Source organism: Azospirillaceae bacterium (assembly GCA_028283825.1).
In the GTDB taxonomy this organism is placed as follows: Bacteria; Pseudomonadota; Alphaproteobacteria; order Azospirillales; family Azospirillaceae; genus Nitrospirillum.
The window spans coordinates 173,014-230,684 of the sequence record JAPWJW010000002.1 but is presented as its reverse complement, the minus strand read 5'-3'; the positions used below and the strand labels follow the sequence as shown (position 1 = coordinate 230,684).

The 57,671-nt window shown below is 67.2% G+C and carries 41 protein-coding genes, 1 pseudogene and 1 riboswitch (2 of these 43 only partly in view); of the genes and pseudogenes, 23 read left to right on the top strand and 19 right to left on the bottom strand.

Features of this window, described 5'->3' with window-relative positions:
- The 3 genes from PW843_09770 to pgmB all read left to right on the top strand — a co-directional run.
- Positions 1-1,130, top strand: the 3' portion of a protein-coding gene (locus PW843_09770; protein ID MDE1146894.1) for an MFS transporter. Its footprint begins 331 nt before the window's first position; only the last 1,130 of its 1,461 coding nucleotides appear in the window; the start codon falls outside the window, past its left edge; its stop codon occupies positions 1,128-1,130.
- Positions 1,131-1,217: 87 nt separating this feature from the next.
- Positions 1,218-3,629, top strand: a complete 2,412-nt coding sequence (locus tag PW843_09765) for a glycosyl hydrolase family 65 protein (GenBank protein MDE1146893.1) — start codon at positions 1,218-1,220, stop codon at positions 3,627-3,629.
- Positions 3,616-4,263, top strand: a complete 648-nt coding sequence (pgmB, locus tag PW843_09760; GenBank protein ID MDE1146892.1) for a beta-phosphoglucomutase — start codon at positions 3,616-3,618, stop codon at positions 4,261-4,263. Before PW843_09765 ends, pgmB begins: the two co-directional genes overlap by 14 nt.
- On the opposite strand, the gene PW843_09755 is transcribed toward pgmB, so the two are convergent.
- The 5 genes from PW843_09755 to PW843_09735 all read right to left on the bottom strand — a co-directional run bounded on the left by PW843_09755 (position 4,251) and on the right by PW843_09735 (position 11,471).
- The gene (locus PW843_09755; protein MDE1146891.1) at positions 4,251-4,778 is read right to left on the bottom strand and encodes a hypothetical protein; all 528 of its coding nucleotides are present in this window, start codon (positions 4,776-4,778) and stop codon (positions 4,251-4,253) included. The two genes, pgmB and PW843_09755, sit on opposite strands and share 13 nt — an antisense overlap.
- Before the next feature lie 134 nt (positions 4,779-4,912).
- Positions 4,913-6,925, bottom strand: a complete 2,013-nt coding sequence (locus tag PW843_09750) for a RiPP maturation radical SAM C-methyltransferase (GenBank protein MDE1146890.1) — start codon at positions 6,923-6,925, stop codon at positions 4,913-4,915.
- A gap of 81 nt (positions 6,926-7,006) precedes the next feature.
- On the bottom strand, positions 7,007-7,192 hold the full coding sequence (locus PW843_09745) for a hypothetical protein (GenBank protein ID MDE1146889.1): 186 nt from the start codon (positions 7,190-7,192) through the stop codon (positions 7,007-7,009).
- Between the two features lie 327 nt (positions 7,193-7,519).
- Entirely contained in the window at positions 7,520-9,583 is a 2,064-nt protein-coding gene (locus PW843_09740; protein MDE1146888.1) for a HAMP domain-containing sensor histidine kinase, read from the bottom strand.
- 181 nt (positions 9,584-9,764) lie between these two features.
- Positions 9,765-11,471, bottom strand: a complete 1,707-nt coding sequence (locus PW843_09735) for an ABC transporter substrate-binding protein (protein MDE1146887.1) — start codon at positions 11,469-11,471, stop codon at positions 9,765-9,767.
- 232 nt (positions 11,472-11,703) lie between these two features.
- Here PW843_09735 and PW843_09730 point away from each other — a divergent pair, with 232 nt between their 5' ends.
- Positions 11,704-13,053 (top strand): SAM-dependent methyltransferase, encoded by a 1,350-nt coding sequence (locus tag PW843_09730; protein ID MDE1146886.1) that lies wholly within the window; start codon positions 11,704-11,706, stop codon positions 13,051-13,053.
- Between the two features lie 207 nt (positions 13,054-13,260).
- Here the strand turns inward: PW843_09730 and PW843_09725 are convergent, their stop codons facing one another.
- Positions 13,261-13,764 carry a hypothetical protein gene (locus tag PW843_09725; protein ID MDE1146885.1) on the bottom strand — a complete coding sequence of 168 codons (504 nt, stop codon included), beginning with the start codon at positions 13,762-13,764 and terminating at the stop codon, positions 13,261-13,263.
- A gap of 27 nt (positions 13,765-13,791) precedes the next feature.
- Here PW843_09725 and PW843_09720 point away from each other — a divergent pair, with 27 nt between their 5' ends.
- The 3 genes and pseudogenes from PW843_09720 (at position 13,792) to PW843_09710 (ending at position 19,481) form a co-directional block, all read left to right on the top strand.
- Positions 13,792-17,034, top strand: coding sequence for a triple tyrosine motif-containing protein (locus tag PW843_09720; protein MDE1146884.1), 3,243 nt, complete (start codon positions 13,792-13,794; stop codon positions 17,032-17,034).
- Between the two features lie 226 nt (positions 17,035-17,260).
- A complete protein-coding gene (locus PW843_09715; protein ID MDE1146883.1) occupies positions 17,261-17,761 on the top strand; it encodes a MarR family transcriptional regulator in 501 nt (166 codons plus the stop codon).
- Between the two features lie 170 nt (positions 17,762-17,931).
- A riboswitch (Fluoride riboswitch) is annotated at positions 17,932-18,014 on the top strand.
- A gap of 82 nt (positions 18,015-18,096) precedes the next feature.
- Positions 18,097-19,481 (top strand): annotated as a pseudogene (locus tag PW843_09710) (voltage-gated chloride channel family protein).
- 32 nt (positions 19,482-19,513) lie between these two features.
- Here the strand turns inward: PW843_09710 and PW843_09705 are convergent.
- The 5 genes from PW843_09705 to PW843_09685 all read right to left on the bottom strand — a co-directional run bounded on the left by PW843_09705 (position 19,514) and on the right by PW843_09685 (position 24,107).
- Entirely contained in the window at positions 19,514-19,759 is a 246-nt protein-coding gene (locus PW843_09705; protein ID MDE1146882.1) for a hypothetical protein, read from the bottom strand.
- A gap of 7 nt (positions 19,760-19,766) precedes the next feature.
- Positions 19,767-20,405: a hypothetical protein gene (locus PW843_09700; protein MDE1146881.1), complete on the bottom strand. Its 639-nt coding sequence runs from the start codon at positions 20,403-20,405 to the stop codon at positions 19,767-19,769.
- A gap of 289 nt (positions 20,406-20,694) precedes the next feature.
- On the bottom strand, positions 20,695-21,555 hold the full coding sequence (locus PW843_09695; protein MDE1146880.1) for a ParB/RepB/Spo0J family partition protein: 861 nt from the start codon (positions 21,553-21,555) through the stop codon (positions 20,695-20,697).
- On the bottom strand, positions 21,545-22,534 hold the full coding sequence (locus PW843_09690) for an AAA family ATPase (GenBank protein ID MDE1146879.1): 990 nt from the start codon (positions 22,532-22,534) through the stop codon (positions 21,545-21,547). The genes PW843_09695 and PW843_09690 overlap by 11 nt, the downstream gene beginning before the upstream one ends.
- Positions 22,535-22,805: 271 nt before the next feature.
- Positions 22,806-24,107 carry a replication initiation protein gene (locus PW843_09685; GenBank protein MDE1146878.1) on the bottom strand — a complete coding sequence of 434 codons (1,302 nt, stop codon included), beginning with the start codon at positions 24,105-24,107 and terminating at the stop codon, positions 22,806-22,808.
- 1,852 nt (positions 24,108-25,959) lie between these two features.
- Here PW843_09685 and PW843_09680 point away from each other — a divergent pair.
- The 6 genes from PW843_09680 to PW843_09655 all read left to right on the top strand — a co-directional run bounded on the left by PW843_09680 (position 25,960) and on the right by PW843_09655 (position 33,544).
- Positions 25,960-26,931 (top strand): calcium-binding protein, encoded by a 972-nt coding sequence (locus PW843_09680; protein ID MDE1146877.1) that lies wholly within the window; start codon positions 25,960-25,962, stop codon positions 26,929-26,931.
- Positions 26,932-27,057: 126 nt separating this feature from the next.
- The gene (locus tag PW843_09675) at positions 27,058-27,861 is read left to right on the top strand and encodes a hypothetical protein (GenBank protein ID MDE1146876.1); all 804 of its coding nucleotides are present in this window, start codon (positions 27,058-27,060) and stop codon (positions 27,859-27,861) included.
- Between the two features lie 7 nt (positions 27,862-27,868).
- Positions 27,869-30,832: a glycosyltransferase gene (locus PW843_09670; protein ID MDE1146875.1), complete on the top strand. Its 2,964-nt coding sequence runs from the start codon at positions 27,869-27,871 to the stop codon at positions 30,830-30,832.
- 23 nt (positions 30,833-30,855) lie between these two features.
- On the top strand, positions 30,856-31,443 hold the full coding sequence (locus PW843_09665) for a methyltransferase domain-containing protein (protein ID MDE1146874.1): 588 nt from the start codon (positions 30,856-30,858) through the stop codon (positions 31,441-31,443).
- Complete coding sequence (locus PW843_09660; protein MDE1146873.1) at positions 31,440-32,717, top strand: glycosyltransferase family 4 protein; 1,278 nt, start codon at positions 31,440-31,442, stop codon at positions 32,715-32,717. The genes PW843_09665 and PW843_09660 overlap by 4 nt, the downstream gene beginning before the upstream one ends.
- Positions 32,718-32,848: 131 nt before the next feature.
- Entirely contained in the window at positions 32,849-33,544 is a 696-nt protein-coding gene (locus PW843_09655; GenBank protein ID MDE1146872.1) for a hypothetical protein, read from the top strand.
- Positions 33,545-33,670: 126 nt separating this feature from the next.
- Here PW843_09655 and PW843_09650 read toward each other — a convergent pair whose 3' ends face one another.
- The 3 genes from PW843_09650 to PW843_09640 all read right to left on the bottom strand — a co-directional run bounded on the left by PW843_09650 (position 33,671) and on the right by PW843_09640 (position 38,846).
- On the bottom strand, positions 33,671-36,046 hold the full coding sequence (locus PW843_09650) for an ATP-binding protein (protein MDE1146871.1): 2,376 nt from the start codon (positions 36,044-36,046) through the stop codon (positions 33,671-33,673).
- A 138-nt stretch (positions 36,047-36,184) separates the two neighbouring features.
- Positions 36,185-37,621, bottom strand: coding sequence for a hypothetical protein (locus tag PW843_09645; GenBank protein ID MDE1146870.1), 1,437 nt, complete (start codon positions 37,619-37,621; stop codon positions 36,185-36,187).
- 268 nt (positions 37,622-37,889) lie between these two features.
- A complete protein-coding gene (locus tag PW843_09640) occupies positions 37,890-38,846 on the bottom strand; it encodes a LysR substrate-binding domain-containing protein (GenBank protein MDE1146869.1) in 957 nt (318 codons plus the stop codon).
- 140 nt (positions 38,847-38,986) lie between these two features.
- Here PW843_09640 and PW843_09635 point away from each other — a divergent pair, with 140 nt between their 5' ends.
- From PW843_09635 to PW843_09625, 3 genes are all read left to right on the top strand, one after another.
- Entirely contained in the window at positions 38,987-39,616 is a 630-nt protein-coding gene (locus PW843_09635; protein ID MDE1146868.1) for an NAD(P)H-dependent oxidoreductase, read from the top strand.
- 130 nt (positions 39,617-39,746) lie between these two features.
- Entirely contained in the window at positions 39,747-39,884 is a 138-nt protein-coding gene (locus PW843_09630; protein MDE1146867.1) for a DUF1810 family protein, read from the top strand.
- A 61-nt stretch (positions 39,885-39,945) separates the two neighbouring features.
- Positions 39,946-40,800, top strand: a complete 855-nt coding sequence (locus tag PW843_09625) for an SDR family NAD(P)-dependent oxidoreductase (protein MDE1146866.1) — start codon at positions 39,946-39,948, stop codon at positions 40,798-40,800.
- Positions 40,801-40,956: 156 nt separating this feature from the next.
- Here PW843_09625 and PW843_09620 read toward each other — a convergent pair whose 3' ends face one another.
- Positions 40,957-42,381, bottom strand: coding sequence for a PLP-dependent aminotransferase family protein (locus PW843_09620; GenBank protein MDE1146865.1), 1,425 nt, complete (start codon positions 42,379-42,381; stop codon positions 40,957-40,959).
- Between the two features lie 142 nt (positions 42,382-42,523).
- Between PW843_09620 and PW843_09615 the strand changes: the two genes are divergently transcribed.
- A complete protein-coding gene (locus tag PW843_09615; protein ID MDE1146864.1) occupies positions 42,524-43,426 on the top strand; it encodes a LysR substrate-binding domain-containing protein in 903 nt (300 codons plus the stop codon).
- Between the two features lie 171 nt (positions 43,427-43,597).
- Here the strand turns inward: PW843_09615 and PW843_09610 are convergent, their stop codons facing one another.
- Positions 43,598-45,619 carry a TonB-dependent siderophore receptor gene (locus PW843_09610; protein ID MDE1146863.1) on the bottom strand — a complete coding sequence of 674 codons (2,022 nt, stop codon included), beginning with the start codon at positions 45,617-45,619 and terminating at the stop codon, positions 43,598-43,600.
- Between the two features lie 274 nt (positions 45,620-45,893).
- On the opposite strand from PW843_09610, the gene PW843_09605 reads away from it, so the two are divergent.
- The gene (locus tag PW843_09605) at positions 45,894-46,910 is read left to right on the top strand and encodes a substrate-binding domain-containing protein (GenBank protein ID MDE1146862.1); all 1,017 of its coding nucleotides are present in this window, start codon (positions 45,894-45,896) and stop codon (positions 46,908-46,910) included.
- 45 nt (positions 46,911-46,955) lie between these two features.
- Positions 46,956-47,978 (top strand): substrate-binding domain-containing protein, encoded by a 1,023-nt coding sequence (locus tag PW843_09600; protein ID MDE1146861.1) that lies wholly within the window; start codon positions 46,956-46,958, stop codon positions 47,976-47,978.
- Positions 47,979-48,035: 57 nt separating this feature from the next.
- On the opposite strand, the gene PW843_09595 is transcribed toward PW843_09600, so the two are convergent.
- A complete protein-coding gene (locus PW843_09595) occupies positions 48,036-49,484 on the bottom strand; it encodes a PAS domain-containing methyl-accepting chemotaxis protein (protein ID MDE1146860.1) in 1,449 nt (482 codons plus the stop codon).
- Between the two features lie 562 nt (positions 49,485-50,046).
- Between PW843_09595 and PW843_09590 the strand changes: the two genes are divergently transcribed.
- Positions 50,047-52,095 carry a M1 family metallopeptidase gene (locus tag PW843_09590; GenBank protein MDE1146859.1) on the top strand — a complete coding sequence of 683 codons (2,049 nt, stop codon included), beginning with the start codon at positions 50,047-50,049 and terminating at the stop codon, positions 52,093-52,095.
- 43 nt (positions 52,096-52,138) lie between these two features.
- Here the strand turns inward: PW843_09590 and PW843_09585 are convergent, their stop codons facing one another.
- Together PW843_09585 and PW843_09580 are read right to left on the bottom strand one after the other, a co-directional pair.
- Positions 52,139-54,310: a multicopper oxidase domain-containing protein gene (locus tag PW843_09585; GenBank protein ID MDE1146858.1), complete on the bottom strand. Its 2,172-nt coding sequence runs from the start codon at positions 54,308-54,310 to the stop codon at positions 52,139-52,141.
- A gap of 74 nt (positions 54,311-54,384) precedes the next feature.
- Positions 54,385-54,729 (bottom strand): DUF1810 family protein, encoded by a 345-nt coding sequence (locus tag PW843_09580; protein ID MDE1146857.1) that lies wholly within the window; start codon positions 54,727-54,729, stop codon positions 54,385-54,387.
- A gap of 214 nt (positions 54,730-54,943) precedes the next feature.
- Between PW843_09580 and PW843_09575 the strand changes: the two genes are divergently transcribed.
- From PW843_09575 to PW843_09565, 3 genes are all read left to right on the top strand, one after another.
- A complete protein-coding gene (locus PW843_09575) occupies positions 54,944-55,873 on the top strand; it encodes a 2-dehydro-3-deoxygalactonokinase (protein MDE1146856.1) in 930 nt (309 codons plus the stop codon).
- An 11-nt stretch (positions 55,874-55,884) separates the two neighbouring features.
- The gene (locus PW843_09570; protein ID MDE1146855.1) at positions 55,885-56,514 is read left to right on the top strand and encodes a 2-dehydro-3-deoxy-6-phosphogalactonate aldolase; all 630 of its coding nucleotides are present in this window, start codon (positions 55,885-55,887) and stop codon (positions 56,512-56,514) included.
- Positions 56,515-56,607: 93 nt separating this feature from the next.
- Positions 56,608-57,671 carry the 5' portion of a sodium/sugar symporter gene (locus tag PW843_09565; GenBank protein MDE1146854.1) on the top strand. 502 nt of this gene lie beyond the right edge of the window, so only the first 1,064 of its 1,566 coding nucleotides appear in the window; it begins with the start codon at positions 56,608-56,610; its stop codon lies beyond the right edge, outside the window.

Below are 57,671 nucleotides of genomic sequence, written 5' to 3'. Positions count from 1 at the left end.
ATCTGGCCGCCACCGCCGCCACCGCCTTTTCCTGGAATTTCCCCAGCCTGCTGCTGTTCCGCTTCATCACCGGGGCGGGCATCGGCGGGGAGTACGTCGCCATCAATTCCACCATCCAGGAACTGATCCCGGCCCGCGCCCGCGGCTGGGTCACCCTGGTGATCAACGGCAGCTATTGGCTGGGTGCGGCCCTGGGCGCCGTCGGCTCCGTCGTCCTGCTGGATCCGGCCCTGCTGGGGCCCGATCTGGGCTGGCGCGCGTCCTTCTTCACCGGCGCCATCCTGGGCCTGTTCATCCTGTTCCTGCGCCGCGCCATCCCGGAAAGCCCGCGCTGGCTGATGACCCATGGCCGCGTGGCCGATGGTGAGGCCATCGTGACCCGGATCGAGGACGGCATCCGGGCCCAAGGCCACACCCTGCCCCCGGCCGGCCCGCCGGTGCGCCTGCGCGAACTGGCACCCGTGTCCACCGGCGCCGTGGCGCGGTCACTTTTGCGCGATTACGGCCCGCGCACGGTGCTGGGCCTGTCGCTGATGACGGCCCAGGCGTTTTTCTACAACGCCATCTTCTTCACCGAGGCGCTGGTCCTGACCTCCTTCTTCGGCGTGCCGGCCAACGATGTCGGCTGGTACATCCTGCCGTTCGCGGCCGGCAACTTCCTGGGGCCGCTGCTGATCGGCCGTTTCTTCGACACCATCGGCCGCGTGCCCATGATCGCCGGCACCTACGCCCTGTCCGGCGTCCTGCTGATCGGCACCGGCGTGCTGTTCCAGCAGGGCCTGCTGACCGCCACCACCATCACCCTGGCTTGGAGCGTCATCTTTTTCTTCGCCTCCGCCGCCGCCAGTTCCGCCTATTTGACCGTCAGCGAATGCTTCCCGCTGGAGATCCGCGCCGTCGCCATTTCCCTGTTCTTCGCCTTCGGCACCGGGGTGGGCGGCGTCTGCGGCCCACTGGTGTTCGGCGCCCTGATCGACACGGGATCGCGCACCAACGTGCTGTGGGGCTATGTCCTGGGTGCCGGCCTGATGATCGCCGCCGCCGCCGTCGAGGCGGTGCTGGGCGTCAAGGCGGAGGGCAAGTCGCTGGAGGATATCGCCGCACCCTTGTCCACCACCCCCCATTCCTGACGCCGACAATCGGCGGAACCACCAGCGCCGCCAGACCGTTACCCCTTCAGACCTCGCCTGCCCGTACACCAGAAAAGCGTGATGCCCGTGACAGCCTCCCTCCCCCCCTTTTCGCCCGCCCCGCCCGCCACCGACGCCTGGACCGTCGTCGCCCAGGGCGATGACGCGGCGACGCTGAAACGCCTGGAATCCCTGTTCACGCTGGGCAACGGGTTCATCGGCGTGCGCGGCGTGGTGGAGGAGGCCGGGCGGTCGACGGCGCCGGTGGTGCACCTGAACGGCGTCTATGAGGTGACACCCATCACCTATCATGAAAAGGCGCCGGGCTTCGCCGAGGCCAGCGACACCCGCATCCCCGTGCCGGACGGCACCCGCATCGACCTGACCGTGGGGGGGGAGCCGCTGGATCTCACCACCGGCCGGGTGCTGGCCCACCATCGCTGGCTGGATCTGCGCACCGGCGTGCTGCACCGCGCCTTGCGCTGGCGGTCCCCCGCCGGGCGCACCGTGCGGGTCGTCAGTGAGCGGCTGGTGGTGGAGGACCATCCCGGCCCCATCGTCATCCATTACCAGGTGACGGCGGAGGATTTCAGCGATGAGGTCGCCGTCGCCTCACGCCTGGTGCCGCACCACGCGCCAGCGGCCAAGGCCCCGGCGGCGGAAGAGAACGGCGTGCACGACCCGCGCCTGGGCCCGCAGACCACCGCCCCGGCCTTCCGCCGCTGGGTCGAGGGGCCGGACGGCATCACCGGCCTGGTGCTGCGCACCCGGCGCAGCGGCCAGGGTGTCGCCGCCGCCATGGCCCACACCGTGACCGCCGACGGTGCCGTCCTGCCGGCCACGGTGCGCGACAACAGCGAACTGTGCCATATGCTGCGCACCACCCTGGCGCCGGGCGGCACCTTGACAATCGTGAAAAGCATCGCCTACGCCGCCGACAAGGACACGCACGGCACGCCGGCGGATGATGAGGCCGTGGGCCGCTCGGCGATCGCGGCCTTGACCCAGGCCCAGTCCATCGGCCTGCCCGCCCTGCGCCAGGCCCGCACCCAAGCCCTTCAGGAATATTGGCTGTCCGCCGACATCGCCATCGACGGCGCCCCGCATCTGGGCCGGGCGGTGCGCTTCAACCTGTTCCAGCTGCTGCAGGGGGCGGGACGCGACGGCCTGACTTCCGTCGGCGCCAAGGGGCAGAGCGGCGAAGGGTATGAGGGGCATTATTTCTGGGATGCCGAGATCTTCGCCCTGCCGGTGCTGGTCTACACCAAACCAGCCGTGGCCCGCGCCATGCTGGAATACCGCCACCGCACGCTGGACGGCGCCCGCACCCACGCCCGCCTGATGGGCCACCGCAAGGGTGCGCTATACCCCTGGCGCACCATCGGCGGGGCGGAGTGTTCGTCCTATTTTCCCGCCGGATCGGCGCAATACCACATCAACGCCGACGTGGCGCATGCCGTGCGCCAGTACATGGACGCCACCGGCGACGATGATTTCCTGGTGCGCCATGGCGCCGAAATCCTGTTCGAGACGGCGCGGCTGTGGCTGGACATGGGGCATTACAACCCCCGCCACGGCGGGCGCTTCTGCATCCATGAGGTGACGGGCCCGGACGAATACACCGCCATGGTGGACAACAACCTCTACACCAACGCCATGGCCCAGGCGCACCTGGAGTACGCGGCCGCCGTGGCCGAGCGCCTGGGGCGGGAACGCCCCGACGCCCTGGCCGCACTGGCCCAGCGCATCGGCTTGGGCGATGAGGAGGCGCGCGGCTGGCGCCAGGCGGCCGAGGCCATGTACCTGCCCTATGACGAGCCCAGCGGCATCCATCCGCAGGACGACAGCTTCCTGGACAAGAAGCCCTGGGATTTCGCCGGCACCCCGGCCGACCATCATCCCCTGCTGATGCACTATCACCCGCTGGTGCTGTACCGCCACCAGGTGTGCAAGCAGGCCGACGCCGTGCTGGCCTTCTGCCTGATGCCCCACCGGTTCGAGGCCGAGGCCGTGCGCCGGTCCTTCGCCTTTTATGAGGCGGTGACGGTGCACGACAGCACCCTGTCGGCCGGCGTGTTCGGCCTGCTGGCCGCCCGCCTGGGCCAGATGGGCAAGGCGCTGTCCTACTTCAACGCCACCGCCCTGGTGGATCTGGACGATTTGCACGCCAACACCGGCCACGGCCTGCACATGGCCGCCCTGGCCGGCAGCTGGATGGCCCTGGTGCAGGGCTTCGCCGGGTTCCACGCCCTGGGCGGCATCCCGCGCTTCAACCCCAGCCTGCCGCCGGGCTGGGATGGCTATCGTTTCCGCCTGGAATTCCAGGGCAACCGGGTGGAGGTGGCGGTGACTTGCGACGCCGCAACCTACCGCCTGCTGGCCGGGCCGGGCCTATCCTTACGCCATGGGGGCGAGGTGGCGCACCTGACGCCGGCGGCATCGGAAGCTACCTTCGCCCTGGCCGCGGTCACCGAGGGAGGCGCCCATGCCCCGCTTTGATGCCGTGCTGTTCGACCTGGACGGCGTGCTGGCCGACACCGCCCACATCCATTTCGCGGCCTGGCGCCGCCTGGCGGATGAGTTGGGCATCCAATTGGAAGCGGCGTTCGAGGAAAAACTGAAGGGCGTGGACCGCCTGACCTCGCTGGACCTGATCCTGGCCCAGGGCGGGGTGCAGCGCACGGCGGAGGAGAAGCGCGTGCTGGCCGACCGCAAGAACGGCTATTACAAGACCGCCGTGGCGGAACAGACGCCGGACGACCTGCTGCCCGGCGCGCGCCGCGTGCTGGAGGAGGTGCGGGCCGCCGGGTTGAGGACCGCCCTGGCCTCGGCCAGCCAGAACGCCCCGCCCCTATTGGAACAGCTGGGCATCGCCGACCTGTTCGACGGCATCGCCAACCCCGCCGCCGTCGCCCGGCCCAAGCCCGCCCCCGACCTGTTCCTGGAAGCCGCCCGCCTGACCGGTTTCCCGCCCTCCCGCTGCCTGGGGTTGGAGGACGCCGTGGCCGGCATCGCCAGCATCAAGGACGCCGGCATGGTGGCAGTGGGCATCGGCGACCCGGCCGTGCTGACCCGCGCCGACCATGTCGTGCCCACCATCGCCGACTTCCGCATCGGTGATTATCTGGGCTGACGACCGCAGCCCGTCGCCTCGAAAAAGGCGGTGGGAACATCCTCTCGGGGATCGGCCTTGTGGGCCATCACCTCAGACAGATCCGGCAGCAGGATGTAGCGTGGCGCCTTCGCCCCTGTCTTGGGTAGGGCGGCGGCGAAGGTCAGGTCGCCATCGGCCGCCAGGAAATGCTGTTCCCCCAGGGGCCGCACACCGCCATCGGCATTGGGCGGCTGCCATCCCGGGGCCACGACATCGGTGGTGGAGATCAGGTTGACGGCATGGGCGCTGCCCTGGTCGAACAGGAACCAGTAGGACCGCCCCGACCTCGCCGACGTGACGTGAAACGCCAGTGTCCCAGCCCATTCCCTGTGCTGCCCCACATCCCGGAAACCGGCGGTGACATCGGGACGGCCGCGCATGGTGTAAAGCGTGTCGGTGATCGGGCATTCATCAATCGTTGCCGCCGCAGGCGACTGTCCCGGCGCGCTGCACGCAGCCAACGCGACAATCAGGCACAAGGCCCTGACCTTCATTCCTTCCCCCATCCGGAACGGCGCCGCCAGCATGGCGGGCCAATGCGGATGATACCCTTCAAGATGTTATATTTAAGGCAATAACCCCTTATTGGTGTGTGCCGCCGCCATATCCTTACTGCCTGGGGGCGCCCTTATTCGGCGGTTTCCAGCGCCGTTTCCGCTCCGGCCTGCTGCGCGTGATGGAAGTAGGACCGCCCCCAGGAGGTGCGGATCTCCTCATGCCTTGGCGCGCGACTGAAGCCCGGTTGGCGCAGCGGCAGGGCCAGCAACTCCGCCCCCTCGCGCAGCAGCAGGTCATGGGCCTCCAGCCAGGCGAGGGCGGCAACCACCGCGGTCTCACCGAAGCGGGGCGCCAGGGCCTTGAGCAAAGGCCCCTGCCCCTGGATTTCCATGCAGGCGTCCAGGATGGCAGCGGCGCAGGCGTCCAACCTCAGGCGCTGGAGGGTCCCGAAGCGGCCATCCTCCACCACCGCCGTGCCGTCCGCGACGGGTGTGATGGTCAGCGTCGCCTCCCCCAGGCGCCACGCCTCCAGCGCCTGGGCCAGGGCGGCGTGGGCGGCGTCCAGGTCGGGGTCGGGCTGGGCCGGGATCATGTCGAAATGATAGGCCAGCCGGGCCAGGGCGCCGTCGCCATCGGCGTCCAGCGCCGGATAGATGTGACGGTAGCCTTCCACCGGGCGGATGGTGACGCCGAAGGCGGCGGGCGTGTTGAAGTAAGGACTGAAGCGGTCGGCGCGCACGCGGTTGAGGCCGCCGGGCGGGTGCAGGTGGGTCACCTTGGGCACCAATGCAGCCGCATCCCGGTAATGCGCCGCCGTCTCCCCCGGGAAACCATAGAGGTGGGACCAGTCCACCAGCACGCCGGCCTCCGCCGCCAGGCGCAGGGTCTGCACGTTGCGCAGCATGGTGGTGCCCTTGCGCATCAGGGCCAGCACGGGGCTGCTGAGCGATTCCACACCGGGCTGGATCTTGCGCACGCCGGCCTGGCCCAGCAGGGCCAGCTGGCCGGCGCGCAGGTTGGCCTTCACCTCATAATGCAGCAGCAACGGTTGCGGCAGGGCCGCCAGCCGGGGCAGGAAGTCGCCGAAATAACGGCTGTCCAGGATGTTGTCGACAACCATGATCTCGCGCCCGAAGCGGTCGGCCAGGTCGGTCAGTTCGGCATAGGCGCGGTCCTGGCTTTTGCTGCGGTAGACCATGCCCAGGCCGTTCAGGCCGCAAAAGGTGCAGTGGTGCTTCTGCCCCCACCAGCAGCCCCGGGCACTTTCGAACAGCGGGAAGGCCGGGTAGCGCTGCGCCGCCATCGGCACGCGGGCCCGATCAGCGAAGAAATCGGCGTAGTCCAGGCGCGGCAGGCTGTCCATGTCGGTGATCAGGGCCGCCGGTGCGGTGGGCGGCACGGTCGCCCCATCGGGACCCCGGATGGTGGTGCCCGGCAGGCCCGCCAGATCCTGGGCCAGTCCGTGGCGGCGCAGCAGGTCGGGCAGCACCTCCTCCGCCTCACCGCTCACCACCACGTCGATGAAGGGGTAACGGCGGTGCAGTTCCACGCCCATCTCGTCACTGCAATTGGCGCCGCCGAAGACGATCAGGATGTGGGGATGCGCCGCCTTGATGCGGCGGGCCAGCGCCAGCGAGGCCATGGTCTGCTGGAAGGAGGTGGAGAAACCGACCGCCGTATAGCGCGACCAGTCCACCAAGCCGAAACAATGGTCGATGAAACCCGCCGCCTTGGCCCGTGCCGCCAGGATGCCCATCAAGGCGTCGCGGTCGAACAGGTCGGCGTATTCCCCCGCCACCAGCGCGTTCATGAAATCGAAGGGGTCGGCCGGCGGCAGGGGCGCGCCATCCGGGCCGAGCATGCCGTCGTGCGCGGCGCCGGCGAACACCCAGTCGCCCACCATGGCCAGGAAATAGCGGTGGTCCTCCACCGCCGCGTAGGCGTCCAGGCCGATATACTCGGCGAAATCCAGATAGAAATGGCGGATATCGGCCGCCAAACCCGCCCGCGCCAAGGCACCTTTCAGCAACGACAGGCCGATGACCGGATAGTGCAGCGTGGCGATGGGCATGGCCACCAGCAGGGTCCGGCCCGATACGCCCACGCCGTCAAGGCCACCACCGCCCAGCGCGCCATCCGCCATGCGCCGCCTCCGCTCAACGCCCCACCGACAGGAAAAATCCCAAGGAATACGGCGCGCCCCGGCGGAACGCGCCGTATCCGCTCAATACCAGGGGAACGGAATGGGCAGGTCCTCGGGCGCCGATTGCGGGGCATGGTCGCGGCCGCGATCCGCCAGCGTCCGCAGGAAGCGGATGCCGGACTCGGTAACGGGCAGGCCCAGCGCCGTCAGCATCTGGGCGGGGTCACCGGCATGGGTGCCGGAGGTAAATTCCAGGCCTTTGCTCATACAGGACACTCCCTCGCGAAAGGCGCCCCGCCCCCATGGCGGAACGCGGTTTTCGAGGACGACGCAAAGCAACGGCGGCGACTGAAAAGGCGTGTTCCAGCCCCCTCAGCCCGATCGCAAACCGCAGCGTGATGTCATCCAACAAGGGAAAGTATGGGTTGCGCGTTTGTGCCGTTCAACCCAAAAAGAGTAATTTAACTCTCAAGAACAACTCGGGGTTAATGCGTTATTGCACATCGCCCCAAAAGGGTTGCCGCACATAGGCGGCGCGCGGCCATCGGGCGCGGGCGAACGGCCGGCCTGAAGGGAAAAAGCGATTGATAAGGATCAGGCGTCCAGGACCGGCAGCGACAGGGTCACGGTTGTACCAGCGCCCTGCACGCTATCCACGGCCAGTTGGCCCTTCAGGCGCTGGGTCACCTGGTTATAGGCGACATGCAGGCCCAGGCCCGGATGGCCGCTGCCCCGGGCGGTGGTGAAGAAGGGATCGCAGACATGGGAGACCGCGTCCCGGGCGATGCCACGGCCGCCGTCCGCCACGGTGACCGTCACCCCACCGGCCGCCGGCACGGCGGTCAGCGTCACCCGCCCCGGCTGCCCCGGGGTGAAGGCATGGTCGATGGTGTTGGACAGGATGCGGGTCAGCGCGTCGGTCAGCGATTCCGGCACGGTGCGCAGGACCAGACCCTTTTCCACCGCCAGGTCCAGCTGGATGCCGGCCCGGTCGGCCGCCGGGCGGAACAGCGCCAGCACATCGTCCAGCAGGACGGACAGGTCCGTGTCCACGGCCTTGCCCGCGCCCTCGTCCACCGCCACGGCGGAGAAGCTCTTGACCAGGGCGGCGGTGCGCACGGCGTTGCGTTCCACCACATTGGACAAATCGGCCCATTCGGCCATGCCCTGTTCCAGGTCGGCCCGGCTCAACCGGCCGCCGGCGATCTTGGCGCGCAGGTCGGCGACGCCGCCGTGCAGGCTGCCGGCGGCGGTCAGCACCACGCCCAGCGGCGTGTTGATCTCATGCGCCACGCCGGCCACCAGGCGGCCCAGCGAGGCCATCTTTTCCTGCTGCACCAACTGGTCCTGGGTGGCGCGCAGTTCGGACAGCGTCGCCTCCAGGTCGGTGTAGGAGCGCGCGTTGGCGATGGCGATGGCGGCGTAGGCGCAGGCCGACCGCAGGATCTCCAGCGCCTGGGGACCATAGGCGTCGATGTCGCGGCTTTGCGCCGTGATGACGCCCAGCACCCGGCCGGACACCACCAGCGGACGCCAGACCGCCGCCTGTATGGCGCCCGCCCCCTCCGCCACGCTGGCGATCCAGGCCGTGGCGTCACCGCCGGCCACCACCACCTCCGCCGCCAGCTTCAGGGCGCGGGCGGCCGGTTCCGCCGGCCCGTCGGCCGGACAGGTGAAGGCGGGCAGCGCGCGGTCGTGCAGGAAGAACTGGTCGAACGCGATCTCGCGGCCATCGGCGGACAGGCGGGCCAGGCCGAAGGCGTCCATGGGGATCAGGCCGGACAGATGCCGGTAGAGGGCGGCGTGCACCTCACCCAAATCCAGGGTGGCCGTCAGGGCCAGGCCGACATCGCCCAGATGGCGCAGGGTCTCGGCCGAGGCGGCAAGGTCGGCATTGGCCTGGCGCAGTTCGGCCGTCCGTTCCTCCACCTGCTGGCGCAGCATTTCGGAATTGACGCGCAGGCGCTGCTGATAACGGCCGATCAGCCAGGCCAGCAGCGCCACGCCCAGGATGACCGCCACCGCCGAATAAAGGAAGGTGCGCACCGTCGTCTGCGCCTGGCGCGTGGCGTCGGCCGCGCGCGACTGCGCGTCATGGCCGGTCTCATTGACGATGCCGGTCAGTTCCGCCTGCACCCGGTCGAACACGGCGCCGAACGGTTCGATGAAGCTGACCGTGCTGGCGAAATCGATGCCCAGCATGGACCCGACCCAGGCAACGGCGCCCTTGTAATCGACCAGGTTCCGCAGGATTTCGTCCAGGCGCGGCTTTTGCGCCGGGGTGGCATAGGTGTCGTGGTAGGCCTGCAGGTCGGCGATCAGGTCGTCCACCTGTTCGGTGATGCCGCCTAATTCGGCCTCGACGTTCACCGCCTGGCGACCGGCCGACTTCACGGCCAGCAGCCGGTTGAAACGGGCGTGCACCGCCTGGACGCGGGTGTTGATGTCGGACAGCTTCACGCTGCCCGCCAGGTTGCGGTCCACGATCTGGTCGATGGCGCTGGTCAGGCGATAGACCGTGCGTTCGCCCGTGCTGAACAGCACGACCATCAGCAGGCCGGCCGCGAACACGGGCACCAGGATGCGCAGGGCCGCCCGGATGCGGGCGGCCAGCCGCAGCGACGGTGCCACGGCACCGTCACGGCCCCAGCCGTCCATCCCATCATCCCGCGCCAAATCGCTCAACCCGTCCCCCGTCCCCGACAAAACCGCTGGCCCCGAACCCGGCAATCGCCCCCGGAAACCCCGCTCGTCGGGGCCCTCGCGGCGCAACACTCGCACCGGTTGCGTTACTGGACTATTAACGGCCGACTGGAAAGTGGGCGGTTTTTCCAAGGCGTCACTGCTTCAGATGCCAGTTTTCGATGGGGGCGGCGGCGAAGGTCCGGGGGTCCACCGTCCCGTCCAGTCGGTTGGCCGACAGGGTGATGACGGTGCCGAACCACAGCGGCAGGGCCGGCAGGCCATCGGCGTAGGCGCGCTGCACGTCCGCCAGCGCCGCGCGCCGCGGCTCCACCGCACAGCCGGCCGCCAGCAGCCTGTCCATGGCGGCGTCGAAGGATTTCACTTTGATTCCGAAGTAGTTGCTGCCCTCCCACCCGTTCTCCGCCGTGGGAATCATGGCCGAATGATACCAGTAGCGCGCGACTTCCACGCCCCCCAGCAGCCATTCCGAAAAGCCCACCATGCCGGGATAGCGCTGGCGGGAATCCAGGGCACCGCCCGACAGCTGCGGATCCTCCACCAGATCCACCTTTGCGCCCAGCGCACCCCAGGCCTCCGCCAGCCGCGGCGTCAGGGCGATCCAGGGCTGGGTACGGCGATAGCGCAGTTCGAACGCCAGAGGCTTGCCGGCGGCGTTGCGGCGGTGACCGTCCTTGTCCTTCAGCCAGCCCGCCTCATCCAGCAGGGCCGCCGCCTTCTGCGGATTGTAGGTGTAGCGGTCGACCACCGCGTAACCCGGCATGAAGGGGCTGAGCAGGCTTTGCGCCACGGTACCCTTGTTGTCCAGCAGGCTGGCCACCAGCTTCTCGCGGTCCAGCCCGTACATCAAGGCCTTGCGCACCCGCCCATCGGCCAGGATGGGATTGTCGAAATTCAGCCGCAAGTGCACCAGGAAGTCGCTGGGCGCGTAGAAGGCCGTGTAGCGGCCGGCCAGGTCCTTGGCCAGGCGGCTGCCGACATCGAACTCCAGGGTGGTGAAGGTGTCGATCTTGCCGCCGCGCACCAGCGCCTCCAGCGCCGCCTTGTCCGCCGCGATGAAGACTGTGACCCGGTCGAACGCCGGCGCCTGGCCCGCCCAGTAGGGGTTGCGGGCCAGGTTCAGGCTGCCGCTGGCCATGCGGGCCAGGCGATAGGGGCCGCTGTAGAGGCCCGCTGTCTCCGGCTTCACCAGGTAGAGCGAGCGCTGGAAATAGGTCTTGGGGTCGGCCCGCCAGATCGGCTCCTCCAGATGGCTGGGCAGGATGGGCGGCACGTTGAGGCGGTTGCCGCACAGGGTGCCGTCGTACGCCACCTCGAAGGTGCGGGCGTCCACCACCCGGATGTCCTTCAGGCTGGACGACCGTGAGTCCAGCGCCGCCAGCACCTCACCGGCGTTCTGCATCACGGTCCAGGTGAAGGCGACGTCGGCAGTGGTGACGGGATCGCCGTCCGCCCAGCGCGCGTCGGACCGCAGGGTGTAACGGGCGATGGTCTCCCACGCGCCGTCGGCGCCGCGCACCGTCCGCAGCGTGCCGTCGGCCTCGGCCGGCACGGCGACGCAATAGGTGCAGACACCGCCGCCGGCTCCCTGCTCCAGCACCGGGCGGTTGAGGTAGCGCTTGACCGTCACGTGTCCCATTTCATCGCCGGTCAGCGGATGCAGATCCACCGGCCAGCTGCCGATGATCGCCGTGGTCACGGCACTGTCGGTCTTATCGCCCGCCTTTTCCGCCCCCCACGCATAGATGGGGGCCAGCGCCAGCATGAAAACGACGATGAGGCAAAACGGAAGGCCGATGAAGGCCGGGCGCGACGGGGCACGGGAAGGACCGGTGGCGGACAACGGGATGCCCCTGGGCAACGGATACAAGCAGGATGCGTGTCAGGCAGAAACGATCCTGCACTATCGTCCATTTCACGGCGAAATTGCAAAGGGCCATTAATGTACCATTGACATGGCGCCACCCACCGTCCCATGCACCGCGACCATCTGCTGCCATATTCCATCTACCCGCTTGGGCTATGGACTGTTAGCTTATTTTTCCAACTACAAACTCAACCGATGGGGGTAATTGATGCCGGACAGCAGGATCGCCGATACGCACGCGTTGATGACTCAAGCGCGGGGCGGCAGCTTGACCATCGTGGGCACGGGCATCCAGGCCTTCGCCCACCTGACCCGTGAAGCCGAGGGCCATATCCGCCATGCCGACGTGGTGTTCCATTGCATCCGCGACCCGTTGGCGGTGGCCGACCTGCACGCGCTGAACCCGAACGTCATCGATCTTACCAGCCTGTACGGCGCTGAAAAGCGCCGCAGCCTGACCTACGTCCAGATGGCCGACGCCATGCTGGCGGAGGTGCGCGCCGGCCGCCGCGTCACGGGCGTGTTCTACGGCCATCCGGGCTTCTACGTGGCGCCCGCCCGCCTGGGCCTGGCCACCGCGAAGAAGGAAGGCTACGCCACCCGCCTGCTGCCCGGCATCTCATCGCTGGATTATCTGTTCGCCGATCTGCGGGTGGACCCCAGCCAGGTGGGTTACCAGGCGCTGGAAGCCACCGACTTCCTGCTGCGCAACCGCCCGCTGGTGACCACCGGCCACGTGGTGCTGATGCAGATCGGCCCGGTAGGCGACCTGTTCCAGGCCGTCACCGACAATCTGGAACGCCGCGCCATCCTGTTCGACCGTCTGATCGACATCTACGGCGCCGACCACCCGTGCGTCGATTACGTGGGCGCCACCCGCCCCGGCCAGAAGCCGGTGCTGCGCCGCCTGCCCCTGGGCGCCTATCGTGACCCCGCCGTGCTGAAGCGCGTCAGCAAGGCCAGCACCCTCTATATTCCGCCCAAGGACACGGTCACGGCGGACGCGGCGATGATGGCCCGCCTGGGCATCGGCGGCATGAAGGCCGCGCCGACGGCGGCCGACGAACCGGTCGCCCTGGCACCGGCCACCCAGCCGCTGGTGTCGGACGCCTTTTTCCAAGCGATGAAGGCGATCGCCGAGAATCCGGACGCCGCACAAGCGTTCCGCAATGATCCCGCCCGCTACGTCGCGACTTTTGGTATCGTCATGGATGCGGAGGGCCGCTGGCTGTCCGGTCTTGGCAAGACGGCCGCCAAGGCGGTTCCGGAAAAGGCGGAAGAGTTGAATGAGCACAACGACGTCGAAGAGCTCAACGAACATAACGATGCCGAGGAACTGAACGAGCACAACGACGCGGAGGAGCTCAACGAGCATAACCACGTCGAGGATCTGAACGAGAAGGCATCGTTGGAAGAACTGAACGAGCATAACGACGTCGAAGAGCTCAATGAGCACAATGACGTTGAAGAGCTTAACGAAGACAGCGACGTCGAGGAGCTCAATGAACACAATGATGTTGAGGAATTGAACGAGCACAACGACGTCGCGAGCAACTGATCGCGAGACAGAAAAGCAGAAACGTTCCCTTGACAGCGATAGGGGGTGGGGCATGCACCGAATGCCCCACCCTCATCCTTTTATTTCCCTTATTACGAATATCTGGACCAAGCGGTGAGTGGAATTCGGCGAATTATGATGATTAGAGAAATCTACCGCCGATTAAAATTATTAGCGCCAATAGTGGCGCTTGTTTCTTCCATGATTTCATACGCAAACGCGCACGCCCAAGGAATGTGGGAGAACGCGACGGCTGAACTGTTTAGCCAATACGGCGATCAGAAGTCGGTCGGTACGGAATATGTGATGACCATCGCGCAGGATCGCGATGGATTTATCTGGATCGGGACGGCCGGAAACCTCATCCGCTTCGATGGCTACCGGTTCAAGGCCTATAGCGGCGGACGGAACTCGGGCCCCGATACGTTGCCGGACAATTACATCAGATCCCTGCATACCGACAGTGCCGGCAGGTTGTGGATAGGCACAAGCGTTGGCGGCCTGGCGCGATACGACGCTGCGCAGGACCGATTCATCCGCGTCCCGACAGCCGCCCTCAGCCACGTCGAGATCGAATGCATCGATGATGACGGCGCGGATGGCGTATGGGTCGGCACGTACGATGGCCTGGACCATCTGAACATCACCACGGGTGTCGCCACGCATTTCCATGCCGATGGGGACGCCGGTCTGCCCAGCGGCAAAATCCAAAGCATCAAGCGGGATCGATTTGGCGGGTTGTGGGTCGGCACCGCCGGCGGCCTCGCCTATCTGGCCGCGGGCCAGACCCGATTCCAGCCCGTGGCGCTGCCGGCCAAGGACGCAGGCGGTGACGGCGTCAGCACCTTGGTCGTCGATGGACAGGATCGCCTATGGATAGGCACGGCGCATCACGGCGTCCTGGTCCTCGACATCGGCGCCGATGGCGCCCGGACTTTCGAACGGCTGCCTGCCAGCTTCAAATTGCTGAACGGTGCCTGGATTCAGTCCTCGGTCAATGTCCAGCCCGACGTCGTCTGGGTCGGCACGCTGGGTGGCGGCATATTCGAACTCAACCTCCGCGCTGGCACCGCCAAGAACATCCGGCGCGACCGCACGGTCCCCAACAGCCTGGTGAACGACAACGTTCTGTCGATGTACAAGGACAAGGCCGGACTCATATGGGTTGGCACGTATCTTGGCCTGTGCCGGTACGACTCCAACACGCAAGCCTTCCGCTCGATCATCCCTTCATCCGAATCCCCCGCAGGCGATGACCGCAGCGCACATGCCCTGATGGTCGCGCCCGACGGCAGCCTGTGGATCGGACACGGCCGGGGCGGCGTCGATGTGCTGGCGGCCGATGGTGACAAGCTGGCGCACCTTGCTTCCGACCCCGCCAATCCGGAACACGCCCTGCCGCCGAAATCCATCCGATCCTTCGCCGCCCAGGACAACGGGACGGTATGGATTGGAACGCGGGAGGGACTTTACCGGTCTGACGCGAACGCGACCAAGGTCCGGCTGGTCAGGATGCCCGGCCCCAATCCCACGCCCAGCATTTATGGTCTTTACTGGGATGGGACCAGACTGTGGATCGGTGATACGGACCGGGGCCTGTGGTCATTGGATCCCGCCACAGGCGCGGCCACACTGCTGACGTCGGATTCCGACGACCGGATGGACCGGCGCGTCACCGCCCTGCTTCCCAAGGGACCGCATCAGCTGTGGGTTGGAACCCGCAGCAATCTTTACATCGTGGACACCGACAGTGGCCATATCGAGCCGGCCGACTTGGATACCAACAATCCATCGGCCCTGTCCGGTCATAACATCGCGTCCCTGATGACGGACACGGCCGGCCGGCTGTGGGTGGCGATTTACGGGCAAGGTATCGCCATATCCGACGGCGTGAACGCGGAAGGGCACCTGAAATTCAAGTTCCTGCCTGACAACATCCTGCCCCAATTGGGGACGGCGGGCGCACTTGTGCAAGACGCGGCGGGATTCGTCTGGTCTTCCTCCGACGTCGGCGTTGTCCGGATCGACCCACACACCTTGGCGACCCGCACCTTCCAGCAGGCCGATGGCCTCTGGCTGACATCGCACTGGTCCAATTCGCTGGCGAAAGGCCCCAATGGTGAAATCCTGTTCGGGGCGGAGGATGGCATCACCGTCATCCACCCGGAACGGCTGGCGGAATGGAATTATGTTCCACCCTTGGTGGTAACGGAGGCCTATATCGGCCGGCGTCAGATACCGGCGTCCCTGATCACGCATGCCGCTGCGCCCCTGATCGTCCATCCGGAGGACCATGGTTTCCGGCTGGAGGTGGCGGCATTGGACTATTCGGCGCCGGAGCGCAACCGCTACGCCTACAAGCTGGAGGGCCAGGACAAGGACTGGCTGGAGATCGATGGCAACTGGCGGCAGATCGCCTATACCGGCCTGCCGCCCGGCGACTACACCCTGCGGGTGCGCGGCAGCAACCGGGCCGGCCAGTGGTCCACCGCCGAACTGACCATTCCGCTCAGCGTCCTGCCGGCCTGGTACCAGACCTGGTGGGCGCAGGTGCTGGCCGTGGCCGCCCTGCTGGCCGCCGTGGCGTTCGTGGTGCGCGCCCGCACGGCCTTCCTGCGCCGGCGCCAGCAGGAACTGGAGGCCGTGGTGCTGATGCGCACGGCGGAACTGACCAACGCCAACGCGGCCCTGACCCAGTCGGCCGCCATCCTGCGCCGCCTGGGTGACGCGGGCCAGGACATCACCGCCACCCTGATCCTGGACGCGGTGCTCAGCACCCTGAAACGCTATGTCGGCGAGCTGCTGACCGGCCATCGCCTGGTGCTGTACCGCCTGCAGGCGGCCTGCCTGGAACCGGCGACGACCGACGGCACGGTGCTGGAGCCCGTCTTCCTGGACGATCCCCTGTCCCTGCCCGCCCGCGCCGCCCGCGATCGGCAGGAGGTGACGGAACCGGTGGAGGACGGCATCGCGCTCGCCTCGCCCCTGGTGGTCGAGAACCGGGTGCTGGGCGTGCTGGTGGTGGTGGCCAACCATGCCTATGGCGACCGCGAGCAGATGATCTTCCGCACGCTGTGCGCCTATAGCGCCATCGCCCTGGAAAACGCCGAATCCTACCGCCGGGCGGAAACCGCATGGATGGAGACGGCCCAGGCCCTGGCCGACCTGCGCACCACCCAGTCCAAGCTGATCCAGCAGGAAAAGATGGCCTCGCTGGGCCGCCTGGTGGCCGGCGTGGCGCATGAGGTCAACACCCCCCTGGGCGTTGTGCTGACCGCTGCCGGCAGCCTGCGCGGCAGCCTGGAGGATGTGCGCAACGACATTTCACGGGGCCGCCTGACCCGCACCGCCCTGGAAACCGGCCTGGCGGAATGGTCCGGCCTGGCCGACCTGGTGGAACGCAACACCAAGCGCACCGCCTCGCTGGTCAAGAGTTTCACCGCCATCGCGGCCGAGGATGGCGAAAGCAAGGTGGTGGAGATCGATCTCTCCACCCTGTTGCCCGACGTGGCCGACGTGGCGCGCACGGCGCTGGCCCAGGGCGCCATCGAACTGGCGGTACAGGTGCCGTACGGCCTGACGGTTCATACCGTGCCGGAATCGCTGGTCAATGCCCTGACCCACATCCTGGCCAACACCGCCGATCACGCGTTCGATCCCGGTTGCCCCGGCCACGTCACGGTGACGGCGGCGGTGGAGGGCGGCGTGGTGCTGATCACCATCGGCGACAATGGCTGCGGCATCGCACCCGAGGCCCTGCCCCACGTGCTGGACCCCTTCTTCACCACCGCCCGGGGGCGTGGCCATCCTGGCCTGGGCCTGCATGTGGCCTACAACCATGTCACGCAGCGCCTGAAGGGCAACCTGATGGTGGACAGCGTGCCGGGCCGGGGCACCACGGTGACCCTGGTCATCCCCTCGCTGATCGGCGCCAGCCTGAACCTGGCCACGGCCGACCGCCTGCGCGCGTCACGGGCGTAACCCCTCTGCAGGGCCCCGCGGTCGCGATTGCGACGTCGCAATCCATTCCAGGAAGACGCCCCCGGGGAGTAAGGAAGCGCGCCCACCCTTACCTCTCGGGGGCTCCATGGCATCTGCCTGCCATACGGGGGTACTGTTGGCCGCCCCTATGGGCTGATATAAGGGCGCACGTTTCACCCATGCTCCACCGCCCCCAGCCCCGCCATTCCCCGAGACCCGTGATCCCATGCCGGCCCCCAAGACCAAAATAAGCCAGACCGACAGGGACTTGGGCCCCATGGGCGCCGGGGCGGTGGAAACGACGCTGGATTGTTCCAAGCTGACCTGTTTCATCGGTTTCAACCTGGTGCGGGCGGAAACCGTGATCCGGCGGCGGCTGATGGAACAGCTGGCGCCCTGCCAGCTGACCTTGGCGGAGTTCGCGCTGCTAAGCCTGATCAGCGTGAACCAGGGCGCCAATCAGCGCCAGGCGGGCGAGGTACTGGAAATCGCGCCCCCCAACATGGCGCACCTGGTGGACCGTCTGGCCGGCCGGGGCCTGCTGACCCGTGTCCGGGGCCGCCGGGACCGCCGTGTGCAACTGCTGAGCCTGACCGACGCGGGTTATGAGTTGCTGGTCCAGGCCGAAACCCTGGTGGAAGAGCAGGAGGCCGGGGTGTCCGCCGTCCTGACCCCAGAGGAACAGACCCAGCTGCTGGGCCTGCTGAACAAAATCCGGGCGCTGTAAGCGACTCGAGGCAACAGCACAAGCTAAAGCTCCATTAACTTTCTTTCCCGATCTCAACGCCCCGCGAATCGGCGAATCGCGCGCCGGTCATACCTGATTCGCCGCGCATTCCCGAGTCGCCCCGTTGCAGGAAACGCCAGGGTTGACAGAACGGCCGGCGGCTGGGTAAGAGCAACCTTGGCAATGGATTTCTGCCCGGTCGGTCCGCCGGCCAAACCGCCCCGTCCCCGGGGCTGATGATTCCTACCTTCGGGCGCCCCCATGGGCGCGCAACGGTAGGAGTCTGTCCAGTGTCCATGTCCATCCATCCATCCTTACTTGCCTGGGTCCCGCCCATGATCCCCCGTCGCCTTCTGGCTTCCTGGGCCGCGCAGTCGCGCGCCCTGTTGAAATGGCTGTGCCTGACAGCCCCCCTGGCCGCCGCCATCGGCAGCGCCTGCGCCCTGTTCCTCTGGGGGCTGGACCGTGCCACCCAGGCCCGCTTCGACCATCCGGGCCTGCTGTACGCCCTGCCCCTGGCGGGTGCCGCCATCGGCTGGATCTACAGCCGCATCGGCAAGCAGGCGGAGGGCGGCAATAACCTGATCGTCGATCAAATCCATGAGCCCGGCGCCGGCGTGCCGCTGCGCATGGCACCGCTGATCCTGGTCGCCACCATCGTCACGCATCTGTTCGGCGGCTCCGCCGGCCGAGAGGGCACGGCGGTGCAACTGGGCGGCAGCCTGGCCGGCGGTTTTGTCCGTTTGTTCCGCCTGCGGGCGGAGAATACGCGCCTGATTCTGATGGCCGGTGTCGCCGCCGGATTCGGCGCCGTCTTCGGCACGCCCATCGCCGGCGCCGTCTTCGCGCTGGAGGTGCTGAGCCTGGGCCGCATCCAGTATGAAGCGCTGCTGCCCTGCCTGATCGAGCGGCGCTGGTGGGTGACTGGGCCTGCCATGCCTGGGGCATCGAACACACCGCCTACGCCATCGCCGCCGGCGGGCCGGGCTTCCACCTGCAAGGCCTGCTGCTGGCCAAGGTGGTGGTGGCCGCCATGGTGTTCGGCTTGGGCGGCATGCTGTTTTCGGAAGGGTCGCACGCGGCCGGCGCCCTGTTCCGCCGCGTCTGCCCCCATCCCGTGCTGCGCCCCGTGCTGGGCGGCGCGGCAGTGATCGCCCTGGTGTTCGCGCTGGGTACGCGGGATTATCTGGGTTTGGGCGTCTGGTCGGCCGACCCCGGCGCCATCACCCTGCCCGGCCTGTTCCAGGGCCAGCCTTACCATCCCCTGGCCTGGCTGTGGAAATCGGTGTTCACCATCGTCACCCTGTCCAGCGGCTTCAAGGGCGGTGAGGTCACGCCGCTGTTCTTCATCGGTGCCGCCCTGGGCCATGCCCTGGCCGGCGTGCTGGACGCCCCCGCCGACCTGCTGGCGGGCTTGGGCTTCATCGGCCTGTTCGCCGCCGCCGCCAACACGCCGCTGGCCTGCACCCTGATGGGGATCGAGCTGTTCGGCGCCGCGCACACGCCCTACATCGCCGTCACCTGCTTCCTGGCCTATGGCTTCAGCGGGCACTCCGGCATCTATCTGTCCCAGCGGGTGGCCGTGCCGAAGATGAAACTGCCACGATCCTTACCGCCTGGGGGCACGTTGCGGCAGATCCGCGACGCGCCATCGGCGCCACTGGCCCTGCGACGGCGCCTGCATATCCTGCTGAAGCGCCGGGGCAAGTATCATATGTGAGCCCCACAGATCTGCATGTCATATCGGGGGCTTCAGCGCCCGGGGAATCCATCTGCGACCGCCAGGGCAAATAGCGCAGCAGAGCCAAAGGCCACCCACATGCTGATCCAGTGCTTTCCCGCGCCGCGATCCAACCCTACCCACATTATCAGAGCGACGACGGGCCAATAATTATGGGTGAACAAAGGGATAGCCAAGACGATCAGCGCCACCGCGCACTCAAAAGCAATCGGCACACGGCGGACCAAACTGAAAATCGGTTCGAATAGGTTTTCCATATTTCACCTATTTAGTGGCCACTAAGCCCCTATATGTTCCTTGATCTATGCTCTTAAGATACTCCCTACGAACAGCATCTATTGAATATAGACGTTTCATCTCTTTCGCTTCCCATTTATCCAGGAAATGGTCTGCTACGGCTTTGACAACACCTGCTACCATGAGCGGTAGGGAAAGTCGTTCGGCAACACCTTCTCCTATCAAAATAACCTTGGGCGCATATTGCTTTAGCATCTTCAGAAGAAAATATTGCCCTACAGGCATTCCAATGCCTAACCACTCCTGCTGGTCTTTATTCAGAAAGCTTTTATCAAATTCCTCTATAGAAACGGCATTTCCATCATTAACATAGACGTAACAATATTCAAATTCCCTGTCCGTTAAGCACCAGGGATTGGCGACTAGGTATGAGCTGTCATTAATACTCTTATTATCTGTATTAACACCAAACGCCCCAAGGCGCGTTTGGCGCAAGAGTCCATAGAAGACGTTCTCTCGACTGCGAAACGAACTTGTTTCAGATCGAAGTGAAGCGGCCTCGCTCACGGCAATATCCCAGGCGTGCCGGGCATCAAGGCTTAGAAAGCGGAAATTCAATAAGCCGTAGATGGCACCATAGGCGTTTTCCTCAAAACCGATGCACATCGCGGCGCTTAGAGCAAGATGCGATCACGCGTATCGCATCTTGCTCTTAAGCTGTTCATGATAGAGCGGATTTACACGATCAGGTGATGCCACCTGATCGCGTTCCGCTCTAATCCCAACGTCGCCAAGCTGTTGTGGAAGTCCTGTTGGTTTACCAACATCATGTTCCCCTACCCACTATCTCGACTTACGAGCGAGGTAGAGCAGCTTCCGCTATCGACAAGCGGCGACCTGCGCGAACTTTCATTCCCACGAAACGGCATGTCGATAAGCTTAAGCGGCCAGGAACCTATCCCAGCAGCGCATCCAACCTGTCGCGCAGCTGCGTCAGCCGCTCCCGATCCTTGGCCGCCAGGCCCTTGGGGCCGGGAACCAGTTGGGCCAGGTCGCGTTCCAGCCGGGTGATGACCCGCGACGGCGCGGGCAACGCCTTGGGTTCCGGCGTGGGGGCCGCTTCCGCTGGCCGGTTGGCGGCGCGCAGGGTCTTGATGGTGGCGCCGGCCTTGATCAGGCCCCACAGGCGCAGGCGGGCGATGTCATCTTCGGCATCCACCAGGATGAACAGGTGGCTTTTGCTGACTTGGTCGCGGTGGGCCGGATATTCCGCCAGGATGCTTTCCGGCAGGCGCGCCAGGGCCAGCAGGCGCGACACCTCCGACTTGCTCAGACCCACGGCACCGGCCAGTTGGTCCTGGGTGTAGCCATGCGCCTCGCCCAGGCGCGATAGGCCCCAGGCCACCTCCAGCGCGTCCAGGTCCTGGCGCTGCAGGTTTTCGATCAGCGCGATCTCATCCACGCCGCCCTGGGTCACGATGGCGAAGATGGTGGCCTTGCCCAACAGGCGGTGGGCACGCCAACGGCGTTCACCGGCGGCAATCAGATAGCCGCCCTCCGCCCGCTTGCGCACCACGATGGGCTGGATCAGGCCCTGGGCGCCGATGCTGTCGGCCAATTCCTTCAGCGCCGCCTCGTCGAAATGACGGCGCGGCTGGTCGGGGTTGGCATGGACCTGGTCCAGGTCCAGTTCCACCAGTTCGGGGAAATCCTCCGACGTGCCGTACAGCTTGTTCAGCGGCTTGGCCGTGGCCGGCAACAGGCCGGCCGCCGTCGCCGCCAGGGCGGGATTGCTGCGGGCCAGTTTACGCGACATGGGCGACGTCCTCTCCATCCGCCTCAAGCAGGGCTTGGGCAACTTCGCGGAAAGGTGCCACGGTTGCCGGGTCGGACGCCACATCGATGGTGGGCTGCCCCGCCGCCACCGACTGGGGGAAGATGGTGGCGCGCGGCACCGGCGTGAAGATGCGCAGCGCCCCGCCGAAGCGCGCCTCGAGGTCGGCCAGGGTGGCCCGGTCCTGGGTGTGGCGGGCGGTGAACATGGTGGGCAGGATGCCGATGACGCTGAGGTCCGGGTTGCCGCGCCGCCTTACCTTACTAATAGTGTCCAGCAGCAGCGGCACGCCCATGAGGGCCAGCATCTCCGTCTGCACCGGGATCAGCACGCTGTCGGCGGCGGCAAGCGCGTTCAGCGTCAGCATGCCCAGGTGCGGCGGGCAGTCGATCAGGATGTAGTCATAAGCCCGGCGGACCATGGCCAGGCGCTCGCGCAGCACCAGGGTGCCCATGGGCTCCGCGATCAGTTCCGTCTCCGCCGCCGACAGCAGGATGGTGCTGGGCAGCAGGTGGAAGCGTCCCTCGCACACCGGCACGGCCGCCTGGCCGGTCGCCTGGTCCTTCAGCATGACGTGATAGGTGGTCTTGCCCGCCTCCGACATGGCGGCCTGGCTGATTCCTAAGTGCACCGTGGCGCTGGCCTGCGGGTCGGCATCGACCAGCAGCACGCGCTGACCCAACGCCGCCAATGCTGCACAGATGTTGACCGACGCGCTGGTCTTGCCCACGCCGCCCTTCTGATTGGACAGGGCGATGATGGTGGCGGTCTGCCGCGCGCGGCGGCGGGGGGCGGTCAGCAGGTCGATCACCGCCTGGGGGATCTTCTCCCCGCCCGTTTCCCAGCGCGAGAGGCGGCCCTTGTCATACTTGCGGCCCAGGCTGGCGTTCAGCCAGTCGGCAAAGGTCTGTTGCGTTTCGCCCCGCGCTTCACGCGCGGCCCGCAAATCCGCCCCCTCCATGGGATGTCCTTTCTTATGACAAGCACCTAGAGCCGGCTGCGCTTAATCGGAACCACAGCCGGCTCTCGTTTGAGTCTGTCCGCGAGCAGATTCACGCTTCAAGGCGATTCCGCCTTTACGCGATCTGCTCTGATCCAAGGGCGCCAGCATAGGCAGGGACCCATACGGCCGTCAACGTCGCCGGTTGTGTTTCGTCAACGCAAGCCGGAGTGTTGCGACGTCGCAACCACCGTCGCACCAACCGACATCGCAGATGCCCGGCCGGCGATCCTTACGGCGTGGGGGCATCCTTACGGCGCGGGGGTGCGGTGATCTCCACCCCGGTGATGGAACCGGAGGTCAGCGATGACAGTACGCCGCGGATGCTGGCCTCATGGTTCATGCGCGCCGTCTGCGCCGTGGCGGGGTGACCGGCCAGCAGCACGAGCCGGCGTTCGCCGCGCGCCGTCTCCTCGATGCGTTCCACCTCCAGGTCGCGCAACAGGGGGGCGGGAACGTTCTTGGCCAGCAGGGCGTGGCGGGCGGCGGCCCACAGGGCGTTGGCGTCGTCGGCGTCGGGCAGGGGGGTGGCCTCCACCGTCGGCGCCTCCAGCTTCTCCACCTTGCCGATACGGCGGGCGCGACGGCCGACACTGTGCCGTTCCCGTTCCAGGAAGGTGTCGGCCACCTCATCCTCGTCCTTGGCGTAGAAGTCCAGGGTGACCTCTTCCACCTTGCGGCCCCGGCGCACCATCTTGGCATCCGCCATTTCCACGCGGAAGGGCGCCAGCTGGTTCACCTCGGCGATGGCACGGTCGATGGTGCGGGTGCGCAGGATGCCGAAATCCTTGTAAGCGCCTTCCGGCACGTTCAGCAGGCGGCGCAGGGTGTCGATATCCAGCGACAGCGACGGGAAATCCATCTGGTAACGCTGCATGCCGATCTCATAGAGCTTCAGCGCGTAGGTGCTGGTGACCTTGACCATGGCCGGGCCCGACAGCCGCGCCCACAGCTTGGACGCCCGCTGCAGTTCCAGGAAGGCGTCGGTGAACTGGAAGTGGATGTCGGCGCTGTCGCTTTCGATCTCCTCCTCCGGCCGCACATAGCTGCTGAGGATGCGCAACTCCGCCCGCGACCGGCGGCCGCGGAAGGGGCCGATGACCACCAGGCTGGACTCGTAAATCTCCTTCACCGCGTCGAAGATGCGCTCATTACCCTTGTGGTTGCCGCGCACCACCTTCTTGGGCAGGCGATAGAGCTTGTTGGCGAAGTTCTGGCTGCCGGCCAGGTGGATCATGAAGTTCAGCATCTTCTGCGCCGGCAGCGACAGGCGCGACCCGTTGGCGGGGTAGGAATACACAGCCTCCGCCGCCTTGATCAGGTGCTTGTAGCCGTCACGCTCGAACGTCGCCGCCGCCACCTTGGCCGTCAGGCCCAGCGCATTCTCTTCCGCCAGCGCGGGTACCGCGGGCTCCACCGTGCCGCCGGTGTCCATATCGATGACGATGCCGGGCCCCGTCAGGTCGCGCGTCCCCATCTCATGCGCCCGGTACGGCATCACGGCATCGCCGGACGACACCAGGCGGTCAGCCACCGGCCCGGATGCCTTCAAGACCGGTTTATCGCTTTTGCGCGCCATGCCATCATCCCACGAACGAATGGCGGCACTTTATGAGCTTCCTTACATGGGTCGCAAGTAAGGAAAGGCTGGAAAGGCCTGATTTGCCAGATCCTTACTTCGCGGGGGCGATTTCAGGATCATCCCCTTACGCCCTGGGGCGAAAGGCGACTCGCCCCCATCGGTAGGGATAACGCCCCCAACTGGTAAGCATGATGCCCTTGGAAGCCGCAGTTTCCTTAAGTTTGCCGGCTCTAGAATCCTTTTGAAAGGGAACACCTCTTAAAAAGGCTGCTTTGGTTGGATGAAACTTGGATGAAACAAGGCGACTTTCACCCCTCGATGGGCGCGTCCTGACTGCCGAGTGGCGACTCGCGGCAAAAAAGGCCAGCCGGATGGAGACCCGGCGAATCATCCGTCCGCCGTCCTGGACCGAATCGCCCTTACTCCATGGGGGAATCCTTACCGCTCGGGGCGAGGCCAGACCGCGATCCTTACGCCCTGGGGGACCGGGACTTACCATCCTTACCGCCTGGGGGTGAAAATGGGACGTGCCATCCGGCGTTGATCGGCGGCATCGGGTCGAAAAACGTCAGCCGACCCTCTCATGGGACCTGGAGATGAGGAAACACCGCTCAGGTGGCGCAGCCTTTCAGTGTCGTTCCCCCGGAAAGTAAGGACGCGACGGCCGATTCCGCCGTTCGCCCGGTTCCAAACGCGCCAGCGGTGCACCTTCCCCCGCCCGGTAAGGATCAAGACCGCCGCCGGCCGCCACCTGTGGCCTGACGCCCCCGCCCGGTAAGGATTGGCACTGTTCTGGTTAACCCCATATCCCCCGCCCGGTAAGGATGGCGGAGACATTGCGGGCTGCGTGGTGCACGAGTGCCGCATTAATTAGTTGAGGGATCCGCAACTGGGTCGTGTGCCGGATTTGGCGGTCCAATTCCAACCCCGTGCAAAGTCCCTTCTCACAAAATGAACATGTGGGAATAGGTAGTTGCACTTTTGTCGATTGATCGACACACAATAGAAGAAAGCCGGTTTAACCGGAAGTAAATAACGACAATCACAGGACCTGATTCGTTGTGAACATCCCCAAAACAGGTAAGCGCAGGGTGGGAGACGGAATGTCGCAGCATTGTGGCAGCCGATCGGAATGGAGACTTGTTGTCGTTAACCAAGCCTGAGGGCATTTAGCGGCGGCCCGCTTGCAAGGAAAAACAACCATCTGCACGTGTGTCGCGATAGCCTGGGAGATGGTGTTGCCGCCGGGAGACCATACAAATGGCGTTAACTCCAAAGGCCGGAGGCCCTCATCCTACGGTACGCCCGACGGGTTGGCGGCGATCCTTGGCATCTCCTGGCCGACAAAAGCGGCCCGCACCATATCTGGTTGATAAAGTGAGGGAAAACGGCAGCGCTCCGGGCGCGCCTGGTTGTGTTTTGGCTTTTCCTGCGGGCAATTCGAGCAGGCAAACCGGCATATTCGCGTGCAGCGTTATCGGGCTTTCACCCCGTCTGGCAGGCCAGTGTCGCTGGCCTGCGGGGCTACTACACAATGGCCTATTACCAACGGCATATTCCGACGGGATGTTAATACGTAAATTTGATGTGACGAATATGCCTCATCCGTAGGGGTTTCATTATAAATCCTGAAACTTCTTGATTCTGACTTGTGCCACTTAAGCTTTGTGCTTTATATCAACCCTGACGCATAACTGGCGGCGCCCTCGCAGAGGATCGCTGCCAAATTTAATTGGTTAATATTGGCGTGCATTAGTGTGCGCCTCATTCGAAAAAGTGGCAGTCGCAGCGGGGGTCTCAAGTCATGCCAACTCTTCCAGGTTCACAGCAACAGGTCGCCACCCAGGGTATTACCGATGCCGACCAGGTTGCGCTGACCAGTGCCCTGTCGCAGGTCGCGGGCACCAGCACAGTCACGGCGACGTCCGTCTCTGTGACGACCGGCGATACGACGTCCACCAGCCTGTCGACGCCGGTCACCTTCGGCACCAGCCAGGTGTCCTCGGTTTCCAGCGTGGTCGTGGCCAACACCGACACCAGCGGCAACCTGTCGCTGGCGGCGGTCGACCTGACCAGCACGAGCGCCGGTGACAACAGCGGCGGCACCGTGCTGACCAACGTTGTCGCGGACAGCAGCCTCACCTCCGTGGTGCTGACCGGCACCGCCGCCGGCAACACCACCGCCCTGTTCCTGGACGCCAACGCCGGCGGCAAGGTCGTGGTCGGCGACGCCGGCAACGATTTCCTGATCCTGGGTGGCAGCAGCAGCACTTCCGTGGATAGCCCCGCGAATACCGTTGTGGCCGGCATCGGCAACGACAGCATCATCGGCTCCTCGACCAACGACGTGATCTCGTCGTCCGCCGGTAACGACATCATCAACGGTGGCGCTGGCAGCGACAGCATCGTCGGTGGTTCCGGCTTCGATACGCTGGGCGGCGGCGCTGGCGACGACACCATCGTGGCGGGTTCCGGCGGCGGCTACATTATTGGTGAGGCCGGCAACGACAGCCTGGTCGGCGGCGCTGGCAGCGACACCTTCATCTACTCGCCGGGCGACGGCAACGACACCATCGTCGGTTTCGATCCGACGCAGGACGTCATCGGCTTCACCAGCACCGACTTCGGCACCTCGACCGCTCTGGACCTCGGCTCGCTGATCCAGAACGCCACTGTGTCGAACGGCAACACCGTTCTTTCTCTGCCGGATGGTTCCACCATCACCGTGCAGGGCCTGACCGGTGCCAGCCTGTCCTGGTTCACCAGCAAGGGCTGAACCGGTTCGCCCTAGGCGAAGGACAAAATGCTATGGCGGGCCTTGTGCCCGCCATAGTCGTTATTGCGCTATGCGTGCCGTGCAGGCAGGCTCTAGCGCCTATTTTCCTTTCCAGTGGTGGACGACATGTTGCCCAACGTCATCGCGCCGGCCAACGCAGCCCCGGCGACGGTTTCGACGCCCGACGCCGATCCCTTGCGTGCCGTGCCCAAGGTCGTGCCTCTGCCCGAGGGCATCTATTTCATCACCGCCCGCCTGTCGGCCAATATCCGACAGCAGATCAAGGGCGTCGGCTTTCCTTGTGCCCAACTGTCGTCGCTGCCGGAACCGGGGCATAAGCCCTTGCAGTTCCTGACCAGGGATGGGCTGGCCGCGTCGGCTTGGCTGACGGGGACGGAGGGGGTCACGGTGGTGGTGACGCCGGAAAGCGCCACCCTGCTGGTCACCACCCTGACGCTGACGGGGCAACTGTCGTCTTGCCTCAATGTCAGCATCCAACGGCTGGGGGATGAAACGGTTCCCGCCAATGTCGACCTGCAGGTGACTGCGCATATCCAGCGCCTGGGCGACCGCACCTTTTCTTCCGGCGAATGGGCATCCGCCGGGGATCATCTGTTCTGGATTGAAAGCTTCACCATCAACGGCTCGCCGGAACTGGCCGACGGCCTGGAATATTGCAGCGTGAACCCGACGGATCCGTCAGGAACGTGGGTGAAGCCCGGCACCCTGTCCGGTACCCGCCGCCAGGGGATGCCGTTGCTGGGCGCCGGTTTCCGCCTGGGCAGCGCACTGGCCGCCACCCACAAGGTGCACTATACCGTCCGCTTCCTGCGTCATGGCGATGTCGATGGTAGCGACGGTTCCGTCTGCCGCTCCAGCCAGCCGCAGGATCCGGTCATGGCACTGAAGGTGGCGGTCCTGCCCCGCTAAGGCGGCGATGATGGACACGGATCCGTTCGCGGGCCTTTTGGCCAGGATCGATGCGGCCCTGGCCAACCGGGACCAGCAGGCGGCGGTGGCCCTGGCCCGGCAGGCCGTGCCGACGACGGGGGCGGGGCAATCCGCCCTGCGCAAGCTGGTGCATGCCCTGATGGGCTTGGGCCAGTTTGATGAGGCGGCCTTGCAGGCCGGGCGCCTGGTTCGTCTGCCAACTCCCTTGCCCGACGATCTGGTGCTGGACGGCATCGTGGCGCTCCACCGGCAGCTTCTGCCCCAGGCCCAAGCCTCTTTCGTCCGGGCTTTGGATTTGGACCGTGCCCATCCGCTGGCGGCGGCAGGCCTATGGCGGGCCTGGGCGCCGGCGGTCCCGGATCCCTCTCTTCTGCGGCGCCTGGTGTCGGCGCTGGCCTGGAATGCCGAGACCAATGACGACTGCCGGTCGGCCCTTGCCGCGTTGGTGGCGGCGGGGCAATGCCCGGTGGTGGTATTCCCGCTTTACGGCCGCGTCGGCGGTTACGCCGCGCCCCGCAACGACGGGGTCGTCAGTCTGGTGTGGAACGGGCTTGTCCTGGGCCGCCGGTCCCTACGGCCAGCGCCATCGGATGCGGGTGGGGTTGTCGCTTTGGACTTCCCCGTGCCGACTGCCCTGGCGGGGCATGCCGACTTGCATGTGCTGGTGGACGGTATTCCCGTGCCGGGCAGCCCCATCGCCGCCGAGTGGACACGGGCACCGCGGCTGGTGGCCGAAATCGTCGAAACGGTGGAAACCGGCGGCCGCAAATGGTCGGTGCGTGCCCGGGACGCGGCGACACCCGGACGCCCCGTCGCCGTCTGCCTGGACGACGGCGCGGGCTGGACGCGGCGGCTGGTGTTCCGGCCCGGTCCCGATTCCGCGCCGGCTGATCTGCACGCCGTAAGCCCCCAACAGGTAAGTATGGGGCCGGCGGCGGCGCGCCCTGTTTTCCCCGGAACCGGCGAACCGGTTCCTTTGAGCCGCCCGCCGTCCGCAACGATGGTGACGGGTGCCATCCGGTGGCGGCCGATCGACATCATCGTTCCCATCTACGGGGATGCGGTGGCAACGGCCGCTTGCCTGAAGGCTCTGCGTGGGTCGATGGCTGCCACAGCGGGGCTCCGGTTCGAGGTGATCCTGATCGCCGACGGCCCGGCGGACGCCGACGTGACTGCCTTGGTGGATGCCGTGGAGTCGGAAGGGTGGGCGACCGTCCTGCGCAACGCCGGTAATTTGGGATTCGTCCGCACGGTGAACCGCGGCATGGCGTTGCATCCGGATCGCGATGTCGTCCTGTTGAACGCCGACACCGAGGTTCATGGCGATTGGCTGCGGCGCCTGGCGGCGGCGGCCTATAGCGGCGATGATGTCGGCACGGTGACGCCCCTGTCCAATGACGCCACCATCCTCAGCTATCCCGATCCTCAAGGTACCAATCTGGCGGCCGTGTCCGTGCCGCTTCTGGACGACCTGGCCGCCACCACCCTGGCCGGTCGGACGGCGGACCTGCCCACCGGCATCGGTTTCTGCTTCTACGTCCGCCGCGACTGCCTGGACGAAATTGGCTATTTCGATTCCGAAACGTTCGGCCAGGGCTATGGGGAAGAGAACGATTTCTGTTGCCGCGCGGCTGAGGGCGGCTGGCGCAACATCGGCGCGCTGGATGTCCTGGTGGGCCACATCGGTGGTTCCTCCTTCGGGCCCAGCAAGGCGGCGCGCATCGCGGCGGCGCTGGACCTTCTGGACCGGCGCCATCCTGACTATCAGGCGCAGGTCCATGCCTTCATCGCGGCCGATCCCTTGGCGTCTGCCCGGCGGGCCTTGGACCTGGCCTGGCTGAAGTTGTCCGGCCCCCGCCCCAGCCTGGTGGTCTGCCCCAAGCTGGGGGGCGGCACCGACCGGTTCGTGGACCAGCAGGTGGCGGCGTTGACCGCCCAGGGGATACGCGTCCTGCTGCTGCGTCCCGAGGGCACCGCCGCAGCGCCCCGCTTGCGGCTGGAGGCGCCGGACGTCCCCCTGTTGCGATCCGTCATTTATGATGCCGACACCGGCTTGGCCGACCTGATCCGTGACCTTCGGTCACTGGGGGTGGAGCGGGTCATCCTGCACCATGTCATTCGGGCGACTGACGCCACCTTGGTCGCGCTGGCGGACCATTGGCCCTATGACGTCCATGTGCACGACTATGTCTGGATTTGCCCGCGAATCGACCTGATCGATGGCAATGGCCGGTATTGCGGCGAACCCGCGGTCACGGTGTGCGAAACATGCATCCGGGCCAACGGGCACCGCCTGCGGCCAGGCCTGTCAGCCGCCGCATGGCGCCGGTTCGCAAGTGATCTGCTGGCGGGCGCCCGGCGGGTGGTGTGTCCGTCCCAGGACACGGCGCGCCGCATGGCCACATATGTGCCCCAGGCCAGGATGGTGGTGGAGGCGCATCCGGAAACGCCGTCAGCCCCGCCGACCCCCGTGGCTGGCGACTCGTCATCGGTGACCCGTATCGCGATCGTGGGCGCCATCGGGCGGTCCAAGGGATATGAGGTGCTGCTTTCCTGCGCCAGGGACGCGGCCGCGCGGGATCTGGCGTTGGAGTTCCGGTTGATCGGTTACAGCCAGGATGACCAGCCCCTGCTGGAAACCGGCCGGGTCCTGCTCACCGGTCAATATGCGGAGGGTGAGGTTGCAGCGCTGCTCCAGGCGGCCAATTGTCACCTGGGTCTTCTGCCTTCCGTCTGGCCGGAGACGTGGTGCTATACCCTGTCGCGGATGCTGGACGGTGGCCTGACGATCGCCGCCTTTGATCTGGGTGCCCAGGCGGAACGCCTGCGCGCCCGGGGGGCCGGCATGTTGATGCCCTTGGGCACCACGGCACCCCGCATCAACGACGCACTGCTGGAACTGGCGCGCCGCAAGCGGCTGGCGTCGGCCGCGCCCCCGGTCATCGGGTAAAGCGGATTTGGTTGGAAGAAGCGATGGTTCCTGAGTCTCCCGTGGTCCGCACCGTGCTGCATGTCGGTTGCGGCGTCGCAAAGCCGGAAAAACTGCACAGCCTGTTCCACAGCGGGGAATGGCGCGAGGTGCGGCTGGATATCGATCCCCGCGTACAGCCGGACATCATCGCCTCGATCACCGACCTGTCCATGGTGGACGCCGGCAGCGTGGATGCCGTGTGGTCGTCGCACAACGTGGAACATCTGCGGGCGCATGAGGTGCCGAAGGCGCTGGGCGAATTCCGGCGCGTGCTGAAGCCCGAGGGTTTCGCCCTGATCACGCTGCCGGATTTGCAGGCCATCGCCAAATGGGTGGCGGAGGACCGCCTGGACGATGTGGCCTACATGTCGCCGGCGGGGCCGATCACACCGCTGGACATGATTTTCGGGCTGCGGTCCGCGTTGGCGCAAGGCAACGATTTCATGGCGCACCGTACCGGCTTCACCGCCAAGACCCTGGGTGCCGCCTTGCTGGCGGCCGGTTTCGGCCATGTCCGGATTTCCAAGGATGACGGCTTCAACCTGTGGGCCATGGCCTATGTGACCCCGCCGGCCGGCATCGCGCCATGAGGCTGCTGTTCATTCACCAGAATTTTCCCGGCCAGTACCGCAACCTGGCGCCGCGCCTGGCGGCGGCCGGGCATGAGGTGATGTGCCTGGGCGACCAGGCCAACGTCCAGTACCAGGAAAGCCTGCCGCGCGGGATGACCTTGATGAGTTATCCCACCCCGGCGGGCGCCACCTCCGGCATTCATCACTATCTGGTGGGGTTCGAGGCGGCGGTGCGGCGGGGGCAGGCGGTCCTGCGGGCCTGCATGGAGTTGCGCCGCCTGGGTTTCGTTCCGGACGTCATCTGCGTGCATCCCGGCTGGGGCGAGGGGCTGTTCCTGAAGGATTTGTTCCCCACGGCCAAGGTGTTGGCCTACCTGGAGTTTTTTTATAATACGCAGGGTGCCGACGTCGGCTTCGATCCGGAATTCCCCGGCACCCTGGACGACCGTTTCCGTATCCGCATCCGCAACAGCACGCTGCTGCATGGCCTGCAGTCCATGGATTGGGGCATCACCCCCACCCGATGGCAGGCACAGCAGTTCCCGGCGGAGGTCCGCCCCCGGCTCACCACCCTGCATGACGGCATCGACACGGATCTCGTCAGGCCCGACCCGACGGCGACGCTGACCGTCACGCCCCTTGGCGCCACCGATCCCCTGGTGTTGAAGGCGGGGGATGAGGTGGTCACCTTCGTCAACCGCAACCTGGAACCCTATCGCGGCTTCCATACCTTCATGCGCGCCCTGCCGGACCTGCTGCGTCGCCGCCCGCGTGCCCATGTCGTCATCCTGGGTGGCGACGAGGTCAGTTACGGGTCGCGGCCGACGGATCATCCGCATTATCGCGCCCAATACCTGGCGGAGGTGGGGCAGGGGCTGGACCTGTCCCGCGTCCACTTCCTGGGCAAGGTGCCCTACGCCACCTTCCTGAACGTGCTGCAAGTCTCCGCCGTGCACGTCTACCTGACCTACCCCTTCGTGCTGTCCTGGTCCCTGCTGGAGGCGATGGCCGCGGGCTGCCTGATCGTGGGCTCGGACACCCCGCCGGTGCGCGAGGTCGTCCGCGACGGCCGCAACGGCCTGCTGGTGGATTTCTTCTCCGCCGAGGGGCTGGCGGCCACGGTGGCCGCCGCCCTGGAGAGCCCGGACCGGCTGGCGCGCCTGCGCCGCCGGGCGCGGGAGACGGCGGTCAGCCGGTATGATCTGGAAACCGTCTGCCTGCCGGCCCATGTCCAACTGATCGAAGACCTGGCCGCCGGCCGTCTGCGTGCCGGCAGGGCCCCCAAGCCGTAAGGATTGATGGGCCGGCCCGGGTTTCGACAGGCTGTTGTCAGGTTGGTCGTGAAAACTGAGGCGATGCGCCCCATATTCAGCCCTGGGCCGTTGCCGCTATCGTGCCCTGGCACGCCCTTGGAGTAACGAAGATGCCTTTCTCCCGCCCGCTCGCCGATCACCTGCCGCTGCCCCGCCTGGGTTTGGCGTCCGCGTGCCTGGTCGCGTTGCTGGTGGGTGCCGCACCGGCCGTGGCCCAGGTGCAGCCGGATCCGGTCAACACCTCCACCATGGGGCCGGTCAAGCCGGAGTCGATCAAGGCGGGAACGGCGCAGGCCGACGCCGCGCAGGCCCGTCCCGTCGCCGATGAGGGGCCGGCCCGGCCGCCCGTGCTGGATGGGCCGGGCCTTGCCGCCGCCGATGGCCGGGATGACGGTGTCATCACCCGCCCGCCCGAAGGCGGCCGCTGGGCGTCCCGGGATGAGGACGATGATTGCCGTGCCAGCGGCAGCGTGACCATGGGTGTCGGTTTCGGCGGCGGCATGGTGGAACGGGGCGGCGGCGCCACCCTGAACTATGGTGAGGGCGGCAACCCCTACCGGCCCTGCGCCGGCGGCATCGGCTTCTCCCTCTCCGTGTCGCAGACCACGATGTCCGGCCATCCGCGCGGCGGCTGGGGCGGCGGTCCTTATGGTTCCTATGGTGGCTATGGTCCCTACGGCTACGGCGCTTACCCGTATGCCGCCATGCCGTACGACATGCCCTATTCCGGCATCAACACGCCTTACGGCCGGTGGAGTTACGACGACGCCATGGACAGCTGGTTCGCCAGCCGCCTGCGGCCGTAATACGCGCGACATTGATCGCGTTCCGCTCCAAAGGCCCCCTCAGCCGCCGGGCGCCAGCATCCGGCGGCTTGGGCTTCCTCATTGAAGCCCTGCGGTGTTCACTCCGGCGCTGGCATCAGGTTCCGTTTACGACGGCGGGGTGCCGGCCAGGCCCGGCAGGCTGATGCGGATGATGGTGCCGGCGCCCTGGCGGCTGGCCACGGCCAATCCGCCGCCATGGGCCTTGATGATGCTGTGAACATTGGCCAGGCCCAGGCCGGTGCCCTTGTCCCGCCCCTTGGTGGTGAAGAAGGGTTCGAACAGGCGGGCCAGATGGTCCGGGTCCAGGCCCATGCCCTGGTCCGCCACCTCAAGCACCACCTGCGGCCCGGCGGGTGCCGGCAACACCTCGCGCACCGCCCCGTTCGCCTGGCCGTCACCGAAGGGCAGGGGGCCGTGGACCAGGCGGATCGCCACGTCCCCGGTTTCGCCCCGGCGGGCGTCGTGGGCGTTGATGACCAGGTTCATCAGCACCTGCATCATCTGGGTGGCGTTGGCCCGCACCGGCGGCAACCCGTCCTCCGCCATGCAGGCCAGGCGGGTGGTGGCCGGTATGGTGGAGCGCAGGACCAGTTGGGCACCGTCCACGATGTCGGCGGCCGCCATCGCCGTTTGCGCGCCGGCATCGGTACGGGCGCCACCCAGAACCTGACGCACCAGATCCTTGGCCCGGGCGCCCACCGCCAGGATGCGGTCGGCATAGCCGCGCGCGGTGGAATTGGGCGCCAGGTCGGCCACCAGGAATTCGGCATATCCCAGGATGGCGCCCAGCAGGTTGTTGAAATCGTGGGCCATGCCGCCGGCCAGGCGGCCCACCGTCTCCATCTTGTCCTGTTGCAGGATCTGGCGCTGCAGCATCTGGCGGTCGCGCTCCGCCCGGTCGCGGTCCGACACGTCGCGGGCCACCACCAGGATGTCGCCGCCGGCATCGTTGCTGGCGATCAGTTCCACCGCCTCGACATGGTGGCCCGACAGGGTGGTCCAATTGTCCACCCGGCCGGTCCACATTCCCCGGGTGGCCAGGTGGGCGGTGGCCTGGGCGCGCAGAGCCGCCAGGATGACGGCCGTGTCGGGGGAGACGAATTCCGCGATGCGGCGGCCGATGACGGCCTGGGCGTCCGTCACACCCAGCAGCCGCAGGGTGCGGTCGTTGGCGTACAGCACCCGATAGTCGCGGCTGACCATGTAGATGGCGTCGTGGGCGACGGCGATGCAGGCGGCCACCCGTTGCAGGTCCTGGCGCAGCCGGTCGCGTTCCACCAGGGTCAGGCGGAAGGTCTCCAGCCCCCGCGCCAGGTCGCCGACGACGTCCGGGCTGTCCAGGTCGGGCAGGGTCCGGGCGTAATCGCCCTGGTTCAGCCGCTCCACCCCCGCCTGCAGGCGGTGCAGCGGCCGGGCCACGACCAGGCGTACGGCCAGGATCATCAGGCCGGCCAGCAGCAGGCCGCACAGGATGCCCGCCACCAGGATGGCGGACCGGATGCCGGTGAAGGGCCGGGTCAGGCGGTCCAGCGGCACGTCCATGATCAGCAGGCGCCCGCCCTCGCCGGGGAACAGGTCCACCGGCCAGGCGAAGCGCCGCACGTGGGTGCCGTCGGCCAGCCGACGTTCCACGCTATAGGGCTGCGCCTGTTGCACATACACCCGCTCCGCCACGGAGAACTGGTCGTCGGGCCCGGTGCCGAAGGTGGCGGCACTGCCCAGCAGCACCGGGTCGGAATGGTAGCTCCACACGCCCGCGGTGTTGATCAGGGCGATGGGTGCCCCGAAGGGATGGTGGCCCTCATAAATCCGGGCGCGCTGGCCCTGGTCCAGGTCGATGCCGGCCACGCCGATCGGCCGGTCGCCCGCCATGACGGGAATGGCATGGGACACCACCACCGTGGGCTGGCCCTGGATGGGGAAGATGTGCGGCGGGACGATGGCCAGGCGGTGGCTGCGCGCTGCCAGGGTGTAGTAATCCTGCGCCGTGAAATCGTCGGGCGGCGATTGCAGTTGCGTCGCCCCTTCCTGGCTGGTGGCGTACAGGGCATAGCGGCCGCTGCCGGCCATGCCCACCCGCCGGTCGCCGGTCGCCAGCGCCGCGGCGTCGGGCCCCAGCGCGTCCGGTTCGGCGTAAAACCACACGCCGATGGCCTCGGGGTGCAGGGCGGCGGCCTGGCGCAGATATTCCGTGACCTGCCGCCGGTCGGCCAGTGTGGGGGCCCGGCCTTCGTCCATGCGCGTGGCCACCAGGGACGAAACCAGGCGGGCGGTGCCTTCGGCGATGGTGATTTCCTGGCGGATGCCGGCACTGATGGCCATGGCCTCGCGCTGGGCCGTGTCGCGGCCGTATTCGCCGACGAACCGTTCCACCACCTGCTGGCTCAGGGACAGGGTCACCAGGATCATGCCCCCCAGCATGACACCCGCCGCCGGCAGGATGGCCAGCAGCAGGCGCACGGGAAGGCTGAAGCGGATCATCCGCGGGTTCCATGGGCTGGTCCCGCCCCGCCTGGATGGCGTCGGCGGCGGGCTATGAACTGTCGGCTGGTGGCGGGTTGGAATGATGACCGGGAAAGCGTAACGCAACCGGGCCGGGATTGCGTCTTACCAAGAAGGTCAGGAACTTGACGCCGGCGCACCCTCGATGGCCGCCATTTCCACGGCCAGGGTCTCGGGTATCAGGATATCGGGGGTGATAAGCGGGGCTGCCGCCCCGGCCCCGGCCTTGGACCCGGCGCGCAACCGTCCGGCGATGGCGACGGCGAACAGCGGCGCCAGCCAGACCAGGCGGTTCTGGTAACGATTGTGGGGGTTGGACAGGGCGCCGCAGATGAAGGCGTTGCCGGCCAGCGCCGCCCACAGGAACACCAGGGCCCCCAGGGCGACGCCATCGCGACGCCTTACCGCTTGGGGGAGCAGCAGGGCCAGCACCGCCAGTGCCGCGAACCCGGCCGGCACCGCCAGATGGTTGGACAGTTCGGCCATGCCGGGTGTCGGCCCCTCGCTCTGCTGGTCGGCCCGCAAATAGGCCGGTTCCAGCGGGGCCAGGAAGTCATGCATCACCTGGCGGGTGCTGTCATGGTATTCGTCCAGCCCGTCGCCGGTGCGGAAACGGAAGAATTGCTCCACCCCCGCCTGCAAGGACGACAGCGCCAGCGCCAGCGGATAACCGCGCACCACCGCCATGTTCACGCGGGCCGCCTCGGGCGCCATGTCGTCCCATCCGCCCAGCGCCACCAGCGGCGAATCGCCCGACCACAGGAAGTCATCCGCCGTCCCGGGCAGGCGGTGGCGGTAAGGGCACAGGGTGTAGGCCTTGGGGTCGGCGGGACAGCGGTCATCCAGCAGCCGCCGTACCTGGCCCTGCTGCAGCAGGCTACCGAACAGGAACATGGGGCCGCCGGGGGTCAGCTGCGCCTCCCCCGCCACCAGGCCGTTGATCGCGGGCAGCAGCAGCACCGACCCCGCCACCACGGCCGCCGCCGGCACCAGGCGCAACGCCGCCCAGGACCGGGGACGCCCGATCAGCCCCAGCAGCTTCATCGCCGCCAGCACCGCCACCAGGCCGGCGCCCAGCGCCATGCACGACATGTGCGACATCAGCCCCAGCAGGGCGACGGCGGCCAGGCCGCCGCGGGTCCACCGCGACAGGCCGTTCCAGCGGAAGGCCAGCAGCCACAGGGCCGCGACCACCAGCGGGATCATCAGGTCCGGCATCAGCTGGGCGGTATACCAGGCCATGCCGGTGAACACCGACAGCAGCGCCACGATGGCCAGCAGCACCGGCCCGCCGCGCGGGGCGTCGGCGCCCGTGAGGCCCCGATACAGGGTGCGCAACAGCCATAGCGTGATGCCGGCCTGGACCAGCACCGGCCCCCACAGGCTGTGCCAATTCAGCGATGTCACCTGAAGGAACAGGCCGTAGACCAGGGACCGGCCATCGACCAGCTCCCGGCTTACCGCCGCCTCGATATAGCCGCCGGTGTCGAAGAACACGATGGGGAAGCCGTTCAGCAGCGCCGGCCACAGCATCAGGGCAAGGGCCGCCCCCATGGCTGCCGCAGTGGCCGCCAGTGTGCGCCAACCGCCCTGCCGCGCGCCTGCAACCATCCGCGCCACACGGCGCCGGATGCCGGACAGGCCGGACCGGATCGATGGATCCCCCAAAGCTGAAACGTCCCCGCAAATCTTATGGTTAAGTCCCCGACAAGACTTCAGTAGCGCCGGGGGGCGGCCTTCCTGTCAAGGGCAAAGCGGGGCCGCGTCGAGGGGTCGTTGCATTTGTGTGCGGGGCGTTGCCGTCGGCTCACAAACCCATCCCTTAAAGGCCCAGGATGGGCCCCCGGCCGATCAGCCCCGGATTGGCCGGGCAGGGGGCCAGGGGGTGGTCGGCGAACTCCGCCACCAGGGCGTCGATGAAGCCGCGCACCGCCGGCACCAGGCCCCGGCGCGAGGGGAAGACGGCGTGCACCACCCCCGCCGGCAACGTCCATTCGGGCAGCAGCGTCTCCAGCAAGCCCTTGGCCAGGTAATCGTCGATGATGAAATGCGGCAGTTGGGCAATGGCGACGCCGGCCAGCACGGCGTCGCGCAGCAGGCCCATGTCCTCGCTGATCAGGCGCGGCTGGTGCGTCATGCTGTGCTGGATGCCGTCGGGCCCGTACAGCCGCCAGACATAGTCGCCGCCGGTGCGGGGCATGTCGGCGCTGGGCAACGCGGCCAGGTCCTCTGGCGTCGCCGGCCGGCCATGACGGTCCAGGAAATCCGCCGTGGCCACCAGGGCCGACCCGTGGCTTTCCAGCACGCGGACGATCAGGTCGCTGTCGTCCAGCGGCGGCATGCGCACGCGGATGGCCAGGTCGTATCCCTCCTCGATGATATCGACGCGGCGGTTGCTGGCCTCCAGCCGGATGTTCACGCGTGGGTGCTGGGCCATGTAGCGGGTGACGACGGCGCCGACGCGGGTGGGCACCAGGGCGGTGGGGCAGCTGACGCGCACGGTGCCCTGCGGTTCGGCCCGGGTGCGGTCCACCGCCTCCTGCGCCGCCTCGGCCTCCGCGATCATGGCCAGGCAGTGGGCGTGATAGGTGCGGCCCACGTCGGTGACGGCGAAACGGCGGGTGGAGCGCTGCAACAGGCGCACGCCCAGCTGGTCCTCCAGCAGGGCCACCCGGCGGCTGAGGGTGGATTTGGGCACGCCCAGCGCGCGTTCGGCGGCGGCGAAGCCGCCATGGTCCACCACCTGGGCGTAATAATAGAGGTCGTTCAGGTCGCGCACGGCGGGGCACCCGGCATTGTTCCACGGATGGAACATAGAGTGCGAAATAGACCCTCTGCTGACAAGGGCGTTCCAGTGGCATTCTGCACGGGTGTTTGGCGGCCGGTATCCCCCGGCCCCCCTGTGGAAAGAAGAGCATTATGACCAAGCTGCTGCACATCGATTCCAGCCCCCTGGGCCAGGCCTCCGTCTCGCGCCAGCTGACCGCCGCTGTGGTCCAGGCTTGGAGCCAGGCGAACCCGGCCGGTGAGGTCGTCTACCGCGACGTGGCCGCCGCCGCCCCGGCCCATCTGGATGGTGAACTGCTGCAGGTCGCCAAGTTCGGCGCCGACCAGGACCTGACCCCGGCCCAGCAGGCGGAACGCGCCCTGGTCGATACCCTGGTGAACGAGCTGCTGTCGGCCGATGTCGTCGTCATCGGCGCGCCCATGTACAACTTCTCCGTCCCCAGCCAGCTGAAGTCCTACCTGGACCGCCTGGCCCAGCCCGGCCGCACCTTCCGCTACACCGAGACCGGCCCCCAGGGCCTGGCCGGCGGCCGCCGTGTCATCGTCGTGTCCACGCGCGGTGGCAAGTACAGCGGCACGCCCTATGAGGCGGCGCTGGATCACCAGGAAGCCTACCTCAAGGCCTTCCTGGGCTTCATCGGCCTGACCGACGTCACCATCGTGCGCGCCGAGGGCGTCGCCCTGGGCGTCGAGGCCAAGGACGCCGCCCTGGCCGCCGCCACGGCCGAAGCCAAGGGCCTGTTCCTGGCCGCCGCCGCGTAACAGCGAACAATTTCGCCGTTCGGTTGTTGAAGGCCGGTGCCCCTGTCGAAGGGGCACCGGCTTTTATTTTGGCCGTCCTGTCAAACAAACGCCGGCTTATGATGCCGGTGATAATGTGGAGGGATGCCGCATGACCACCGTTGACCTGCGACGCTTCGTGGACGCCCAGAATCCCCAGCTGGACGAGGTGGTGCACGAACTGACCACCGGGCACAAGCGCAGCCACTGGATGTGGTATTTCTTTCCCCCACTTGCGGCCTTGCCCTAGCCGATGGAAATCCGCTTTGCTGGCGCCTGCCAACAATAACGCCACCCAGGACGGTGACCTCATGCCCGATACCAACCAAACCGCCCCCGGCCCCGTCGAGACGCCCGAGGAACCGGTGCCGAGCGTGCCGGAGGGCGTGACCCAGCACATGTACCCCACCTATGGCGACCTGGCGGGCAAGGCCGTGCTGATCAGCGGCGGCGGGTCGGGCATCGGCGCCTATCTCACCTACGCCTTCGCAGCCCAGGGCTGCCGCGTGGCCTTCATCGCCCAGCGCGAGCCGTCCGCCCAATTGCTGGTGCAGGCGGTGGAGGCCGCCACCGGCCAGCGCCCGCTGTTCCTCAAGTGCGACCTGCGCGATATCGAGGCGGTGCGGGCCAAGGTGGCGGAGGCCGAGGCCCAGATGGGCGCCTTCCAGGTGCTGGTGAACAACGCCGCCCGCGACGACCGCCACGCCACCGCCGATGTCACGGTGGCGGACTGGGACGACAACCTGGCCATCAACCTGCGGCCGCAGTTCTTCCTGGCCCAGGCCCTGGCGCCGGGCATGATCGCGGCCGGCGGCGGCGCCATCGTCAATCTGGGATCCAGCGCCTATAATCTGGGCCTGGCGGGATACCCGGCCTATGTCGCCGCCAAGGCCGCCGTCACCGGCCTGACCCGGGCCCTGGCGCGCGAATTCGGCCCCGACGGCATCCGCGTCAATACGGTGGTGCCCGGCTGGGTGATGACGGAGCGGCAGCAGCGCCTGTGGGTGACGCCCGAGGCCATCGCCGAAACCCTGGCCGGCCAATGCCTGAAACGCACCCTGAAGGGCGAGGACATCGCCGAGGCCGTGCTGTTCCTGGCCTCCCGCGCCTCATCCATGATGACCGGCCAGTCCGTGGTGGTGGACGGGGGCCGGGTGATGAGCTGAGTTCGCCCTCAGTCGCCGGGCGCCGCCATCCGGCGGCTTGGCTTGTCCTCCCTTTTCAGTCCGCTGACGCTCCCCAAAACGCTCCGGCGCCCGCAGTCGCGGGCTACAGCGGCATGAGGCCGAGCTCATGCCGCTGATATTCACCAAAGGCCGCTATCAGATCACTGCAGCGCCACGTGGCGCCTCCAGCAAGCCGGCGACACGGATCAGCGCGCCCTTTAGCGAGGCCAGGTCGGGGGCGGCACCCAGTGCCAGGCGCACGGCGTTGGCCAGGGATGGGTCGGCCGGGTCGGGGTCGGACAGGAAGGCATCGCCGGCCACCAGGGTGACGCCGGTGCGGGCCGCGCGCTGGACGAAGGCGTGCGGCGTCCAGTCCGCCGGCAGGCCCAGCCATAGGTGCAGGCTGTCGGGTTGGGCCCGGTAACCACCGGGCGGCAGCAAGCGGGCCGCCAGCCGCTGACGCTCCGTCGCCTCCGTCCGTATGGCGTGCACCAGGGTGGCGGCGGTACCGTCCAGGATCCATTCCGCCGCCAGGCCGGTGGCGAAGGGGGACGGCATCTGCATCAGGGTGCGCAGGGCGTCCTGAAGGCGTTCGGCCCGCACCGGGTCGGGGGCGGCGACGAAGGCGGTGCGCAGCGCCGGCGTCAGGCACTTGGCCAGGGTGGACACGTGCCAGACCTGGCCGGGCGCCAGCGCCGCCAGGGGCGTGCCGGGTTCGGCCGCCAGCGCGCCGTAGGCGTCGTCCTCCACCACCGTCAGGTCGTGGGCCTGGATGATCGCGGCGACGGCCCGGCGCCGGTCTTCCGACAGGGTGGCCGTGGTGGGATTGTGGTGGGTGGGCGTGCAATAGAGCAGCCGGGCGCCATGGCGGCGGCAGGCCGCATCCAGCGCGTCGGGCAACAGCCCCTCATCATCGCACTCCACCCCCACCACGCGCAGACCCAGCCGGGCGGCGATGGCGGTGAAGCCGGGATAGGTCAGCGTCTCCACCAGCACCACGTCGCCCGGCTTGGCCAGGATGGACAGCAGGGCGTACAGCGCCGGTTGCGCCCCCGGTGCCGCCAGCACCCGGTCGGCATGGGGGGCGGACGATGCCGCCAAGCCGGCGTTGGTATAGCGGCGGCGCAGCCAGGCGGCCCCGGCGGTGCGTTCCTGCACCCCGCCGCCGGCGGCGCGATACCCCAGCCGGCGGCCCAGATCGGGTGCCCGCACCACCCGCTCCAACCCCTGGGCCAGATGGGTGCGCAGCAGGGCCAGCGGCTGCGGCGGCAGGTTCATGGACAGGTCGACGTCGCCCTGGGCCAGGGGCGCCATGTCGGCCGCCGCCCGGTCGGACACGAAGGTCCCCCGCCCGACCACGCCCGACAGCAACCCCCGATTCCGCGCCTCGGCATAGGCGCGGGTGATGGTGGTGAGGTCCACGCCCAACGCCTCCGCCAGCGCGCGTTGCGGCGGCAGGCGATCCCCCGGCACCAGGCGGCCGGCACCGATGTCGGCCGCCATCACGTCGGCGATGGCGAGATACACGGGGCCGCCGCGCCCCTCCAGCCGGGGCACCCACAGGTCCGTGTCGTCCATCATCGCCTCCGTCCATCCATGCAATGCCGGCACTATGCCATACAAATTCGCACTGTACGGACGCAATCTGGCCGGGAAAGCCATGCCCGCCGCGCCGGCTTTCGTGCTACACAGTGCCCCCACATCCTGAAGGATACCCGGCATAATGCGCGGCAGTGAATTCGCCGATCTTCGCGCTTTCGCCACCATCGTGGCCCAGGGCAATTTCGCCCGCGCGGCGGCGCACCTGAACGTCTCCCCGTCCGCCCTCAGCCAGACCATCCGGGGGCTGGAGGCGCGGCTGGGCGTGCGCCTGTTGAACCGCACCACCCGCAGCGTGTCGGTCACCGACGCCGGCGCCCGCCTGTACGCCCGCCTGAAACCGGTGATGGAGGAGTTGGAGGCCGCGGTGGCCGATGTCAACGATCTGCGCGAACGGCCGGCCGGCACCCTGCGCCTGACATCATCCCGCGTGGCGGCGGAACGCTTCCTGGCGCCCATCCTGGGGGAATTCCACCGGGCCTATCCCGACATCGTCCTGGACACCACGGTGGACGACGTGGTGCGCGACATCGTGGCCGAAGGGTACGACGCCGGCATCCGCCTGGGCGAGCTGATTTCCGAGGACATGGTGGCGATCAAGCTGGGCGGATCGCTGCGCCAGGTGGCCGTGGCCTCACCCGACTATCTGGCCCGGTGCGGCATGCCCCGCCATCCGCGCGAGCTGCTGGACCACGCCTGCATCAACTGGCGCTGGACGGAAACCGGCCGCATCTACCATTGGGAATTCCAGGAGCCGGGGGGCGAGTGGTTCTCCGTCGCCGTCAAGGGCCCCGTCATCGTCAGCGACCGCAGCATGGTGCTGGCCGCCGCCTTGCAAGGCGTGGGCATCGCCCTGTGGCTGGAGGACCGCATCCTGCCCTATTTGCAGGACGGCCGCCTGGTGCCCATCCTGGAGGATTGGTGCGGCCCCTTCCCCGGCTTCTTCCTGTGTTACCCCAAGCAGCGCCACACACCGGTACCACTGCGCGTCTTCGCCGACTTCATGCGCACCCGGTTTCCCAGCTGACATTAGCGGCACGAGGTTTTGCCTCGTGCCGCTGTGGCCCGCGACCGCGGGCGCCGGAGTTTTCTGGGGAGCGGAGGGGACTGGAAAGCGAGGATCAGCCAAGGCGGACGGATGTCCGCCGCCCGGCGCCTGAGGGAGCCTTTGACCGGTCAAGGTCAAAGGCCACTGGTATCAGAGGCTGATGCGGGTGCGCACCATGAACTGGCGCGGCTCGCCGATCGTGATGGCCGGCTGGCCGGTGCCGCTGTCCGACAGGTAATAGGTCTCGTCGAACATGTTCTTGATGTTCAGCTGCAGTTCCACGGGATAGCCGCCCAGCACCGTGGCGTAGGAGACGAAGGCGTCGGTGACGGCACCGGCCGGCAGGTAATAGACCTTGCCCGTGCCGTCATTGGCGCCCCAGGAACTGAAGGCGCGTTCGCCCACGCCGCCCCGCACCCGGCCTTCGGCGACCTGGCCGAAATCATGGGTCAGGAACAATGAGCCTGCGTGCTTGGACACGCCATCCAGCGGGTTGCCCTTCAGATAGTGGTCCTCAATGGTGCGGGCGTCGGTGAAGGCGTAGCTGGCCACCAGGTCCCAGCCCTCCGCCAGGGTGCCGCTGGCATCCAGCTCCAGCCCGCGCGACTGCGCCTTGCCGGAGACGCGGGTGACATCCTCGCCGTTGATCTGCTGCGTCGTCTGGACGTTCTTCTTGTCGATGTTGAACAGGGCGGCGGTCGCCGTGAAGCCTTGGCCCACATATTTGGAGCCCACTTCCCAGGCCTTGCCCTCTTCCGGCGGCAGGGCGCCGATGGGCGAGGCGATGGAGGTGTTGGGGCGGAAGGATTCGGTGTAGCTGACATAGGCCGACCATTCCGGCCGCAGCATATAGACCAGGCCCGCCCGGGGCACCACCTTGCCGTCGTCCACCAGGGCATTGGTGTTGAAGGGGCGGCCCTTGCCGGTCACCTCATGCACATGGTCGTAACGCAGGCCGGCCATCAGGATCCACTTGTCGTCCAGGTGGATGCTGTCCTGGATGAAGCCGGCGTAGGTGTGCAGCTTGTCCGTCTGGTCGCTGTCCTTGGCGCTGACCGTGCTGGGCATGGCCATCTGGCCGTAGACCGGGTTGTAGACGTTGAAGGTCTTGTTCTGCGTGTCGCGCAGCAGGTCGCCCAGCACCCGGTCGTTGTGCATGTAGTCCACGCCGGTCAGCAGTTCGTGGTTCATCCCCCAGGTCTGGAAATGCCCCAGGATGTCGGCGGACACCACGTGCGCCTGCTGGTCGGCGTCGCGGGTGGCATCACCGCGCCGGGTGGCGACACCGGTCGTGCCGTCGACGGAGATCACACGGGCCTGGTGGTCGTTGTAGTAGTTGGAACTGTAGCCGTAGTTGAAGCGCGCCCGCCAATCGTCATTGATCTTCTGTTCCACCCGCAAGCTGGCGGAGTTGGAATGGCCCTTGGTGATGTTGAACGGCTCGTCCAGCCGTTCCTCACGCGGGATGTTCAGCGGCTTGCCCGTCACGGTGTTGATCTGGGTGCCGCGATCAAACGGGATGTAATAGTTCATGCGTTCATAATTCACGGCGACGGTGGTCTTCTCGCCGTACCACGCCAGGGACGGTGCGATCACCGCCTGGTCGATCTGGCCGAAGTTGCGCCAGTAATCGTACTTCTGGTAATCGGCGATCAGGCGGTAGGCCAGGCCGGTGGTGGATGAGGGCTGGTCCGTGCCGACCAGGCGCCCGGTCAAATCCACCTGGCCGCCCCCGCCGCCGAAGCTGGTGCCCCAGCCCGACAGGGTGGCGCCCGGCGTCAGCTGCGGCTTCTTGGTCACCACGTTGATGATGCCGCCCGGATCCTGCACCCCGTACAGCATGGAGGCCGGGCCCTTCAGCACCTCCACCGATTCCGTGGTGGGGGTGAAGTTGCGCGCCTGCACCGACTGCATGCCGTCGCGCATGATGGAGTTGTCGCGGTTGGTGCCGAAGCCGCGCTTCAGGATGGCGTCCTGGGTGCCGCCCAGGGTGTTGCCCTGCTTGACGCCGCTGACGGTGGCCAGCGCCTCATCCAAACTCGTGGGCTGGCGGTCGTTCAGCAGCGCCTCCGGCACCACGACGACGGACTGCGGCACCTCCACGATGGGGGCGTCGGTGCGGGTCGCCACCGATGAGACCTTGGCCTGATAGCCCTGGCTGCCGGTGACCACCACCTCATCCGTGACCGCGTCCGCGGCGGCGTCGCCGGCCGCCGCGCCATCGGGCCGCGCGCGCGGCGCCCGCCATCAGCGCCAACGCCGAAACACCAATGATTCCAAACTGCCAACCGCTTTTTTTCATGATTTGGCTTCCTTCGGTTTTTTGTGAACTGCCGGGCTTTTCAAACCGTTGCGCGGTGGCTATAACTCGAAATGCGACTTATTTGCATTAACAAATGCGTCACTGCGTCGCACCCATGCGTGCAACGCTCGTCAGGATCGGTCGATGAAATCCAGCCCTACCCCGCCCCGTCCCCGCCGCCCTTATCGCCGGGCGCTGGCCGCCCTGGCCCTTGCCGGCATCGCCCTGTCGGGCGCCGGCATCGCCGCCGCCAGGACGGAAAACGCCCATTACCTCACCGCCGACGGCGCCATCCGTATCGGCGGGGCGGAGCATGTGCGCTTCATCGTGGAGCGGGTGAACGCCCTATATGCCAAGGCGCATCCCGGCACGCGTTTCCAGATGGAATCCAAGGGCACCACCAGCGCCATCCCGCTGCTGACCTACGGCGTCACCCTGTTCGGCGCCATGGGGCGGGAGATCGACCCGCTGGAGAGCGCCTCCTTCGCCAAGACGGTGGGCGCGCCGCCGCTGGAAATCCGCGTGGCGCACACCTCCAACGACACCAGCCAGCACCTGGCGACCTCGCTGGCCGTCTACGTCAACCGCGCCAACCCCATCGACCGCCTGACCACGGCGCAGATCGCCCGCATCTTCGCCCAAGGCAACCCGGGCGGGGACTACAGCCGCTGGGGCCAGCTGGGCCTGGACAAGGATTGGAAGTCCCGCCTGATCCACCCCATCGGCACACCGGAATACACCGGCTTTGGCACCTATATGCAGAAGTACCAGCTGGCCGGCCGGCCGCTGGCCGCCGGGTATGAGGCCTATGGCGACACCGACGCCATCCTGGAGCGGTTGGAACAGGACCCGGCGGGCATCGCCGTGGCCGCCATCGGGCGCGAGACCCCGGCCCTGAAGCAGGTGGCGGTGGCGACCGATCCCAACGGTCCCTACACCCTGGGCACGCCGGAGGAGGTCACGGCCGGCACCTACGCCTATGGCCGCTATCTCTACTTCTACCTGCGGCGGGAGCCGGGCAAACCGCTGGACCCGGTGGTGAAGGCCTATATGCGCCTGGTCCTGTCGCCCGAGGGCCAGGCCATCATGGCGTCGCAGGCCAAGGGCTACATCCCCCTGACCGCCGCCGAGGCCAAGGCCGAGCTGGCCAAGCTGGATTGATCATCCGCCGCGCCCGCGCGGCCGTCCTTTGAGGATTTCGCACCCATGTCCCGTTTCCACACCGCCCTGATCGCCGGCACGCTGGCGATCCTGACCGGCGGCACCGCCGTCGCGGCCCCCGCCGAGGCCGTGCCCGCCCCCTCCACCACCAGCTATCTCCAGCCCGACGGCGCCATCACCCTGATCGGCAACGACGGCATGGACAGCCTGCTGGGCAAGCTGAACGCGCTTTACGCCCAGGCCCATCCCGGCGCCCGCTTCACCATGACGCTGAAAGGCTCATCCACCGCCCTGCCGGCGCTGACCGCCGGGGTCACCCTGCTGGCCCCCATGGCGCGGGAGGCATGGCGGGCGGAGGCCGCGGGCTTCAAACAGGTCTATGGTTATGAGGCCACGCCCATCCGCATCGGCTATTCCGGTTACGGGCCCCGCCCGCCCGCCAAGACGCCGCCCGCCATCTATGTCAACGGCCACAACCCGCTGGCGGGGGTGAGCGTGGCGCAACTGGCCCAGGTGTTCGCCAGCGGCGCGCCGGACGGCGACGTCCATCTGTGGTCACAGCTGGGCGTGGACGGCGACTGGGCCGGGCGGCGCATCCATGTCTACGGCCTGCGTGACAACGGCGGCTTCGCCACCGCCTTCCGGGCCGCCCACTTCAAGGGCCTGCCCTTCACCGCCACCTATGAGCCGCTGGAAAGCTACGCCGCCGTCATCAAGGCGGTGGCGGCCGACCCCTACGGCATCGGCCTGGCGGGCTGGGTGAACGCCGCCGCCGTCTCCGGCGACGTGCGCATCCTGCCCGTGGCCGAAAAGGCCGGCGGCGCTTACGCCACGCCCGCGTATGACGACGTGCGCCAGGGCCACTATCCCCTGTCGGCACCCGTCGTGCTGTACGTCAACCATGCGCCGGGCCAGCCGCTGGACCCTGTCGCGAAAGAATACGTGGCCCTGGCGCTGTCCAGCGCGGGCCAGGCGGCATTGGCGACGGAAAGCGCCGGCGAGGAGGGTTACGTGCCGCTGAGCCCGACGGACCTGGCCGCCGAACTGGCCAAGCTGAACGCCCTGTAAAAGGAACGGGGAGGCGTGGGGGGCGCCCCCCACGCCTCCCCGTCCGGCGTTTGAAGATCAGCGCACCAGGACGCGGGCGGCTTCCTTGGTCTTGGTCACGGCGGCACCGACGTCGCCGATGGCGACACCGATGTCGTCCAGGTTCTGGGTGACGGTTTCCACGGCGGCGGCGGTGCGCTGCATGCTGAGCGACATGTCGCGGGTGACGGCGCTCTGCTCCTCCACCGCGCCGGCGGTGGTGGTCACGTATTCCTGCACCGTGCCGATGGACTGGCGGATGGCGCCCAGGGCGCCGACCACATCGTCGGACACCGCCTGCATGCCCTCGATCTCATTGGAGATGCGCTGGGTGGCGGCGGCGGCCTGGCTGGCCAGGTTCTTGACCTCCGTCGCCACCACGGCGAAGCCGCGGCCGGCCTCACCGGCGCGGGCGGCCTCGATGGTGGCGTTCAGGGCCAGCAGGTTGATCTGCCCGGCGATGGCCTGGATGACGTCGACCACGCCTTCCATCGACTTCGCCACTTCGGCCAGGCGCTGGGTGGAGGCATCCGCCTGCGTCGCCAGATCGGCCGCCCCGTCGGCGGCCATGCGCGACTTGGTCATGCTTTCGGAGATTTCGCGGATGGACAGGGCCAGCTGTTCGGCGCTGGTGGCCATCATCTGCACGGCACCCGAGGTTTCGCCGGCGGCCTGGGCCGCGTCGCCCGACTGGCGGGTGGAGCGGTCCATAGCGTCGTCGATCTCACCGAAATTGGTGTCGATCAGGTTCTTCAGGTCGGTCAGCATCTGGACCTGGCGGGAAATGTCGGTGGCGTACTTCACCACCTTGAACGGCCGGCCGTTCATATCGAGGATGGGGTTGTACGACGCCTCGATCCACACTTCGCGGCCACCCTTGCCCAGGCGCTTGAACTGTGCGGCCTGGAATTCCCCCTGGCGCAGCTTGTCCCAGAACTGGCGGTAATCGGGGCTATTCTTGTAGGCCGTCTCCACAAACATGCTGTGGTTCTTGCCCTCGATCTCCGCCAGCGTATAGCCCATGGCCTTCAGGAAGTTCTCGTTGGCGCGCAGGACCGTGCCGTCCATGTCGAACTCGATCACCGCCTGCGACTTGCGGATGGCGGCCATCTGGCCCTTGAGATCGGCGTATTCCAGCTGCTGCGCCGTCACGTCAGTCGCGTACTTCACCACCTTGAACGGCTTGCCGTCGCCATCGAAGATGGGGTTGTACGACGCCTCGATCCACACCTCGCGGCCGCCCTTGGCCAGGCGCTTGAACTGCGCCAGCTGGAACTGGCCGCGGCGCAGCTTATCCCAGAACTGGCGGTAGTCCGCGCTGTCCTTGTAGCCGGGTTCGACGAACATGCTGTGGGGGCGGCCCTGGACTTCGGCCAGGGTGTAGCCCATCGTCTTCAGGAAATTGGAATTGGCGGTCAGGATGGTGCCGTCCAGCGCGAATTCGATGACCGCCTGCGACTTGTCCAAGGCGGCCAGCTTCGCCTTCATTTCCTGACTAAAGCGCGCCAGCATTGAACGGAACATAAGGCACTCTCCATTTCGCCTGAGCCCGCCCATGCATGGATGGAACCCTCAAGGCAGATCACCCCGGGAAAACAAATCCCAACGCCGCCAGAGTCGAGGCGGTGTCCCAAGATCGGTTTTTTGCGGGATTTATTGGTTTGAACGTAGTGTGAATAAGGGCGATTTCGCCATTACACTTTATATATCCTGAGGGATATGCCCCACCGCTGCCGGGCCCGCGTTCGGGTTTATTGGGCTGGAGCCAGCCGTGCGACAAGTCGCCCCACGTATTGGGGGCCGTTTTGTGACGGTTCCCGCCCAACCCGAGGCCGGAAACCGGAATCCACGAAATCTTACAAACCCTTGGGTGCCGCGTGAAACCGTTTTCAGGGGGTTTCGCCGGGGCGCGGAATGACCCATGATGCGGATTGTGACACCAACGGAATGGTGTTGCGATGGTAGCGGTCCCATTCCGAGATGCGACCCGGTCGCATGGGGCCTATCCCTTTTCCGCGCCCCTCTTCCGTCCGAAGGTTGCCATCCCTTGATGACGTCGCCCTGGCTTCGCCGTACCACCCTTGTCATGTTCGCCCTTGGTTCCCTGGTTCCAACCCTGGCCCCAACCCCGACGGCGGCCCAGCAGGCGACTCAGCGGCTGGAAAAGCCGGCGGACCCGGAGCCGCCCCTGGCCACCGCCTACCGCCCGTTCGAGGCCTTCGCCGCCCTGACCCTGCCGCAGGCGGTGAACCAGTACCGGTCGGGCAGCGGCGTGCCCGGGCCGGCGTATTGGCAGAACCGTGCCGACTATGACCTGCACGCCCGGCTGGACCTGTCGCACGCCGACGCGCCGGCGCTGAACGGCAGCGAGGTCATCCACTACACCAACAACAGCCCCGACGCGCTGGACCGGCTGTGGCTGCAACTGGACCAGAACATCTATCGCGCCGACGCCCGCGCGGCCGTGGCCAGCGGCGGCCGGCCCCGCCGGGGCGTCACCGACGGCTTCGTCATCACGGCGGTCGCCATCGACACGGGCGACGGCAAGGTGGCGGCCGTGCCCTTCCATGTCGACGACACGCGCATGTGGGTAGACCTGCCCCGCTTGGTCGCGGCCAAGGGCGGCAAGATCGCCCTGCATATCGACTACAGCTACACCATCCCCGGCACCTGGGGCGGGCGCACCGCCCACACCCCCACCAAGAATGGCGAGATCTATGAGATCGCGCAGTGGTACCCGCGCATGGCCGTCTATGACGATTTGCGCGGCTGGGACACCCTGCCCTATCTGGGGTCGGAGTTTTATCTGGAATACGGCGACTTCGACTACACGGTCACCGTGCCGTCCACCATGCTGGTGGCGGGGTCGGGTGAGTTGGTGAACCCGAAGGAGGTGCTGACGCCCACCCAGGCCACCCGCCTGGACCAGGCGCGGGGCAGCGACAGCACCGTGCTGATCCGCACCCCGGAAGAAGTGACGGATCCCAAAAGCCGGCCGCGCCAGGATGGCGAGCTGACCTGGCACTTCCGCATGAAGAACACGCGCGACGTGGTGTTCGCGGCCTCCAACGCCTTCGTCTGGGACGCCGCCCGCATCAATTTGCCGGAGGGCAAGCACGCGCTGGCCATGTCGGTCTACCCGGTGGAGGGCGTGGGCCCCGACCGCTGGAACCGGTCGACGGAATATCTGAAGGCCTCCATCGAGCATTTCTCCAGCCAGTGGTTCCCATATCCCTGGCCGGCGGCCGTCAATCTGGGCGGCCATGGCGCCGGGATGGAATATCCGGGCATGGTGTTCGACGGCTATGAGGACAAGGGCAAGCTGCTGTACTGGATCACCACGCATGAGATCGGCCACACGTGGTTCCCCATGATCGTGGGATCCAACGAGCGGCGCGACGCCTGGATGGACGAGGGCTTCAACACCTTCATCGACGTCTACGCCCAGGACGCCTTCAACCATGGTGAGTTCGCGCCCAAGCGCGACGGCGAATACGCCCCCGGCGGCGGCAACCCGGTGGACGAGATCCTGCCGCTGCTGACCGACGTCGCCGCACCCAACGTCGTCGCCGCCCCCGACGGCATGACGGAGAAGTACCGCCACCCCGTCACCTATTTCAAATCGGCCTTGGGCCTGGTGCTGCTGCGCGAGCAGATCCTGGGGCATGAGCGGTTCGACGCCGCCTTCCGCCGCTATATCCGCGCCTGGGCGTTCAAGCACCCGTCGCCGTCCGACTTCTTCCGCGCCATGGAGGATGGGGCGGGCGAGGACCTGACCTGGTTCTGGCGCGGCTGGTACTTCAACAACTGGGCGGTGGATCTGGCCGTGCGCAAGGTCGCCTACGCCGACGGCGGCCCCGACAAGGGTGCTGTGGTCACCCTGGCCTCATTGGACCGCCTGGTCATGCCCGCCACCCTGCTGGTCGAATACGCCGACGGCAGCCAGCGCACCGTACGCATTCCTGTGGAGACCTGGCGGGGCACGGCGGAGGCCACCATCCGCCTTGACGGCGGCCCCGCCATCCGCCGCGTCACCATCGACCCCACCCACGCCCTGCCCGACACCAACCGGGACGACGATGTGTGGGAGATGAAGTAAGGATGGGCCGCCGGCAACCGCCGGCGGCCGCGCCTCTTTCCCGTCAGTGCGGCGTGTGGTCGGGATGTCCGGCACCTCGGACGCCAGCCGGCGCCGGGCCACCCACCGGTTCATCCATGTGTACATGGCGCGAGGGCGTGGCCTGGTCGGCCGCCACCATTTCCACCAGTTCCATCATGCCCGTATCCTCATGATTGGTGTTGTGGCAGTGCATGACCATCTGGCCGGTGTAGTCCAGCGCCTGGCTTAGGAACTGCACCACTTCACCATAGTTGTTGACCGACTGGCTGGCGTTGGTCAGGCCCTGCGGGAAGGCGCAGTTGCCGCCGCCCATGGCCGGTGCGCAGTTGATCAGCACCGTGTCGCGCCAGATGGGATAGGCGTAGTCCACGATGCCGCGCCGGAACACCTGGAAAGAGTTGGTGTGGATGTGGAACATGTGGGTGTCGGCGGCACTCTGCACCCCCCACAGGTTCGTTTGGTTCAGGGCCAGGATGCGTTGCGGCCGTTCCGGCGTGAAGGGCCGGCCGTTGACGACCGAAGCGCCGCCCGTGCTGCTGGCGTAGGTGCCGCTGGTGAAGCCGAACACAACCCCCTGGGTGGGGGAGGTCGGCTCGCCCGCCGTGCCCTTGAGATTGGCAGGCGTGTACAGCGCGTTCAGCTGGGTTTGCGTGGGCAGGGCGGTGGAATAGCCGCCGCCGGCGACGACATTGACCGTGAGGATCACCGTGCCGCCCTGCCCCGGCTGGCACAGGCTGGCCATGGTGGGCTGCAGCACCGGCGGGTTGAAGGTGTCGGCCGCCGGGACGGTGCCGGAGGTCGAGACCAACTGATAATTGCCCGGGTTGGTGGGCGGCGCCATGGCCAGACCCGCGGCGCCCGCCGGCTGAATCAGCTGATAGGTGCCGGCGGCCGCGGGCGCCTGCATCATCAGATCCAGTCGCTGACCCGGGGCCAACAGCAGCAGTTCATTGTTGATCACGCCGTTGCCGTCGGGGTTCGGGGCCGGCGCCGTCAGCGCGATGGGCAGGTCGGGGCCGCCGGTCGGGACGGGACGGTGGATGGGCACGCCGTCCGCCGTCAGAACGTAGGGGGTGGGGACGGTGGCGCCGGCCCCCGTCGCCGGCACCAGGCACATGGGCACGACGCTGCCAACCGTGGCGTTGACCACCCGCCACAGCTGCACCTCACCCGTCCGCATCGTGACGGTGGGCGACAACTGGCCGTTCACGGACAACTGGCCGTTCACGTTGTTGACGGCGACCGGCGTCTTCGACCCGTGGGGATAGACGCAGGTGCTGCCATTGGTGCCGTAGACACCGGAGCAGGTGATTTTCAATGACGCGGAGGCCGATGCGCCCTGGAGCGTACCGGCCTGGATGGCCTGGATCACCATCACCTTTTCCGCAGCACCCTGGACGGCGGGCAGACTGTCGATGCCGTTCACCGGATCCTGGACGATCAGGGCGCCGGCCTCGCCATTGGACAGCTGGTAGGCGACCGAGCCGTGCTTGTGCGTGTGGTACCAATAGGTGCCGGCCGGGTGCTGGGCCGGGATCTTGATGGAATAGTCGAAGGCGACCCGCTGGCACAGGTCCTTGTCACCCATGTGCCTGGCACAGGAATCGATGGTCGCCTGGTCCGTCCCCACCGGGTAGAGGCTCAGCAGCACGTTATCGGAATTGCCCTGGGGGCTGACGTGCAGGCCGTGGGTGTGCAGGTTCACCACGTCCAGCCCGTGCGGCACGTCGCTGGACATGAAGCCATCGCCCTGGTCCACGCTGAATGTCAGCAGATTGGCCATGAGGACGTTCAGGGTGTCGCCGGGATGGACCCGGATGGTCGGCCCGACCAGCAGTTCCGACGTGGTCGGCACGGGCGTGGACGCCCGCGTCTCACCTTTGAGCCCGGCCGCCTTCGCCGCGTCCACGCGCTTCTTGGCCAGCGTCCCCCGGCCTTGGGCACCCGATGATTGGGCGCCTTGGCCGCCGAAGCTGACGAACGCGTTGGCCTGCACCGTCAGGCTTGCCCCCGCGCCGTTGGGCACGGTGTAGACCTCCGGCGCCAGGACAAGGAAGGATATGCCATCCAACTGCGGGATGGCCGGCGGCATGGCCAGTTCCAAGGTCTGGGCGCGCGCCGCGCCAACCGCCGCCAACAATCCGGCCGCCACCATGGCGGCCGGCAATTTCCGGAATGCGTTGATGGATGACATAAGCCCGCCCCCTTTTGCGTTTCCCCGTTGGGGAAACTACCCGAAGGGCAGGCACCCATCCACATCTATACCACTTATGAATGCATTTCTTCAGTCGCGCAGGTCAGCCGCAATGTCGCCGCATCCGGCGTGCCACCGAAGTACTTGTCCAGCGCGTCCTGGAACAGGCTGTCGCAATTGCCGGCCGCCAGGTGGAACAGCGTCATGCAGGAGCGGAATTTCAGGGCGTCCACCGGCCCGAAGACCGCCACCGGATCCCGGCCCGGCAGTTCATTGACCAGCGCCGTCATTTGCCGCAGCCGGCCGCCCAGGATGGTGTGTTCCAGATAGGCCCGCGCCTCATCCACCGAGGCCAGCGCATAGCGTTGCGACGTCGCACTGGCGCCCAGGCCGGCCACCTGGGGCGGCGCCGGCCGCAATTCCGCTTTACCACCCCTATATTGTCCGATAAATCATACCCAAACCTCGGGTCGTGGCCCGGGGCATCAAGGAATTCGGGGTGGGAAACGGCGGGTGCGGGGCCTCAATGGGCCCGGTCGAGCGCTGTCCGGCCATCACCCACCTTGCGCGGCTTTGGCCCCGGGGGTATCCCGGCATGCCGCATGGCGCGTATCGCCCGGGAGTCGCAGTGGAATGAGCACGCCTGTTTTCATCGCCGGTGACTGGGGCACCAGCAATTTGCGCCTGTCGCTGGTCGATGCCGACGGCGCCGTGCTGGACACGCGCACCGGTCCCGGTGCCGCGGCCGTGCCGGCCGGCGGTTTCCCCGACACGGTGCGCGGCCTGCTGGCCGATTGGGATGTCGCCCACGGCAAACTGCCCCTGCTGCTCTGCGGCATGGTGGGATCCACCCTGGGCTGGGTTGAGGTGCCCTACGCGGCCGCACCCGCCGGTGCTGCCGAGATCGCGGACCACCTGCATCCCATCGACCTGGACGGCCGCAAGGTCTACATCGCCCCGGGGGTGAAGGGCTTGAACCTGCAGGGCGCCCCCGATGTCATGCGGGGGGAGGAAACCCAGGTCCTGGGCGCCCTGATCACCCACCCGGTATTGGCGACGGGCGATCATCTGCTGTGCCTGCCCGGCACCCATTCCAAGTGGGTGGACCTGGCCGACGGCCGCATCACCGGTTTCACCACCGCCATGTCGGGCGAAATCTACGCGCTGCTGTCCCGGCACAGCACCCTGGCGCGCGGGGCCGCACCCTGGGACGGCACGCCCGACGCCGGTTTCCGCCAGGGCCTGGCCCGGGTGGCCGAGGCCGGCGCCGATGTCCTGCACCTGCTGTTCGAAACCCGCGCCCGGCAGATGGCGGGCGTGCTGTCGGCGACGGACGCCCTGGGCTTCCTGTCCGGCCTGGTCATCGGCGGCGACGTGGCCGCCACCCTGGCCCGGCATCGCGCCCTGGGCCGGCCCGCACCCACGCGGGTCGTGCTGGTGGGCGCGCCGGCCCTGAACACCCTATATACCCTGGCATTGGCCAGCCACGGCATCGCGTCGCTGGCGCTGGACGGTGCCCAGCAATCGACGGCCGGCCTGCTGGCCTATTTCCGTCGCCTCTGAAGGAAGACGTCATGACTGAAGCCTGGTTGAAGCAGCTGCCCGTGGTGGCCATCCTGCGCGGCGTGAAGCCGGAGGAGGCCGTCGCCGTCGGCACCGCCCTGCACGCCGCCGGCATCCGCGCCATCGAGGTGCCGCTGAACTCGCCGGAGCCGCTGCGCAGCATCGAACGGCTGGTGAAGCATTTCGGTGACGATTGCCTGGTGGGCGCCGGCACGGTGCTGACCCCGGACCAGGTGGGCCAGGTGCATGGCGTGGGCGGCCAGCTGGTGGTGTCGCCCAATGTCGATACCGCCGTCATCGCCCGCACGGTCAGCCTGGGCATGGTCTCCATGCCGGGCTTCTCCACCGCGACGGAGGCCTTCGCCGCCATCGGCGCCGGGTCAAGGTACCTGAAGCTGTTCCCGGCCTCCAGCCACGCGCCCGGCCATGTGAAGGCGCTGAAGGCCGTGCTGCCGCCGGACGTGGGGGTCTATGCGGTGGGTGGCGTCACGCCGGCCAATTTGCAGGATTGGGTGGATGCGGGCGTCACCGGCTTCGGCTCCGGCGGCGACCTGTACCGACCGGGCATGGATGTGGGGTTGATCGGGGAACGCGCGGTGGCCCTGGTGGCGGCTGTGCGCACGGTTTTGAAGTTGGCCTGACCCGGATTTTGTCCGCCGGCGCCCTAGTGATCGGGCGCCGGCGGACAAGAACGCCGGTCCTTAAAAGAATAGATCATAGAGGGGGGTGCGCCGATGGGTTTGGCGACGATCGACATCGCGGTGCTGGGCGTCTACGCCGTGTTCATCTTCCTGCTGGCCCAGTGGGTGTCGCGGGAAAAGGCCGGGCATGAGAAGAACGCCAAGGACTATTTCCTGGCCGGCCGTTCGCTGCCCTGGTGGGCCATCGGCGCCTCGCTCATCGCCGCCAACATCTCCGCCGAACAGATCATCGGCATGGCCGGTTCCGGCTACAAGGTCGGCCTGGCCATCGCCTGCTACGAATGGATGGCGGCGCTGACCCTGATCCTGGTGGGCAAGTTCTTTCTGCCCATCTTCCTGGAAAACCAGATCTACACCATGCCCCAGTTCCTGGAGCAGCGGTACGGCCCCAGCGTGCGCCTGACGCTGGCGGTGTTCTGGCTGGGCGTTTACGTTTTCGTCAACCTGGCCTCCATCCTGTGGCTGGGGTCCATCGCCGTGCACGCGGTGGCGGGCGTGGACCAGATGACGGCGCTGGTGGTGCTGGGCGTCTTCTCCTGCGCCTATTCGCTGTTCGGCGGCCTGAAGGCGGTGGCGCTGACCGACATCGTGCAGGTCACCCTGCTGGTGCTGGGCGGCCTGATCATCGGTTACCTGGCGCTGAACCAGATCTCTGGCGGCCAGGGCGTGCTGGCGGGTTTCCACCAGCTGACCCAGGCGGTGCCGGACAAGTTCCAGCTGATCCTGACCAAGGACAACCCGAACTATAAGGACCTGCCCGGCATCTCCGTCCTGGTGGGCGGCCTGTGGGTCATGAACGTGTCCTACTGGGGCTTCAACCAGTATATCATCCAGCGCGCGTTGGCCGCCAAGTCGATCCGCGAGGCGCAGAAGGGCGTGGTGTTCGCCGCCTTCCTGAAGCTGCTGATGCCGGTCATCATCGTGCTGCCGGGCCTGGCGGCCCTGCTGCTGGTGCCCGACCTGGCCACGCCGGACCAGGCCTACCCGGAAGTGATGAAGATGCTGCCCGCCGGGCTGAAGGGCCTGGTGTTCGCCGCCCTGGTGGCGGCCATCGTCGCCTCGCTGGCGTCCAAGATCAACAGCGTGGCCACCATCTT

What these genes read in the sequence shown, in the direction of transcription:
- PW843_09645 (MDE1146870.1), bottom strand. Translation starts at nt 37,621, where the DNA reads ATGGGGGCGGCCCTTGCCCTGATGCTGTGGCCGGCGCTGCTGAACGGC.
- PW843_09615 (MDE1146864.1), top strand. Translation starts at nt 42,524, where the DNA reads ATGCGCGGCAGTGAATTCGCCGATCTTCGCGCTTTCGCCACCATCGTG.
- PW843_09575 (MDE1146856.1), top strand. Translation starts at nt 54,944, where the DNA reads ATGAGCACGCCTGTTTTCATCGCCGGTGACTGGGGCACCAGCAATTTG.
- PW843_09740 (MDE1146888.1), bottom strand. Translation starts at nt 9,583, where the DNA reads ATGGACGGCTGGGGCCGTGACGGTGCCGTGGCACCGTCGCTGCGGCTG.
- PW843_09695 (MDE1146880.1), bottom strand. Translation starts at nt 21,555, where the DNA reads ATGTCGCGTAAACTGGCCCGCAGCAATCCCGCCCTGGCGGCGACGGCG.
- PW843_09690 (MDE1146879.1), bottom strand. Translation starts at nt 22,534, where the DNA reads ATGGAGGGGGCGGATTTGCGGGCCGCGCGTGAAGCGCGGGGCGAAACG.
- PW843_09620 (MDE1146865.1), bottom strand. Translation starts at nt 42,381, where the DNA reads ATGATGGACGACACGGACCTGTGGGTGCCCCGGCTGGAGGGGCGCGGC.
- PW843_09635 (MDE1146868.1), top strand. Translation starts at nt 38,987, where the DNA reads ATGACCAAGCTGCTGCACATCGATTCCAGCCCCCTGGGCCAGGCCTCC.
- PW843_09665 (MDE1146874.1), top strand. Translation starts at nt 30,856, where the DNA reads ATGGTTCCTGAGTCTCCCGTGGTCCGCACCGTGCTGCATGTCGGTTGC.
- PW843_09660 (MDE1146873.1), top strand. Translation starts at nt 31,440, where the DNA reads ATGAGGCTGCTGTTCATTCACCAGAATTTTCCCGGCCAGTACCGCAAC.
- PW843_09605 (MDE1146862.1), top strand. Translation starts at nt 45,894, where the DNA reads ATGAAATCCAGCCCTACCCCGCCCCGTCCCCGCCGCCCTTATCGCCGG.
- PW843_09570 (MDE1146855.1), top strand. Translation starts at nt 55,885, where the DNA reads ATGACTGAAGCCTGGTTGAAGCAGCTGCCCGTGGTGGCCATCCTGCGC.
- PW843_09750 (MDE1146890.1), bottom strand. Translation starts at nt 6,925, where the DNA reads ATGGCGGATGGCGCGCTGGGCGGTGGTGGCCTTGACGGCGTGGGCGTA.
- PW843_09700 (MDE1146881.1), bottom strand. Translation starts at nt 20,405, where the DNA reads ATGTGCATCGGTTTTGAGGAAAACGCCTATGGTGCCATCTACGGCTTA.
- PW843_09630 (MDE1146867.1), top strand. Translation starts at nt 39,747, where the DNA reads ATGACCACCGTTGACCTGCGACGCTTCGTGGACGCCCAGAATCCCCAG.
- PW843_09595 (MDE1146860.1), bottom strand. Translation starts at nt 49,484, where the DNA reads ATGAAGGCGAAGCTGGCCGCCTTGGACAAGTCGCAGGCGGTCATCGAA.
- PW843_09650 (MDE1146871.1), bottom strand. Translation starts at nt 36,046, where the DNA reads ATGATCCGCTTCAGCCTTCCCGTGCGCCTGCTGCTGGCCATCCTGCCG.
- pgmB (MDE1146892.1), top strand. Translation starts at nt 3,616, where the DNA reads ATGCCCCGCTTTGATGCCGTGCTGTTCGACCTGGACGGCGTGCTGGCC.
- PW843_09715 (MDE1146883.1), top strand. Translation starts at nt 17,261, where the DNA reads ATGCCGGCCCCCAAGACCAAAATAAGCCAGACCGACAGGGACTTGGGC.
- PW843_09585 (MDE1146858.1), bottom strand. Translation starts at nt 54,310, where the DNA reads ATGTCATCCATCAACGCATTCCGGAAATTGCCGGCCGCCATGGTGGCG.
- PW843_09745 (MDE1146889.1), bottom strand. Translation starts at nt 7,192, where the DNA reads ATGAGCAAAGGCCTGGAATTTACCTCCGGCACCCATGCCGGTGACCCC.
- PW843_09675 (MDE1146876.1), top strand. Translation starts at nt 27,058, where the DNA reads ATGTTGCCCAACGTCATCGCGCCGGCCAACGCAGCCCCGGCGACGGTT.
- PW843_09705 (MDE1146882.1), bottom strand. Translation starts at nt 19,759, where the DNA reads ATGGAAAACCTATTCGAACCGATTTTCAGTTTGGTCCGCCGTGTGCCG.
- PW843_09590 (MDE1146859.1), top strand. Translation starts at nt 50,047, where the DNA reads ATGACGTCGCCCTGGCTTCGCCGTACCACCCTTGTCATGTTCGCCCTT.
- PW843_09600 (MDE1146861.1), top strand. Translation starts at nt 46,956, where the DNA reads ATGTCCCGTTTCCACACCGCCCTGATCGCCGGCACGCTGGCGATCCTG.
- PW843_09730 (MDE1146886.1), top strand. Translation starts at nt 11,704, where the DNA reads ATGCCGGACAGCAGGATCGCCGATACGCACGCGTTGATGACTCAAGCG.
- PW843_09670 (MDE1146875.1), top strand. Translation starts at nt 27,869, where the DNA reads ATGATGGACACGGATCCGTTCGCGGGCCTTTTGGCCAGGATCGATGCG.
- PW843_09625 (MDE1146866.1), top strand. Translation starts at nt 39,946, where the DNA reads ATGCCCGATACCAACCAAACCGCCCCCGGCCCCGTCGAGACGCCCGAG.
- PW843_09755 (MDE1146891.1), bottom strand. Translation starts at nt 4,778, where the DNA reads ATGAAGGTCAGGGCCTTGTGCCTGATTGTCGCGTTGGCTGCGTGCAGC.
- PW843_09680 (MDE1146877.1), top strand. Translation starts at nt 25,960, where the DNA reads ATGCCAACTCTTCCAGGTTCACAGCAACAGGTCGCCACCCAGGGTATT.
- PW843_09655 (MDE1146872.1), top strand. Translation starts at nt 32,849, where the DNA reads ATGCCTTTCTCCCGCCCGCTCGCCGATCACCTGCCGCTGCCCCGCCTG.